We start from the raw sequence: 53,618 nt of genomic DNA on the forward strand, positions 1-53,618 counted from the left end.
CGGTCGTCCAACTCCCCCGCGGCGCGCAGCGGATCGGCCACCGACTCGCCGATGGTGCGACGCGGGTTGAGCGAGGAGGTCGGGTCCTGGAAGACCATCTGCACCTCCCGGCGCAGCGGCCGCAGCTCCCGCTCCGGGAGGCGGCCGATCTCCCGCCCGCGGTAGCGCAGGCTCCCGGCGGTCGGCTCGGACAGCCGCACCAGCATCCGGCCCAGGGTGGTCTTGCCGCTGCCGGACTCGCCGACCAGGCCGAGGACCTCGCCGGCGGAGACGGTCAGCGAGACCCCGTCGACGGCGGTGGTGCGGGCCCGGCCGCGGCCGAACTCCCGTCGCAGGCCGGTGGCTTGGAGCAGCGGCGCGCCCGGGCCGGGGTCCGCCGCGCCCCTCCCGCCCGTCGCCGCCGGGCCCCGTACGGCGTCCACCCGCGGCACCGCCGCCAGCAGCTCCTTGGTGTACGGGGCGCGCGGGGTGCCCAACACCTCGGCGACGGGCCCGCGTTCCACCGCCCGCCCGTCGCGCAGCACCAGCAGCTCGTCCACGCTGCCGGCGGCCACCGCGAGGTCGTGGGTGACCAGGAGAAGGCCCAACCCGCGCTCCGCGCGCAGCTCGTGGAGCAGGTCGAGGATCTGCGCCTGGACGGTGACGTCCAGCGCGGTGGTCGGCTCGTCGGCGATCAGCAGCCGCGGCTCGCAGGCCAGCGCCATCGCCAGCAGGGCGCGCTGCCGCATCCCGCCGGAGAACTCGTGCGGACGGGCGCGGGACTGCCGGGCCGCGTCCGCGATACCGACCCGGTCCAGCACCTCGACGGCCCGGGCCCGGGCGGCCCGCCGGGAGGTGCCCGGCCGGTGGACGCGGTGCACCTCGGCGATCTGGTCGCCGATCGCGTGGTACGGGTCCAGGGCGGACAGCGGGTCCTGGAAGACCATCGCGGCGGTGCCGCCGCGCAGCCGGCGCAGCGCGGCGTCGGGGGCGGCGAGCACGTCCAGCCCGTCGACCCGGACCGTGCCGGCCACCCGCGCGCCGGTGCCGCGGTGCAGGTCCAACAGGGCCGCGGCGACGGTGGACTTGCCGGATCCGGACTCCCCGACCAGGCCCAGCGCGCGGCCGGGCGCCAGACGGAAGGAGAGCCCGTCGACGGCGCGGACGGGGCCCTCGGCGGCCGGGAAGTCGACGGTCAGGTCGGCGACCTCGACCAGGGCGTCGGTCGCTGGCTCGGTCATCGCAGGGCCACCCTTCGGTCGGCGAGCGTGTACAGGACGTCGGCGACGGCGTTGGCGGCGACCACGGCGGCGCCGACGCCCAGCACCGTGCCGACCACGACCGGCAGGTCCACGGTGCGGACCGAGTGGACCAGCAACTGGCCCAGGCCCGGCAGCCCGAAGAGCGTCTCGGTGAGGACCGCGCCGCCGAACATCGTGCCGAGGTCGATGGCGCTCAGCGCGATCACCGGCGGCAGGGCGCCGCGCAGCGCGTGCCGGCCGACGACCCTGCGCTCGCGGAGCCCGTAGGCGCGGAAGGTGCGGATGTGGTCCTCGGCGAGGGTCTCCAGGGTGGCGGAGCGGGTCAGCCGGGCGTACTTGGCGGATTCCAGCAGGGCCAGCGACACCCAGGGCAGCAGCAGGTTCCAGGCCCACTGCTCGGGGTCCTCGGTCAGCGGGACGTAGGACGGGAACGGCAGCCACCCCAGGGCGGCGCAGAACAGCATCAGCAGCAGGAGCCCGGTGATGAAGACCGGGGTGGCGGTGCCGGCGAGGGTGAGCACGGTCAGCAGCCGCTCGGTCGGCCCGCCGCGGCGCAGCGCGGAGAGCAGCCCGGTGCCGACGCCGAGCAGCAGCCACAGCACCATCGCACCGAGCGCGAGCGAGGCGGTGACCGGCAGCCGCTCGGCGAGCAGCGCGGTGACCGGCTGCCCGTTCTGGTACGAGAGGCCGAGGCAGGGCGCCGGGCAGTGCAGCACGCCGGTCCCGGTGGAGTAGTCGCGGCCGACGACGAGGGCCGCAAGGAAGTGCAGGTACTGCGTCAACAGGCCGTCGTTCAGGCCGAGTTGCTCGCGCACCTGACGGAGCTGGCCGGGGTCGCAGCGGGGGCCGCAGGCCAGCTTGGCGGGGTCGCCGGGGGCGACGTAGAAGAGCAGGTAGACCAGGACGGAGAGCAGGAACAGGACGATCAGGGCGCCGCCGAGCCGGCGCAGGAGGTAGCCGGTCATGCGGTGGCGCTCCGTTCCGGGCGGGCCCGTCGGCCGGTCGGGACGCCGACCCGCAGCCGGGACCGCTCCCGCGGGTCGAGCGCGGCGCGCACCGCGTCCCCGAGGACGGTCAGCGCGAGGACGGTGACGAACAGGCAGGCGGCGGGCAGCAGGACGTAGAGCGGGTCGGCGCGGAACCAGGTGGTGGCGGTGGACAGCGTCTGTCCCCAGGAGGAGGTGGGCGGCTTGACGCCGATGCCCAGGAAGGACAGCGACGCCTCGATGACGATGTTGGTGGGGACCAGCAGCGCGCCGTAGGTGAGCACCGGCGCGGCGAGCGCGGGCAGCAGCTCCCGGCGGGCCACCCGCCAGGGCCCAAACCCGCCGAGCCGGGCCGCGGCCACGTGGTCCAGCGTGGTCAGCGTGAGGGTGTGGGCCCGCACGATCCGCGAGGTACCGCCCCAGTTGAGCAGCCCGATCAGGACGACCAGCAGCAGCGGCCGGGGGAAGTCGGCCGGGACGACGGCGGTCAGGGCCACCCCGCACACCAGCATCGGCAGCGCCACCAGCACGTCGGTGAGGCGGGAGAGCACGGTGTCGGCGAACCGGCCGCCGAGCGCGGCGGCCAGCCCCACCGCCACCCCGACGACCACCTGGACGACGGTGGCGCCCAGGGCAACCACCAGGGAGACCCGGGCGCCGTACAGCAACCGGGCGAACAGGTCCCGCCCGGTGCCCGGTTCGACGCCCAGCCAGTGGTCGGCGCTGATCCCGCCGTACGACCCGAGCGGCACCCCGCCGCGGGCCGAGTCGATCAGGTCGTCGTGGTACGTCGTGGGGTCCTGGCCCTCCAGGGCCGACAGGAGGGGCGCGGCGAGCGCGAGCAGGGCGAGGAGCGCGAGTCCGGCGGCGGCCACCACGGCCCCCGGACGCTGCCGCAACCGCCGCCGGAGCGCGCTTTCTTGACGTGTTCTCACTTGACCGCGACCCGCGAGATGTCGAGCACGCCGTCCCAGTCGCTGATCACGACGTTCTTGATGTCCTTGCCGTAGAGCCGCTTGTAGATCGGGTGGAAGAGCGGCACGGACAGCGCCCGCCGGCCGATCGAGCGGTCCAGGGCGCCCCAGCGCCCGGCCGCCGCGGTGAGGTCGGTGAGCTGGTTGATCGCGTCGATCTCGTGGTTGACGGCGGGGTCGTCGAGCTGGGCGTGGTTGAAGTTGGCGGCGTCCTTGACGATCTGTCGGCCGTCGAAGATGGGCGCGAGGAACGGGCCGCCGGAGGGCCAGTCGGCGCCCCAACTGCCGAGGAACAGCCCCGGCTCGCCCTTGAGGCCGTGCACCTTCTCCTTGTAGGCGTTGTCCTCAAGTCCGGCCAGTTTCACGGTGATTCCGGCCTTCTTGAGGGCTTCTTGAACGGCGGTGGCCACTTCCGGGCTGGTGGAGAAGTTCTTGGCGGTGGAATGGGTGAGGGTGATCGTCAGCCCGTCACCGTGGCCGGCCTCCTTCAGCAGTTCCCTGGCCTTTTCCGGATTCCCGGTCCTTCCGGCCGGAAAGGGGTCGTCCGGGGTGTAGCCGAAGACCTTCTGGTTCGGCAGGAAGGTGGTCGCGGGGTCGGCGAGCGAGGAGCCGCCGGCCGCGTTGACCACGCTCTGCCGATTCACCGCGTAGGCGATGGCCTGCCGCACCTTCGGGTCGTCGAAGGGCTTCACCTTCGGGTTGAAGGCGAGGTAGTTGGTGTAGCCGAAGCGGCCGGTGCCGACCCGCTTCCTGAGCTCCGGATCGCCGGCGATCCGGGCGAGTTCGGCGGGGCCGAGGTTGGTGTCGGTGGTGACCGCGGCGGCGTCGGCGCCCGCGCCGGTGGCCAGCCGCTGGTTGATGACCGCGGGGTCCAGCCCGGAGACCACGTTGACGGTGTCGGGATAGGCGTGCCGCTGGTCGTCGCTCTTCTCCGACCAGTGCGGATTGCGGGCGAGAACCAGCCGTTCGCCGTCCCCGGTATTGGAGACGACCTTGTACGGGCCCGAGGAGACCGGGTGTTCCTCGTATTTCGTCCCGGTGTCCTTCGCCCGTGGCACGGGGGCGAATTGGGTCTGCGTGGCCAGGAGCGGGAATTGCCCCTCCGGCTTGCGCAGATGGAAGACCAGGGTCTTCTCGTCCGGGGTCTCGATGGATCTCAGGCCGGCCTTGGAGGTGTCCTTGTACGGGCCCTGATAGCTGTCCCCGCCGACCAGCCAGTCCCGCAAATAGGGTGCCCCGCCGGAGAGTTCGGGGGCGAAGGAGCGCTCGATGCCGTATTTCACGTCGGCGCTGGTGATCGGCGTGCCGTCCTCGTACGCCAGGCCGTTCTTGAGGGTGTAGGTCCACACCGTGGCGTTCTTGCTGGGCCGTCCGGTGTCGGTGGCGAGGTCCGGGACGACCTGGGTGCCGGCCGCGCCGTCGGCCCGCTTGCGGGTGGTCAGGGTACGGAAGACCAGGGTCGGCACCTTGCCGCCGCCGGAGGTGTAGAGCCGGGCCGGGTCGAAGTTGGTCTGCGGTTCGGAGTTGAGGACGGTGAGGGTGCCGCCCTTCTGGGGTGCGGCGTCCGCGCCGCCGGCGGCACCGGCGTCCTTGGGGCCGCAGGCCGCCGCGCCCCCGGCGAGGGCGGCGGCGACCACGGCGGCGGCCACCCGGGTCGCGGTGCGGGACGGGGGGCGGGAGGGGACCTGCTCGGCCATGGGAACGGGTGCCTTTCACAGCGGGAAGCACCCGCACGGGGCGGCATGGGGGCGCGACGGCGCACGGGGGCCGCCCCCTGCGGACACGTCAACGGCGGGAAAACGAAACGGAGTACGTGGCTGCGCGAGGGGGAACACCCCGGTCCGGGAGGCAGGCGCGCCTCAACGGGACCGGGCGGGCCTCAGCGACACTCGATGTCGGCCACGCTCTGCACGGACACGCCGATCAGCGCCAGCTTGAGGGCGGCGAGGTCGGAGGCGTGGCGGTGCGGCATGCGCAGATGATGGAACGGGAGTTCGGCTCCTGGCAAGGCGTCTCGCCATGAGAGACAGACCGTCTCGCGCCGAGGGCGCCGGCTCAACTCCCGGTCGGGTACGGCCAGGAGTTGGGCCGACAGGTCACCCCGTCCGTGGTGAGGAACTTGGTCTGCTGCATCATCACCGGCGCCAACGCGCCCTGCCGGGTGCAGGATTCGTGGTTGTGGCCGAGCCGGTGCCCGACCTCGTGATTGATCAGCATCTGCCGGTAGGCCAGCATCTTGTCGGGGCCGTAGGTCGTGGCGCCCTGCGCCCACCGGTAGGCGTTGATCATCACGCGCTCGGTGATCGCCGAGTCGCAGGAGACGTTGTCCTCGGTGGTGTCCAGGCCCGACTTGGCGCACCACTTCGCGGTGGTGCCGGGGCTCGCCAGCGAGACCACGAAGTCCGCGTCGCCGGACCCCACCCGCTGGAAGGTCCGCCGGCCGCCGTGCGCCCAACTCCGGTCGTCGTTGAGGGTCTTGTGCACCGCGTCGGCGAACAGCTCGCCGTCCAGCGGCAGTCCCTCCTCGACGTCGACCCGGTAGCGCAGCACCTTCCCGTGACCGGGCGCCTTCGCGTCGCCGCCGGCCGGCCGGAACTGTCCGCTGGCGGTCAACCGCGGGTCCAACGGGAAGACCCGCGCCATCTGGGTGGCGTAGTCGGCGGCCTTGGCGTCCTGGCCGGGCCGCGCCTGGGAGCGCGACGCCTCGTCGCCGCCGTCGGCCCGGTCGTCGCCGCTGCGGGGCGGTGAACCGCCGGCGCCGTCCTGGCGCTGCTCGGCGACCTGGCCCGCGATGACGACGGCGAGCGCGGTGGTCACCGCGGCCGCGGCCGCACCGGTCAACGTCCGCGCCCGGTGCCCCTTCCGGGCCCCGCGCGCACCGACCCCGGCCGGCACCCGGTCGACCTCGGCGGCGACCGGCGCGTCGTCGCCGTCCACGGGACGCTCCAAACGGGGCCCGGCCTCCGCCGTGCCGCGCCCCACCGGCGCGTCGAACGCGTCCAGATACGCGCGCCGCGGACCCGGCGCGCTCCCCCGCTCCCGTGCCGGCACGCCGAACGGGGGCGTCCCGTCACCGGGCGCACCGGAAGCGCCCGCGCCGGGCTCGCCGGCCCGGGGTCGGGGAATCCGCACGCCGGGCGGCATCCCCGGCGCGCCCGGGCCGCCGCCCGTCCCGCGCTGCTCGGGGTGGCCGCCGCGCGCCGCGGGGTCGCTTCCGGCCGGGTCGGGCGTCCGGCGCCGGCGGCCCGTGCCCGGGGTGCCGGGAGTGTTGCCGGCGCTCCTGGCCGCTTCGCCGGACGGGCCCTGCGGCCCGCCCCGGCGGCTGTGTCGTCCCACGAGCCGGTCAGCTCCCGTCCGCGGCGGGCCGGGCGCCCGCCGCATCGACCAGTTCGCGCACGGCCCGCGCCACGGCCTCGGGATACTCCATCATCGCCACGTGCCCCGCCTCCGGAAGTGTCAGCAACCGTGAGCCGCGGAACGCCGCGGCCGCCCGCCGCGCCATCCGGTAGGAGACCAGGCGGTCGCGCCCACCGTAGACGAGGAGCGTGGGCGCCAGGACCCGTTCGGCCTGTCGCCACAGGCCGTGCTGGCCGCCGAGCGTGTAGGCGTTGACCAGACCGCGCGTCGACCGCTCCATCGCCTCCCAGAAATAAGGGAGTTGCAGCCGCTGGGCGTACTCCTCGGTGGCGGCGCCGAAGCCCTCGGGGGTGACCCGGGCCGGGTCGCCGTAACAGAGCGCCAGCACCTCGCGGGTGCGCTGCTCGGGCGTCCACTCGCGGGTGAGCCGGGCGAACAGCCGGGCCACGCCGGGGATCGCCAGCAGCGCGGTGGGCAGCGCCGTGCGCTGCGGCGGGAGTTCCGGCAGCGCGGGCGAGATCAGGGTGAGGGTGCGGACCAGGTCGGGGCGGACGGCCGCGACCCGGGTCACGGCGGCGCCGCCCATGGAGTTGCCGAGGAGGTGGACGGGGCCGCGACCGGCCGCGTCGAGGTAGCGGATGACCGCGCGGGCCTGCCCGCAGACCGTGTAGTCGCCGTCGTCCGGCGGTGGCGACTCGCCGAAGCCGGGGAGGTCCAGCGCCACGCCGTCCAACCGGTCGGCGAGCAGCGACATCAGCCCCGACCAGTTCCGGGACGAGCCGCCGAGGCCGTGGACGAAGAGCGCGGGCTCGCGGTCCGGCGCGGCGGGAGTCTCCGGGCGGCCGGCCGGGCTCCGCACGGCCAGCGTCAGCCGCGGCGGCGAGGCCAGCGCGACCCAGTCGACCAGCTCGTCCGGGGCACCGGTTCCGGCCGGCGGCACCGGGAGGGCGGCGGCTGTCGCGGTGTCCGGCGACTCGGTCGAAGACATGCAGTCGATGTTACGAGACGATCACGCCCCCGATTGTGTGTTCGCGGTCACACACCGCATCGCGCTGCCGCAACCGCTCTCCTAGGCTCGTATCAGGGCGAACGCCCACGACGGGCCACGGCCCCGGCAAGCACCGGAAAGGGAGCCACCATGCGCGTCGACCCGACAGATCCCGACACCTTCGAGGAAGCGGCCGAGGCCCCGGCGGCCGGCCCGTTCGACGTGGAGGCCCCGGAGGCCGACGCCGCCGAGCAGCACGCCGATCTCGCACCTCAGCACGACGACACCATGACCGGCGGGGACTACTCGGCGAACGAGGCGGACCGCGCCGAACAGGCCCGGGTCGTCGAGCTCAACGAAGACGAATACCGATGACCTGGGGCGTTATGTCGGCATCGGGGAGCGGGGCCGGGCAGAATTTCTCGCCGCGTACCGCGCACAGTCCCGTTACCCAAAAGTACGATGACGGCCGCGGTTCACCACCTTGTACGGACCGCGAACGGAACGATCACTGGGAGGCAGCGTGAGCGCCATCGAGCAGACCGAGGCCGCGCGCCCGCGAGGCACACGCCTGCCACGTCGCGCCCGACGGAACCAACTCCTGGGCGCGGCCCAGGAAGTCTTCGTCGCGCAGGGCTACCACGCGGCGGCGATGGACGACATCGCCGAGCGGGCGGGCGTCAGCAAGCCGGTGCTCTACCAGCACTTCCCCGGGAAGCTGGAGCTGTACCTGGCCCTGCTCGACCAGCACTGCGACGCGCTGCTGCAGTCGGTGCGCACGGCCCTTGAGTCGACCAACGACAACAAGCAGCGGGTGGCGGCCACGATGGACGCCTACTTCGCGTACGTGGAGGACCCCGGCGGCGCCTTCCGGCTGGTCTTCGAGTCGGACCTGACCAACGAGCCGGCCGTGCGCGAGCGGGTGGACAAGGTGTCCCTGGAGTGCGCCGAGGCGATAAGCGCGGTGATCGCGGAGGACACCGGGCTCTCCCGGGACGAGTCGATGCTGCTGGCCGTGGGCCTCGGCGGGGTCTCCCAGGTGGTGGCCCGCTACTGGCTGTCCTCGGAGAGCACCGTCCCGCGGAGCACCGCGGTGCAGTTGCTGACCTCGCTCGCCTGGAAGGGCATCGCCGGATTCCCGCTGCACGGCACCGACACACACTGAGCGTGTTCGCTGCTGGCATGGGCGACGGCGGCGGTCTCCGTCCCCGTACCGGGCTAATGTGTGCTGCGTACCGCGCGGTTGGCCGCGCACCTTCCCCAGCCGACGCTGGGGGAACCCCAGAGCATTCGGAGGGACAGAAGCCGTGGAGGTCAAGATCGGCGTGCAGCACGCGCCCCGCGAGATCGTTCTGGAGAGCGGGCAGTCTGCCGAAGAGGTCGAGCGCGCAGTGAGCGAGGCGCTGTCCGGCAAGGCGGAGCTGCTGGCCCTCGTGGACGACCACGGTCGCAAGGTCCTCGTCGCGGCGGACCGGGTGGCCTACGTGGAGATCGGCGAGCCGTCGACCCGCAAGGTCGGCTTCGGCGCGCCCTGAGCGGCGGGCCACGTCGGCGCCGACGGCGCCGGGCAAGGGCATGGGGCGGCGGCCCGGAGACACGATCTCCGGGCCGCCGCCCCATGTCGTCGTCAGCGCCCGACCGAAATCCCTTGCCCGACGGCCGGACGAGGGCGCACGCTGGCCGGACAAGCGGGCCCCACCGGAGGGTTGTCGCCGGTGGCCCTTGGGTACGACCGCCTACGACCGATTTGTTTCGACCGATCGGCCTCGTCAGCGGGAGGGAACGCCATGATCTGGGAAGCGCTCGGCGCCGTGATCGTCGGATACGCCATCGCCCTGTCCGCCCGACGCTGGCTGCCGGAGCGGTTCCCCGACCCGACCCTGACGCTGGCCACCGGCCCCGTCGCCGCGCTGCTCGGCGCGCTGCTGACCCGCTCGATCCTGGGCCCGGGCCACCCGGTGCAGGTGATGGTCGCCGCGGTCGCGGTGGGCGCGGCGCTGCTGTCGGTCCTGGTGCGCCCGCCGCGCCGCCGGCCCCGCCGCCCGTCCGCCCCGCTCAAGCGCCACCGGACGGCCTGTTGACCGTCCGGTGTCCGTCGCCGGTGCGCCTCAGGCCGCCAGGCCCAGCGCCGACATCCGCTTGGTGTGCGCCTCGGTGATCCGGGAGAACATCCGGCCCACCTCCGCGAGGTCGAAGCCGTCGGCGACGCCGCCGACCAGCATCGTGGAGAGCGCGTCACGGTCCGCGACCACCCGCTGGGCCTGCGAGAGCGCCTCGCCCATCAGCCGGCGGGCCCACAGCGCCAGCCGCCCGCCGACCCGCGGATCGGCGTCGATGGCCGCCCGGACCTTCTCCACGGCGAAGGTGGCGTGCCCGGTGTCGTCCAGCACCGCGAGCACCAGGTCCCGGGTGTCGGCGTCCAGCCGGGCCGCGACCTCCCGGTAGAAGTCGCTGGCGATCGAGTCGCCGACGTACGCCTTGACCAGGCCCTCCAGCCAGTCCGACGGCGCGGTCTGGCGGTGGAACTCGTCCAGCGCCGCGGCGAACGGCTCCATCGCCTCGTTGGGCTCCGCCTCGATCTCCGAGAGCCGGTCCCGCAGCCGCTCGAAGTGGTGGAATTCCGCCGAGGCCATCTTGGCCAGTTCGGCCTTGTCGTCCATCGTGGGGGCCAGCTTGGCGTCCTCCGCGAGGCGCTCGAAGGCGGACAGCTCGCCGTACGCGAGCGCGCCGAGCAGATCGATCACGGCGGCCCGGTACTGCGGGTCCGCGGATGCCCGTGCCCAGTCCTGGGCGGCGATTCCGGTGTGTTCCTGCGCGTCAGCAGCGGCGTTGTCAGGCGTCTCCATGACCGCACAATAGCCCGCCTGAGGGGCCGCGGAAGGCCCTGGTCAGCCATGGCCCGGCCACCCGTACGTGTGATCGTCGACACCGCTCCGGCGTGCCGTGATGAATTCCTCAGTCATACACGCCTTCGGATTCACGGGCGATTTCCGGGGTACAGTGCTAAAGGACCCGCCGAGTATCGGTGGGTCGTTCCACGAAAGCGGATGCCCGGTCGGTGGCCCGATCGGCTCCAACCGACCGCCCTCCGCGCGGCGCGTGCCCACGTACGCACGGCAGGAGGGATACCGCTCGCGGCGAGAGCGCCTGAGCGACGGCAGTGGTCCCGCCCCGTCCGGCCCCCTCGGGCCGGCTCCGTACGAACCCGTACGACGGTGCGGTACGACCCCCTCCGCCGCCTCTCTCCGCGTCTCACAGAAGAGGCAAGACTCTGTCTACGACGTTTCGAGAACTCGGGATCTTCCCCGAGACCGCCGAGGCCCTGGAAGCCGTCGGCATCGTTTCCCCCTTTCCCATCCAGGAGCTGACGCTCCCCGTCGCCCTCTCCGGCAACGACGTCATCGGCCAGGCCAAGACCGGCACCGGCAAGACGCTGGGCTTCGGCCTGCCGCTGCTGGAGCGGGTCACCGTGCCGGCCGACATCGAGGCCGGCCGGGCCGCCCCCGAGCAGCTCACCGAGGCGCCGCAGGCCCTCGTCGTGGTGCCCACCCGTGAGCTGTGCCAGCAGGTCACCAACGACCTGCTGACCGCGGGCAAGGTCCGCAACGTCCGGGTGCTGGCGGTCTACGGCGGCCGCGCGTACGAGCCGCAGGTCGAGGCGCTCCAGAAGGGCGTCGACGTGGTCGTCGGCACGCCCGGTCGACTGCTCGACCTCGCCGGCCAGAAGAAGCTGAACCTGTCGCGGGTGCGCTCCCTCGTCCTGGACGAGGCCGACGAGATGCTCGACCTGGGCTTCCTGCCCGACGTCGAGAAGATCATCCAGCTGCTGCCGGCCAAGCGGCAGACCATGCTGTTCTCGGCGACCATGCCCGGCCAGGTCATCTCGCTGGCCCGCCGCTACATGTCGCAGCCGACGCACATCCGCGCCACCGCCCCGGACGACCAGGGCGCGACGGTCGCCAACATCACCCAGCACGTCTACCGCGCGCACTCCATGGACAAGCCGGAGATGGTCGCGCGCATCCTCCAGGCCGAGGGCCGCGGGCTGGCGATGGTGTTCTGCCGCACCAAGCGGACCGCCGCCGACATCGCCGACCAGCTGTCCCGCCGCGGCTTCGCGTCCGGCGCGGTCCACGGCGACCTCGGCCAGGGCGCCCGCGAGCAGGCGCTGCGCGCCTTCCGCAACGGCAAGGTCGACGTCCTGGTCTGCACCGACGTCGCCGCCCGCGGCATCGACGTCGAGGGCGTGACGCACGTCATCAACTACCAGTCCCCCGAGGACGAGAAGACCTATCTGCACCGCATCGGCCGCACCGGCCGGGCGGGCGCCAAGGGCACCGCGGTCACCCTCGTCGACTGGGACGACATCCCGCGCTGGAAGCTGATCAACAAGGCGCTGGAGCTGTCGTTCGACGAGCCGGAGGAGACCTACTCCACCTCGCCGCACCTCTACGAGCAGCTGAACATCCCCGAGGGCACCAAGGGCGTGCTGCCGCGCGCCGAGCGGACCCGGGCCGGGCTGGCCGCCGAAGAGGTCGAGGACCTGGGCGAGACCGGGGGCCGCGGGCGCGGCCGTCGGCCCGGCGGCCGCGCCGAGCGGGACGTCCAGGAGGAGCCCCGGCACACCCGGACGCCGCGCCAGCGGCGCCGGACGCGCGGCGGGGCGCCGGTCGAGGAGTCGGCGGCCGCGCCGCAGGCAACGGATGCCGCGGACGCCGCGGTGAGCACCGCCGAGGGCACCGAGGCCCCGGCCCGGCGGACGCCCCGGCGTCGGCGCCGTACCCGCGGCGCGGTGGCGGCCGGCGCGACCCAGGCCACGACCACCGAGGCCACGGTCGTCGAGCCCGCGCACGCCGAGGCCGGCGACGCCGTCACCACCGCCGTGGTGCCGGCCCCCGCGGCCGAGCCGGACGCCGAGCCGGCCGCGCCGCGCCGGCGCCGTACCCGCAGTGCCGCCAAGGCCACCGCGGAGACGGTGAGCGAGGCGGCGGAGGCCCCGGCGACCGTCGCCGAGGCGGCGCAGGAGACCGCGGCCGAGGCCGCCCCGGCCAAGCCCAAGCGCACCCGGACCCGTAAGGCGGCGGCCACCAAGCCCGCCGCCGAGGCCGCCGTGGCGACCGCCGAGGGCACCGACGCCGCGGAGACGGAGGCGCCGGCCAAGCCCAAGCGCACCCGGACCCGTAAGGCGGCGGCCGCCAAGCCCGCGGCCGAGGCCGCGGTGGAGACCGCCGAAGGCGCCGACGCCGCGCCGGCGAAGCCGAAGCGGACCCGAAAGACGGCCGCGGCCAAGGCCGTTGCCGCCGAGCCGGCCGTCGTCGAGGGTGCCGAGGAGGCCCCCGCCAAGCCGAAGCGGACCCGTAAGACCGCGGCCGCGAAGGTCGCCGCGGACGTCCCGGAGGCCGTGGACGGCGCGGAGGCCAAGCCCAAGCGCACCCGCAAGCGGACCACCGCCAAGAAGACGGCCGCTGCCGAGGCCCCCGCCGAGGGCTGATCTCCCGCTCCACCAACGGCAGTTGACGACCCGGCCCCGCCTCGCGCGGGCGCCGGGTCGCCGGCGTTCGGGGGCGCCCGCCGGGCCGGCCCGCGCCGCCCTCCCGAACGCGTTTGCGCCGGTCAGCGCCCGATAACCTCACCCCATGAGCACGCCGCCCACCCTCACCCTGCCGTCCTGCGCCCGCGCGCACCGGCTCGACACCGAGCGCGGTGGGTTCGCCGTGCACGACGCCCGACCCGATGGCACGCCCGTCGGCACCGTCCTCCTGGTGCCCGGATTCACCGGCAGCAAGGAGGACTTCATCGCCCTGTTGGCGCCGCTCGCCGCGGCCGGGTTCCGGGCGGTCGCGGTGGACGGCCGCGGACAGCACGAGTCCCCCGGCCCGCACGACCAACGCGCATACGAGCAGCGGGAGTTGGCGCTCGACGCACTGGCCCAGGCACGGGCCGTACGGACGCCCGACGGCGACCCGCCGCACCTGCTGGGGCACTCCCTGGGCGGGCTGGTCTCCCGGGCCGCCGCGCTGCGCGAGCCGGCGGCGTTCCGCTCGCTCACGCTGCTCAGCTCCGGGCCGGCCGCCATCGATCCGGCCCAGCAGCACCGGGTGCGGATGCTGATCGACGCGCTCGGAACGATGACCATGGAGCGGGTGTGGGAGGCGATGCGGGCCCTGGACCCCGCGCCGACCGACGCCGCCGGGACCACCGCGGCGGGGTCGCCCCCGGACGCACAGGCGCCCGAGATCGCCGCGTTCCTGCGGCAACGTTGGCTGAACACCGTTCCCGAGCAGCTGATCGCGACCGGCCGGCAGATGCTCGCCGAGCCGGACCGGGTCGACGAACTGGCCCGCACCGGGCTGCCGGTGCACGTCGTCTCCGGGGCCGTCGACTACGCCTGGCCGGTGCCGCTGATGGACGCGATGGCCCGCCGGCTGTCCGCCCACCGCACCGTCGTCGAGGGCGCCGAGCACTCCCCCAACGCCGAACGGCCGGAGCGGACCGCGACGGCGCTGGCGGATTTCTGGCGCGCGGTCGGCTGACCGCCGCCCCGTCCGCGACCGCCGGTGCGTCTCAGGCGCCCTAGAAGCGCCCGTGGACGTGGTCCCAGAACCCGTCGCGCAGCACCCGCCGCAGGTCGGCATGGCCGCGCAGCGAGTGCTTGAGCAGCGCCTCCGCCGCGGTGAGCAGCTCCTGGTCGACGGTGCCGGGCAGATACGGGTGGCCGGGCAGCAGCTCGGCCACCCACGCCGGGCCGCGCTCGGACAGCCACTGGGCGGCGACCTGCGCCCCCACGAACCGGACCTCCTCGCGGGACGGCACCGGCCCCTCGCCGGCCCCCGCCTCCGCGCCCTCGCCGGCCGTCCGCCGGGTCACATAGGGCTTGCAGAAGTCGAGGTCGAAGGTGCGGGCGCTGTCCACCTCCCACATCAGCGGCTCGGCCTGGTTGCGACCGCCCGGGGCGGCCTCGATGCCCCACAGGTGGACCCGGGCGCCGTACCCCTGGGCCGCCTCCACCGCGGAGACCAGGTCCTCGTCGCCGCCGATCAGCACCGCGTCACTGATCGCCCGGTGCCGGGCCAGCGATTCCAGATCGCTGCGGATCAGCGAGTCCACGCCCTTCTGCTGGTTGTGGGCGTTGAGGTTGCCGAGCCGGACCTTGACGTCGGGGAGCTCGGCGATCCGCTGCTGCTCCGGGGTGTGGATCCGGCGGCGGGCGCCGTCGTACCAGTAGACCCGCAGCAGCCGGCTGTCCGGGAAGATCGTGCGCGCCTTGTCGATGAACGCCTCGATGAGCCCCTCGGCGTCCAGCCCGAACGCCTTGCGGTCCTCGGTGCCGGCGACCAGCCGCCCGGCCGCGGCGTAGACGTAGCCGGCGTCGGCGAAGACCGCGTGGGTGGACGGTGTGGTGGCGACCTCCGCGAGGACCCGGGCGAGCAGCTCGTTGGTGCGCTCGATGCCGGCGGCGAGCGACGCGAGGTCGGTGGTGCCCGTGGGCTGGCGGTCGTTCATTGCGGACCCATTGTCCGGGCGGGCACTGGACAGGCACAACCACAGCCGTTCCACAGCGGTTCCCGTGCAGGATTCCTTAGCCCATGAAAAAATTTCCTTAGCGTAGGGAATCATTTCAGCTCTAGGCTCGTTGTACCCGTACGGAACGCCCGACGACGATGCCGGGCGATCCGCTCGAAGAGATCTCCACAGGAGGATCAGACGAAGGGAGAAGCCCGTATGCGCTTCGAGATCATGCGCCTGGACGATGCCGACGGCGCCGCCGTGGACAGCACCGTCGTGGACGCCGCCTCCGTCAACAAGATCGTGCAGCAGGCCGCCGCCATTGGGCAGCGGATCTACATCCGCCCTGCTGGCGCCACCGCCGCGCGCTGACCGCCGGCCGCTGACCGCACCCCGGCGGACGACGACGTAACGCGGGGTGCCGACGACGCACGAAGCCCCCGTACGGACCTGCCGTACGGGGGCTTCGCGGTGTCCGGGAGGCACTCAGGTCCCCTGGATCACCTGCGTCACGCCGTTGATGATCTGCTGCACGGCGAGCGCGGAGAGCATCATCCCGGCCAGCCGGGTCACCAGGACCACCCCGCCGTCCTTGATCACGCGGATGATCATCAGCGAGAACCGCATCGCCAGATAGAGCACCACGTGGATCGCCGCGATCGCCGACCAGACCGCGACCTGGGAGGCGACGGTGTGCGCGTGGTCCACCGCGAGGATCACCGAGACGATCGCGCCGGGCCCGGCCAACAGCGGCATGCCCAGCGGCACCAGCGCGACGTTGACGTCCTTGGTCTGGGTCGGCTCCTCGGACTTGCCGGTCAGCAGGTTCAGGGCGACGAGCAGGAGCAGCAGCCCGCCGGCGATCATCAGCGCGGGCGTGGAGATGTGCAACCGTCCCAGGATCTGCTTGCCGAAGAGACCGAAGACGGCGATCACGCAGAACGCGACGGTGGCGGCCTGCCAGGCCATCCGGCGCTGCACCTTGGCCGGCCGGCCGGAGGTCAGGGCCAAGAAGATCGGGGTGATCCCTGGGGGGTCCATGATCACAAATAGCGTGACAAAGAGGGTACTGAAGACGGCGACGTCGAACACAGTGCTGGCCTTGCGGTGGTACGGGCGAACGGAGGGGGACGCACGGGGCCGGATGCGGCGCGGCCGACGAACGGCCCCGTGAGAAAGAAGAGGGGGAGGAGGGCGCGCCGCGGCACGCCCGGCTCAGGCGCGGGCGCGCGGTACGGCGGACGGCCGGGCGGCCGGTGCCGGCGGGCTCAGCCGCCCGCGCCGGGGACGGGGAAGGCACCGGTGGCCCGGCGCACGATCTCCCCGTAGATCTCCGGGTCGGTGGTGTATTCACCGAGGCGACAGGTCTTGCGGCTGCCGTGGTAGTCACTGGAGCCGGTGGTCAACAGGCCGAGATCGGCGGCGAGTCCGCGCAGCCGGGCCCGGGTCGGGGCGTCGTGTTCCATGTGGTCGACCTCGACGCCGTCCAGCCCCGCCTCGGCCAGCTTCCCGATCGCGCTCTCCGGGAGGCATACCGCGCGCTTGACGGCGAGCGGGTGGGCGAAGACCGTGACCCCGCCGGCCGCCTTGACCAACCGGATCGCGTCGAACGGATCGAGCTCGTGCTTCTCGACGTACGCCCGGCCGCCGTCGGCCAGCCACTCGGAGGTGAAGGCGTCGGAGACCGAGTCGACCACGCCCAACTCGACCATGGCAGTGGCGACATGCGGGCGGCCCACGGCGCCGTCGCCGGCGATCCGCGCCACCTGCTCCCAGGTGAGGGGCACGCCCAGCTCGCGCAGCTTGCCGACCATGGCCCGGGCGCGCGGCACCCGGTCGTCACGGACCAGCTCCCGCTCGCGGGCCAGTTCCGGCTCGTCGGGGTCGAAGAGGTAGGCGAGCATGTGCAGGCTGATCCCGTCGAGCCGGCAGGACAGCTCGGCGCCGGTGACCAGCGTCAGCCCCTCGGGGAGCGCGGCACGCGCCTCAGCGTGGCCGCCGACGGTGTCGTGGTCGGTCAGCGCGACCACGTCCAGGCCCTCGGCGACGGCGTTGCGCACCAGTTCGGTGGGGGTGTCCGTGCCGTCGGAGGCCGTGGAGTGGGTGTGCAGATCGATACGCACGGCACGTTCTCCAGACTGCTGCGGGACGGATACGGCGGCGGGCCGCAAAGCGGACACCACACCGGGAACCACCCCGTAAGGACTGCGGGGCACTACCACGGACTACAGAAGGATACCGGTCGGCCGGACCTGCCCTCGTCAGTCGGCCCTGCCTCCGGCCGACGCCCCGCACCGCGATCCGTAGTCGCGCCGACTTCGTCAGCTCAGAATCCTCGGCGACAGCGCCCCACAGGGCAGGAGATCCACCTCGGCGCCGGCCTCTCGCAGATCCGTGAGTACCAGCTCGTCGTACATCAGCAGCCCGGACTGCTCGGGCCAGGCGACGGCCCACAGCCACAGCCCCCGGGCCTCGCCGGCGAAGACCGCACGGTCGGCGGGCGCGCCATGAACCTGCCACATCGGGGTCGGACGGCCGGCGGCGAGCACCTTGACGTGCGGCGGTCGGTCGACGCGCAGATGCGGGCCGGGGTCGGGGCCGTCGATACCGGCATAACGGGAGCCGAGCCCCACACCCAGTTCCTCGGCGACCAGCAGGAGTTCACCGGGTCCGCCGAGCGGGCCGGGCCCGGAGCAGGCCACCGCGGTCGCCCGACCGCCGCTACGGTCGTCGCCGGCACAGGCCACGCCGGTGAACAACCAACCGACCGGCAGCGGCCAGGGCATCCACACGGGCACCTGCGCACGGTGCACGACGACGCCGAGCGCCTCGACGCTCGGCGGAACGACCGGCTGGAGCGGATGCACGGTGCCGTGGGCGGCGCACTGCCAGGTATCGGAAAAGAGGCCGGGCGCTCGTACCCGGCCTCCGCACTTCGGGCAACTGGGTTCGCCCCTCATAAGGACCAACGGTCCTCCTGAGCCGCCGCCCCGTCAAGGACGATCACTCGACCAGTGTGCCCCTCATCACGTACCGCACCGCACACTTGGCCGTTTCCCGTGACGCGCGAACCCAACCCTCGAAAAACTAGTTGTAGATTGCATTTTTTAGACCGACTAACCTATTGTGTGTAATCAGCAACGATTTTGGTGAGCGCACAGAGACAGGAAGGGGAACCCGGCATGCAGCAGAGCGGTCACGGCGGTGACACCCACGACCCCTTGGAGGGGGACGGCACCTCGCTCCTCCGGCAGCCCAGGGCGGTCTGGGCCACCGCGGGCGCCTCGGTCGTCGCCTTCATGGGCATCGGGCTGGTGGACCCGATCCTCCCGTCCATCGCCAAGGGCCTGAACGCCTCGAACAGCCAGGTCTCCCTCCTGTTCACCTCCTACTTCCTGATCACCGCGGTGGCGATGCTGGTCACCGGCTTCGTCTCCAGTCGCATCGGCGGTCGCAAGACGCTGCTCGCCGGGCTGGCCCTGGTGGTGGTCTTCGCCGCGCTGTCCGGCACCTCGTCCTCGGTCGGCGAACTGGTCGGCTTCCGCGCCGGTTGGGGCCTGGGCAACGCGCTCTTCGTCTCCACCTCGTTGGCGGTGATCGTGGGAGCCGCGGCCGGCGGCAGCGCGGCGGCGATCCTGCTCTACGAGTCCGCGCTCGGGCTCGGGATGGCCTGCGGCCCGCTGCTGGGCGCGGTGTTGGGCAACATGAAGTGGCGCTACCCCTTCTTCGGCACCGCGGCCCTGATGGCCATCGGGTTCCTCGCCATCACCGTCTTCCTCAAGGAGCAGCCCCGACCGCGCCACAGGACCTCGCTGCTGGACCCCGTCCGGGCGCTCGGCCACGGCGGATTGGCCTCGGCCGCGGTCTCCGCGTTCTTCTACAACTACGCGTTCTTCACCGTGCTGGCGTTCACCCCGTTCGTGCTGAACATGTCGCCGTACAGGTCGGGCGGGGTGTTCTTCGCCTGGGGCGTGCTGCTGGCGCTGTTCTCGGTGGTGCTGGCGCCCCGGCTCCAGAAGCGCTTCGGCTCGCTGCGGGTGCTGGGCGGCTCGCTGCTGCTGCTCGCCGTCGACCTGGTCGTCCTCGGCTACGGCGACCACACCACCGCGGTGGTGTGCACCGTCCTCTCCGGCGCCTTCATCGGCCTGAACAACACCGTCTTCACCGAGTTGGCGCTGGGCGTCTCGGACGCGCCGCGGCCGGTGGCCAGCGCCGGGTACAACTTCGTCCGGTGGTTCGCGGCGGCGGCCGCGCCGTTCCTCGCCCCGAAGATCGCGGAGTGGACCGATCCCCATGTCCCGTTCGTGGTCGCGGCGTTGGCCGCGGCGATCGGCGCCGGCATCGTCGCGGTCCGCCGCCGGTCACTGACGCTGCGGGCCGAGGAGTTCGAACCCCGGCACGCGACCGAGGACGGGGTCGCGGTCTTCGCCAACCGGTAGGCGGGGGAAGGAAACTGACGCCCCGCCCGGAGGGGCGGGGCCGGGCCCGTTCAGTCCAGGGCCACACCCGCCCGCAGCGGGTCGCGCAGGTCGGTGCCCCGCTCCAGCCAGCGGGCCTGCAGCGCCTCGGCGCCGTGCACCCGCTTCCAGGCGGCCTCGTTGGGCGTCATCGGCAGCAGCGGCAGGAACCGCACCGGGTCCAGCGCCGCGCCGTGCGGCCCCGTCTCCCCCAGCTCCAGGTCCTCGACGAGGCCACCGGCCGCGCCCACCAGGACCGAGGTGAACGGCGCCCCCGGCCACAGCGGCTCGCCCACGTCCAGCGACGCCCCGGGGGCCACGATCACGCCCTCGACCTGCGGTGACGCGGCGAGGACGGCGAGCGGGCGAAGGACCTTGTCGGTGTCCGCGCGGCCGCCGCGCACCGAGAGCAGGAGTTCGGCCCGGGGGCCGCGGTGCGGATCGGCCAGGACCGCCGCGGGATCGTTCATCGGTTGGGCGGACATCCCGAGCGTGGCGTAGCGGAGCACGTCGCCGTCGACGAAACGCAGCACCTCGATGCGGTCGGTGCCGAGGAAGGTGATGGCGGCGCGCGCGTCCGGTTCGCCCAGCGCCGTGCGCAACCGGGCCTCGACCAACTCAAGAACGTCAGACATGCGGCGAGCATAGGCGTCGGGCCAGGGACCGGCCGCGGCGCCCAACAGCCGCCGGAGAGACCCCCGTCACATGCCGGGGAGCGGTTCGTTATGGAACGGGCAAAGGGGCGTCACAGCGCTTCGGGCGGCTGATAGCCTTGCCGTCTGGTCAGGGAAAGACGAACGTCCCCCAACGGGGACCGGCCGGAGGAGGTGGGGCTGCGGTGGATCCGAGTCGACCGTGCAGTACCGATAGTTCTCCCGTCGTCCCGCTCGCCAGGCGAGCCTTCTGATCCGAGAGCTTCCGTACCCCGCCGCACAGCGGCGAAACGCTTGAAGTTCTTTTGCTCCGGACGCAGATGACGGAAGAGCGCCCTCGACTCTTACTTCCGTGATGTCAGCGAACTGCCGTCGGTAGCACCGCACCGAGCGCCGCCCGCTTTGCGGACGTATGGCTGCTTGTCGCCGCGTACGTCCTCGTTCCGGGCCGCGTTGCGCCTGCGTTCGCCGCTGACGGCCGGCCCGAAGGAGCCTGCCTTGTCGATGATCCGCGACCTGCGCGCCGCCGTCCGTCCCGCCCGGCGCCGCGACGACTCCCCCTACCGCGGCGCCTCCGCCGCCGCGGCCTGCCCCAACAGCGCCGTCGTCGACTGCGGCGTCTACCGCGACGGCCAGCGGGTCGCCGGGCACCCCACCCCGGCCGAGGCGATCGCCGGCGCCCGCGACGACGGGGGCTTCGTCTGGATCGGCCTGCACGAGCCGACCGAGGCCGAATTCGCCGGCATCGCCCGGGAGTTCGGGCTGCACCCGCTCGCCGTGGAGGACGCCGTCCACGCCCACCAGCGGCCCAAGCTGGAGCGCTACGACGACACCCTGTTCACCGTCTTCAAGACCGTGCACTACGTCGAGCACGCCGAGTTGACCTCCACCAGCGAGGTGGTGGAGACCGGCGAGGTGATGTGCTTCACCGGGCCGAACTTCATCGTCACCGTCCGGCACGGCGGCCAGGGCTCGCTGCGCGCGCTGCGGCACCGCCTCCAGGAGGACCCGGAGCGGCTGGCCAAGGGCCCGTCCGCGGTGCTGCACGCCGTCGCCGACCAGGTCGTGGACGGCTACATGGCGGTGGCCGGCGCGGTGCAGGACGACATCGACGAGGTGGAGATCGACGTCTTCAGTTCCGGCACCACCGGGCGGGGCAGCGGCGGCAAGGGGGCCGCGAAGGGCGGCGACGCCGGGCGGATCTACCAACTCAAGCGCGAGGTACTGGAGTTCAAGCGCGCGGTCTCCCCGCTGCTGCGGCCGATGCAACTGCTGAGCGAGCGGCCGATGCGGCTGGTGGACAGCGACATCCAGAAGTACTTCCGGGACGTCGCCGACCACCTGGCGCGGGTCAACGAGCAGGTGCTGTCCTTCGACGACCTGCTGAACTCCATCCTCCAGGCCAACCTCGCGCAGGCCGCCGTGGCGCAGAACGAGGACATGCGCAAGATCACCGCCTGGGCGGCGATCTTCGCCGTCCCGACGATGATCGCCGGCGTCTACGGCATGAACTTCAAGTACATGCCGGAGCTGGAGTGGAAGTACGGCTACCCGACGGTGCTGCTGGTCACCGTCGGCATCTGCCTGGGCATCCACCGCGGCTTCAAGCGCAACGGCTGGCTGTAGCGCCGGCGAGCCGCCCCTCCGGCCGGCCGATTAGGCTACGGACCATGACGGAGACGGTGTCGCAGACCCTGCTGGATCAGGCCCTCATCGAGGAGGCCACCAAGAAGTCCGGCCTGGTCTGGGTGCGCGGGGCGAGCGGCCCGGCGCGGGCGCTGTGGCACGTCTGGCACGACGGGGCGGTCTGCCTGGTGGGCGCCGCCGAGGACGCCGGCCGGGAACGCGTCGGGGCCGAGCAGCCGCTGGCCGGCCTCGGGCTCGCCGACGGCGGCACCGCGACGGTCACCGTGCGCAGCAAGGACAAGGGCGGCCGGCTGGTCGCCTGGCCGGCCGCGGTCCACGAGCTGGCGCCCGACAGCGAGGAGTGGCGGGCCACCGTCGAGGAGTTGAAGGGCAAGCGGCTCAACGCCCCGGACTCCGAGGCGCTCGTCGAGCGCTGGGCCCGGGAGTGCCGGGTGCTGCGGCTCGTCCCGGCCGGCGAAGCGGTGCAGCGCCCCGGCCGGATGCCGGACGGCCCGCACGCCGAGCCGCCGCTGCCCTCGCCCGCGCTCACCCGCCGGCCGGCGCCGGCCGCGCTGCCGAAGCTGCTGCGCCGGGGCCGCAGGGGCTGACGGCCCGGCCGCGGCCGGTCAGTTGGCGCCGGCGATCTTCTGACCGTAGTCGAGGACCTGCTCCTTGTCGGGGGCCTTGAGGTCCACGCCCTTGCCCCAGTCGGAGAGTTTCAGCTCGCCCGCGCCGCCGGCGCGCTGGAGCCGCAGCGGGTAGGGGGTGCCCTCCAGGGAGACGTCGAGGGTGCCGCCGGAACCGGCGCCGGCGGCCACCTGGACGGTACGGTGCCCGTCCACCGTCCCGCGGTTGCCGGCCGTCAACTCGCCGTGCAGCCCGAGCAACCCGGCGAGCAGGGTGTCCTTGTCGGTGAAGCCGCTGAAGCGCTGGTGGACCGGGTCGGCGGCGGGCACCTTGACGTACTTGTCGCCCAGCTTGGCCGCGCTGCCGCCGCCCGGGCCGGCCTTCTCCCCCGCCCAGAAGGCCGCATCGGCCTTCAGATAGAGCGCGTTGCCGACCCGCAGCAGTTGGAACGAGGCGGCCTGGGTGGCCACTTCGCCCCGGGCGCCGTCCCCGGCCAGCCGCATGTCCAGGGTGTAGGTGCTGCCCTGGCTGACGACCTTTCCGGAGAGGTGGACGGTGTCGGCCTTGGCGGCCGCGGCCTTCGCCTTGGCCGCGATCTGCGCGGCGGGCAGCCTGCCGACCCCGTTGGTGCCGGCGTCCGGGTCCTCCGCGCAGCCGGCCACCGTCGCGGTCAGCGCCGCGCACGCCGCCGCCACCCGCGCGACCAGCCCGGGCCGTCGGGATCCGGCCGGCGGTCGGCGGGTGGTGTCCGGGGGGATGACGCTCACGTCGGCTCTGCCTCCTGATGCGGGTGACCTCGACAGCTCACGGCAGCGTACCCGGGGGGCGACGGCCCGTAGGCCCGCTTCCGGCCGGCCACCATACGGCCGTTCCCGCCGGGGCGCGGCCCACCCCGACGGGTTAGCCTGAACCCGAACCAAGGCGTTGTTTTCTGATCAACAGCGGAGCAATCAGGACGGAAAGGGAGAAGGGCGGCGCTCTCCATGGCGGTGGTCACTCCCCGGATCTTCGTCTCCCACCTCTCCGGCGTGGCCGTGTTCGACCCCAACGGCGATCAGGTCGGCCGCCTGCGCGACCTGGTCGTACTGCTCCGAGTCGGCGACCGCCCGCCGCGGCTGCTGGGGCTGGTCGTCGAGGTGGTCAGCCGGCGCCGGATCTTCGTGCCGATGACCCGGGTGACGGGCGTCGAGTCCGGCCAGATCGTCACCACCGGCGTGGTCAACATGCGCCGCTTCGAGCAGCGGGCCTCCGAGACGCTGGTCTTCGGCGAACTGCTGGACCGACGGGTGCGGATGGTCGGGACCGACGAGGAGGTCACCGTGCTCGACATCGGCATCACCCAACTCCCGGCCCGCCGCGACTGGGAGATCGACAAGGTCTTCGTCCGGCGCGGCAAGGGCGGCCCGCTGCGCCGCAAGGGCGAGGTGCTGACCGTCGAGTGGTCGGCGGTGACCGGCTTCTCCCTGGAGGAGCACGGGCAGGGCGCGGAGAGCCTGTTGGCCACCTTCGAGCAGCTTCGCCCCGCCGACCTGGCCGGCGTGCTGCACCACCTCTCCCCCAAGCGCCGCGGCGAGGTCGCCGCGGCGCTCGACGACGACCGGCTGGCCGACGTCCTGGAGGAGCTCCCCGAGGTCGACCAGGTCGAGATCATCGGCAAGCTGAAGGACGAGCGGGCCGCCGACGTCCTGGAGGCGATGGACCCGGACGACGCCGCCGACCTGCTCTCCGAGCTGCCCGAGGAGGAGAAGGAGCGCCTGCTGACCCTGATGCGCCCGGAGGAGGCCGCGGACGTCCGGCGGCTGATGTCCTACGAGGAGCGCACCGCCGGCGGCCTGATGACCACCGAGCCGATCGTGCTGCGCCCGGACGCCACCGTCGCGGACGCGCTGGCCCGGGTGCGCGACCCGGACCTCTCCCCCGCGCTCGCCGCCCAGGTCTACGTCTGCCGGCCGCCGGACGAGACGCCCACCGGCAAGTACCTCGGCCTGGTCCACTTCCAACGGCTGCTGCGCGACCCGCCGTTCACCCTCGTCAGCTTCATCGTGGACACCGATCTGCCGGCCCTGCGGCCGGACACCCCGCTGCCCGAGGTGACCAGCTACCTGGCCGCGTACAACATGGTCGCGGCGCCGGTGGTGGACGAGGGCGGTGCGCTGCTGGGCGCGGTCACCGTCGACGACGTGCTGGACCACCTGCTGCCGGACGACTGGCGGGAGGCCGGGCTGCACGGCCGTCCCCAGGCCCACGGCGGCACCGTCCGGGCGCGCGGAGAGGGTGCCGATGGGCGCTGACGACCGGGAGAACGCCAGGGAGCGGCGGCCGCACGGCGCCTCGGCGGTGCGCCGGGGCGGCGCCGGGGAGCGGCACCGCGGGCCGGAGCCCCGGCCGCGGGCGCGGCTGGACCTGCCGCGGGTGCCGCGCCGCACCTTCTTCCCCGAGTACGACCCGGAGGCGTTCGGGAGGCTCTCCGAGAAGATCGCCCGCTTCCTGGGGACCGGCCGCTTCATCGTCTGGATGACGGTCACCATCATCCTGTGGATCGGCTGGAACGTCACCGTCCCCGGCAACCTGCGGTTCGACAACTACCCGTTCATCTTCCTGACCCTGGCGCTCTCCCTCCAGGCGTCCTACGCGGCGCCGCTGATCCTGCTGGCGCAGAACCGCCAGGACAACCGCGACCGGATCACCCACGAACAGGACCGCAAGCAGAACGAGCGCTCCATCGCCGACACCGAGTACCTGACCCGGGAGATCGCGGCGCTGCGGCTGGGCCTCGGCGAGGTCGCCACCCGCGACTGGATGCGCTCCGAACTCGAAGAGCTGCTGCGGGAACTGGAGGCGCGGCAGAGCGCCGACGGCGAGCTCCCGGAGCGTGACGAACGCGACCGCTGAGGGCCTTTCCGGAGGTGCCCTCACCCGCCGTACGATCGTGACATGGCAACAGACACGCCCCAGCCCAACGGCTCCGCGCCGAGCGAGGACGCGATCCGCGAAGCGCTCGCGACGGTCAACGACCCCGAGATCCACCGCCCCATCACCGAACTGGGGATGGTCAAATCGGTGAACGTCGCCGCGGACGGCTCGGTGGCGGTCGTGGTCTACCTCACCGTCTCCGGTTGCCCGATGCGGGAGACGATCATCAGCAGCGTCCGCGAGGCCGTGGAGCGGGTGCCCGGCGTCACCCGCGCCGGGGTCGAACTGGAGGTGATGAGCGACGAGCAGCGGCGGGAGCTGGCGACGTCGCTGCGCGGCGGCACCGCCGAGCGCGAGGTCCCGTTCGCCAAGCCCGGCTCGCTGACCCGGGTCTACGCCGTCGCCTCCGGCAAGGGCGGCGTCGGCAAGTCCTCGGTCACGGTCAACCTCGCCGCCGCGATGGCCGCCGACGGCCTCAAGGTCGGCGTCGTGGACGCCGACATCTACGGCCACTCAGTGCCCCGGATGCTCGGCGCGGACGGCCGGCCCACCCAGGTCGAGAACATGATCATGCCCCCGTCGGCGAACGGCGTGAAGGTCATCTCGATCGGGATGTTCACCCCGGGCAACGCCCCGGTCGTCTGGCGCGGCCCGATGCTGCACCGCGCCCTCCAGCAGTTCCTCGCCGACGTCTACTGGGGCGACCTCGACGTCCTGTTGCTGGACCTGCCCCCCGGCACCGGCGACATCGCCATCTCCGTGGCCCAGCTCGTCCCCAACGCCGAGATCCTCGTCGTCACCACCCCGCAGCAGGCCGCCGCCGAGGTCGCCGAGCGGGCCGGTTCGATCGCCGTGCAGACCCACCAGAAGATCGTCGGCGTGGTGGAGAACATGTCCGGGCTGCCCTGCCCGCACTGCGACGAGATGGTCGACGTGTTCGGCACCGGCGGCGGCGAGCGGGTCGCCGAGGGCCTGACGCGGACCACCGGCGCGCAGGTCCCGGTGCTCGGCGCCATCCCGATCGACGTCCGGCTGCGCGAGGGCGGCGACGAGGGCAAGCCGGTGGTGCTCACCGACCCCGACTCCCCCGCCGGCTCCGCGATCCGCGCCATCGCCGGCAAGCTGGGCGGCCGCCAGCGCGGCCTGTCCGGCATGTCGCTGGGGATCACCCCGCGCAACAAGTTCTGACCCGCGCGCGGCCGCTCCCCGGTCGCGTACGGCACGAGAAAGGGCGGACCCTCGACGGTCCGCCCTTTCGTCTGCGCCGCGCGCGCCGCCTAATGGGGCGCGCAGAATCTCGCGCACGCCCCCCTGTGCGCGGGCGCTCAGCCTTCGTAGACGCTCAGGTCCTGGATCACCGAGAAGCCCAGCCCGTACGCGCTCATCCCGCGCCCGTAAGCGCCGAGGTGCACCCCCTCGGCGCCCTCCGGACCGTCCTCGCCGGAGGTCCCGGCGAGCACCCAGCCGTACTCGGACTCCCGGTAGCAGAACGGCGTCGGCACCCCGTCCACCGGGAGCATCAGCTCGCTCCAGCCCTCCCCGCCGAGGTCGTCGGCCAACTCCCAGGCCAGCATCGTCTGCTGGTCCAGCCAGTCCTGGCGCAGCGTGCGGTCCATCTGCGTCGGCCAGGTGTGGGCGAGGAGGCCGGAGCCGGCCAGCCAGGCCGCCGTCGAGACCGAGGTGGCCTCCAGCACGCCGGTGCCGTCCGCGCTGCGCCGCACGGGCCGGCTGGCGACCGTCACCACCACCGAGAACCGCTCGTCGTCCTGGCTCTCCACCTTTATGCTGGGCTCCGCGCCGTGGCCGGTCGCGCCGTGCTCGACGGTGCCGTCGGCGGCCGTGCCGACCTGCATCAACCACCGCGGCCCGGTGAACGCCTCATCGAGGCCGTACCACGGGAACGCGGCCAGCAGATAGCCGTCGGCCTTCCGGCCGGTATCGGCGGGCACCTCATGGGTGACTGTCCGACTCGTCGTCTCCATCTGCGCGGAGCCTCCTCGTTGCCCTGCGTCGTGGGCGGCCCGCCCCCCTCAGGCGACCTCACCCCGGACACCGGGAGCATAGCCAGTGGGGTCAACACAGCCGGGCATACGAGATTCTCAGGTCGCGTCGGCGTCGAACGGCGGCGGCTCGCGACGGGAGGCGTCCGCGCCCTTGGTGAACATGTCCGGACGGCCGGCGGAGGCGGCCGACGGTTCCTTCGACAGGTTCACCGAGGAGCCGCCCGCGGCGGCCGCCGCTGAGCGGGGCGCGGTGGACTCCCGGACCGCGTCGGTGACGTCGGTCATCTCCTTCTTCAGGTCGAAGCCCTCGCGCAGCTCGGCGAGCTCCTTCAGCCCGTACTCGTCCTTCTCCAGGACGTGCTTGCGGACGAAGTTCTTCGGCTTGAGGTCCTCGAACTCGAAGTCCTTGAACTCCGGACCGAGCTCGTCGCGGATGTCCTGCTTGGCGCTGTCGGAGAACTCCCGGACCTTCCGGATGAAACCGGTCGCGTCCTGGATCAGCTTGGGCAGCTTGTCCGGCCCGAACAGAAGCACCGCGAGGACGACGATCGCAATCAGCTCTAGGGGTCCTATGTCGAAGAACACCTTGCAGCTCCTTGGGTTATCCGCGGCCTTCGGGGGCCTTCGGGCCAGGCCGCCTCTCACGGTACCTGGCCCCCGGCGTCGGACGGGAGTCGCCCGTCCCAACACCGTACAAACGATCAACCCGGCGTGGCGGAACCCAGTGTCAGCCGGACGGACCGTTGCGCGTCGCCCCGCTGGACCGTCAGCGTCAGCACGTCGCCGGGCCGGTGGCTGCGGACCTTGATGATCAGTTCCTCGCCACTGTGCACCGGCGCCCCGTCCACCTCGGTGATCACGTCGCCCGACCGAAGGCCGGCCTTGGCGCCGGGGCCGCCGGGGGTGACCGCCGGCGCACCGCCCTTGCCGTCCTCGCTGACCCGGGCGCCGTCGCCGGCGTACTCCATCGCCAGCGTGACCCCGAGCACCGGGTGGGTGGCCCGGCCGGTGTTGACCAGTTCCTCGGCGACGCGCTTGGCCTGGTTGATCGGTATGGCGAAGCCCAGGCCGATGCTGCCGCCCTGGCCACCGCCGTCCAGCCCGCCGGTGCCACTGTCGGCCGCCCGGATCGCGCTGTTGATCCCGATCACCCGGGCCTTGGTGTCCACCAACGGACCGCCCGAGTTGCCCGGGTTGATGGGGGCGTCGGTCTGCAGCGCGTCGACGTACGACACATCGCTGCCGTCGGGCTTCTTGCCGCCCGCGGTGATCGGGCGCTGCTTGGCGCTGATGATCCCGGACGTCACGGTGTTGGCGAGGTCGTAGGGCGCGCCGATGGCCACCACCGGGTCGCCGACCTGCGCCGCGTCGGAGTCGCCGAGGGCGAGCGGGTGCAGCCCGGAGACGCCCCGGACCTGCACCACGGCGAGGTCGTAGCCGCCGTCCCGCCCGATGACCTTGGCCTTCGCGGTCTGTCCGCCGCTGAACGTCACCGCTATCTCGCCACCGGTCCCGGCCGGCTCGACGACGTGGTTGTTGGTGAGGATGTGGCCCTGCTGGTCGAGCACGAAGCCGGTGCCGGTGCCCTGTTCGGCGTTGCCGCGGACGTGCAGGGTGACCACGCCGGGCAGCGCCGCCCTGGCGATCCCCGCGACGCTCTCCGGGCTGCGGCCGCCCGCGTCCCCCGCCGCCTGCGGCAGCTTGAGGTCGTCGAGGCCGCCGTACCGCTCGATGTACGCGCCGGTGACCCCGCCGACGCCGCCCGCGAGCAGCGCCAACGCCACGGCGGCGGCCGCCAGTCGGGCCCGCCGGCCACGGCGCCGCGGCGCGGCCGGGTCCGGGGCGCCCGGTGCCGCCATCGGGCCACCGGGGCGGGGCGCGCTCCAGGGGTCGTAGTGCTGCCACGCGCCGGGCGCGGTCGGGGGCGCGGGACGCGGGCCGCCGTCGCCGGGGTGCGGGACGAAGCCGCCGGCGGCGGGCTCGGCGGTCGCGCCGGGGGCGTACGCCGGCTTCGGTGCCACGGCCCCTACTGCGGGCGGGAGTTCGGCCTCGCGCGAGGCGTCGGGGGCCGGCGCCACCCCGCTGGGTACCGCGGTGCCGTGCGCCGGCGTCGCCGTCGGTCGCTGGACGAGCGGCGCGGGCGCCCACGGCCCGGGGCCGCCGTACGGGGGCGTCCCGTAGGGGTCCTCGGGGTGCAGCGGCTGCTGCCGGGGAGCGTCAACAGGGGTGGCACGGGTGGGCGGCACCGCGGAACCGGCCGCGGGCACGGTGCGCGGGTCGGGGCGGGACCCGTCGACCGCGGGCTCGGCGCCCCGGGCCGGCCCGCGCTGCTCGGGGACCTGGGCGGGCACCGCGCCGAGCACCGTGGTCGCGGCGGGGCACTCGGGGGTGGCGGGGACGTTCTCGGCCGAACCGCCTTCGGCCGGACGGTCCTTGGCCAGACACACCGCGGTCGGACGGTCCTCGGCCGCGTCGCCCGTCACCCGCTCCCGCTCGCCCGGGGCGTCCGACGCCGCGCCCTCCCCTACGGGAGCCGATCCGGACGCCTCCGCCGCCGGGTCCGTCAACTCCCCGCCGGCCTCGGCCACTTCGGCGGGTGGGGGCGTGTCCGTCGCCGGCCCCGCCACCATGGGCGCCGTCGTGGGCCGCGGCGGGCCGACGACCCAATCGCCCGACGGCTCCGCGCCGGAGGCACCGGCCGCCGGCGCCCCGGCCTCGCCCCCGGCGGGCTGTCCCGGCCCCGGAACCGGCTCCGGCCGGCTCCACCACTTCAGCTTGGGCCCGGCGCCCTTCGCGTCGTCCATGCTCTCCCCAACACTTCACCCGCGCCCCAGCGCGGCCACCTGCGGCCCGTCCGACGACGGGCCCCGCGGTACGCGCCCCGGGCAGGGGCGCGCCGCCCGAGAAGGGATTCAACCAGTTCCGGGCGGTGACGTGCGCGGTCCGGTCAGTGCGGGCCGGAGGCCGCCTGGCTGCTGCCGCCGTCGGAACCGAGCAGCGGCCGCACCGGCGCCAACGGCGGCAGCGGCGACGGGGCGTGGTGGATCGGGACCTCGGCGCTGACGGAGAGCCGGGCGAAGCGGTCGTCCGTCGGCGGGGCGGTGGCGGCGATCAGCGGCGAGATCCCGAAGCGGCCCGGCAGCGGGCTGAACGCCGGCACGGCGTCCGTGGGGCGGCCCTCGGACGGCGCGAACAGCGACATCGGGCTCGGCGCCGGGGCGCCGGTCGGATCGCTGACGGAGGGCCAGGAACGGGCCCGGGGCTCGTCCGTGGCCAGCGGCCCCTCGCCGCCGACGAACGGCACGGCGCCGGCCGCGGGGTTGGCGTTGAGCGGGGTGACGGCGGTGCCGTTGCCCTCGGCGCGCGGGCCGGGGACGTCGACGGCCGTCTCGAACGGGAGGGCGCCGCCGAGCGCGAACGCCGCCAGCGAGACCGCGCCGGCCGCCGCGAACGCGAGCCGGCGCCGCTGCGGGGTGCCGCGCTCCGGCTCGTGCACCCGAAAGCCGCGCGCCCGGGGCTGCGCGGGGACGGCCGCCATCGCCGGACCGAGGTGCCGCTCCGACGGGACATAGCCGAACGCACCGTCGCCGCGGGCGAATTCGCCCCGGCCGAAGGTGCCGTTGCCGAGCCGGCTGCCCGGACCGCCCGACTCACCGCCGGGCAACTGCTGAAGGCGCGCCAGCAGTCCCTCGGAGGGCCCGGGGGACAACGCCTGCGCGAACACGTTTTTCAGCCGACGCTGCGCGTCGGCCTCCGCCTTGCACTTCCCGCACGTCGCCAGGTGCGCCAGCACCCGTTCTCGTGCGTCGTGCCCCAGTTCACCGTCGACCAGGGCTGCCAGGCGGTCGCCGAGATGTTGCTCGGCGGGGGACGGACCGCCACTGCCGCTCACGCGATTCCGACCTCCCTACTGGGCACCACGGCCAGGGCGCGCCGCTCGTCGCGCTCCTCACGCTCCTCCGCCCGCGCCTCGGGCGAACGGTGCTTGAGCGCCTTGCGCAGATGGGAGCGGCCCCGGTGGATCCGGCTGCGGACCGTGCCCAGCTTGACGCCGAGGGTCGCGGCGATCTCCTCGTACGACAGGCCCTCGATGTCGCAGAGCACCACGGCGGCCCGGAACTCCGGCGCGAGGGTGTCCAGCGCGTGCTGGACGTCCGCGTCGAAGTGGGTGTCGTCGAACTGCTGCTGCGGCGCCGGCTCACGGCTGGGGAGCTTCTCGGCGGCGTCGTCACCCAGCGCGTCGAAGCGGATGCGCTGACGGCGGCGGACCATGTCCAGGAAGAGGTTGGTCGTGATGCGGTGCAGCCAGCCCTCGAAGGTGCCGGGGGTGTACGACGACAGCGAGCGGAAGACGCGGACGAACACCTCCTGCGTGAGGTCCTCGGCGTCGTGCTGATTGCCGCTGAGGCGGTAGGCGAGGCGGTACACCCGGGCACTGTGGGTGCTGACGATCTCCTCCCAGGTGGGCGGAGACCACGCCTGCGCGTCCGCGTCGGCGGCGAAGGTCGCGGTGGGCACGTCGGCGATGGGGGCCCCTCCCCTGGCCTTGGGGCCGTGAGGGCTGAAACGGTCAGCGGTGTTGGTCACGGATTTCGGCCCGGCGAACGACCGTCGCAAGCGCCTGCGCACCCTTCGGTCACCCGCCGCAGCCGCACCTCCCCTGGTGGCTCTGGTGGTGTCCAGTAGAGCCCCTACCATATCCACCTCGCCCGTTAGCTCCGGATAAGCAGTTTTGACCAGCATTTGGTGTGGCTTCTCGTCCTGCCGCGGCTCTCGCCCGGCCTCTTGCGCGGTATCCACCGGTGCGTCCCCCCGTTCTTCCCCCCGCCCTCTCCTAACGCCCGGTCCCATCTGCGGGTTCCCGCGCGCAGCGGATACAGTCACGGTTGCGTCAACTACGGGGACAGGAGAGGGCCATTACCGGCAACCGGCAGACGAGCTTGGCATTCGCCGAGGCGTACGGCGCCGGGACCCTCGACGACGACGCCCACACCGCCCTGCTCTGGTGCCGCGACCGCGCCCGTGAGGTCGGCGTCCGCACCGTGACCGCCGGCGCCGGCGCCGCCCTGCGACTGCTCGCCGCCACCGCGGACGCCAAGGCGGTCGCCGAGATCGGCACCGGCACGGGGGTGTCGGGCATCTACCTCCTGCACGGCATGCGCCCCGACGGCGTGCTGACCACCGTGGACCTCGAACCGGAGCGGCAGGCGTTCGCCAAGCAGGCGTTCCGCGCCGCGGGCTTCGCCGGCAACCGCGCCCGCTTCATCCCCGGCCGGGCGCTGGACGTCCTGCCGCGCCTCGCGGACGGCGGCTACGACCTCGTCTTCTGCGACGGCGACCCCATGGAGTACCTGGAGTACCTCGCTGAATCGTTGCGGCTGCTGCGGTCCGGCGGCCTCGTCTGCTTCCAGGGCGTCTTCGCCGACGGCCGGACCGTCGACTCGGCGGAGCAGCCCGACGAGGTGCTGCGGGTCCGCGAACTGCTGCGGGCCATACGGGAGAGCACCACGCTGGTGCCGGCGCTGCTGCCGGTCGGCGACGGGCTGCTCTGCGCGGTCAAGCGCGGCTAACCGACCGCCCGCCCGCACCGCCGCCCGGGGCGGCCTCCCGGCACACGAAACGGCCCCGGCACGCGGCGCGCCGTAACGTGGCGCGCCGCGTGCCGGGGCCGGGGCGTCCGGCTGGAGCTACCGGGATGTCCCGAAGAGCCGCAGCGGTGGTTCCGTCCGCGTCAGACGGTGACCTTCTCCAGTGCCTCACCCAGGGCCTTGGCCTCGTCGGGGGTCAGCTCGACGACGAGTCGACCGCCGCCTTCGAGCGGAACGCGCATGACGATGCCCCGCCCCTCCTTGGTCACCTCGAGCGGGCCGTCGCCCGTCCGCGGCTTCATGGCCGCCATGCTCGTTCCCCTTCCTGAAACCAGCTCACCTCAGCCGACGGCCTTGATAGGCGCGTGTCACCGGCGTCGAACACATTGCTTCTAGGCCATTATCCCGCATCGAACGACCCGATGACCAACATCAGGGGGCATCCCTTTGGCAACGCGCTCCCGCAAACCCACCCAATTCGGGGAGCGGGCTGCGATACTTCGCCGCTCTGCACCACCCGGCACGCCCGCATTCTTTGACGTACGTCACATGTCGAGGGCGGATGATCTCCGGCATCCTGGGCGCTGGCTGCCGTTGCCGGGCAGCACCGAGCCACGACGGAGGGGACTTCCCAACTATGGCCGACACCGTGCTCTACGACGTGACCGAAGGACTGGCGACGGTCACCCTCAACCGCCCCGACGCCATGAACGCGCTGAACACGGAGGCGAAGGTCGCGCTCCGGGACATCCTTGCCGAGGCCGCCGCCGACCCGGCGGTGCGGGCGGTGCTGCTCACCGCCACCGGGCGCGCCTTCTGCGTCGGACAGGACCTCAAGGAGCACATCGGGCTGCTGGCCGAGGACCGCGAGAGCGGTGCGGGGCGCACCATGAACACCGTACGGGAGCACTACAACCCCATCGTCACGGCGCTGGCGGGGATGCCCAAGCCGGTGGTGGCCGGGGTCAACGGGGTCGCCGCGGGCGCCGGGGCGGGCTTCGCGCTGGCCGCCGACTACCGCGTCGTCGCCGACACCGCCTCCTTCAACACCTCGTTTGCGGGCGTGGCACTGACCGCGGACTCCGGGGTGTCCTGGACGCTGCCGCGGCTGATCGGTCACGGCCGCGCCGCCGACCTGCTGCTCTTCCCGCGCTCGGTCCCCGCCCAGGAGGCGTACGAACTGGGCATCGCCAACAAGGTGGTGCCCGCCGACGAACTGGCGGCGGAGGCGGCCACGGTGGCCCGCCGGCTGGCCGAGGGGCCGACCGCCGCCTACGCCGCGCTCAAGGAGTCGCTGGCCTACGGCGCCGGGCACTCGCTCGCCGAGACCCTGGAGAAGGAGGACGAGCTCCAGGTCCGGGCCGGGACCTCGGAGGACCACCACCGCGCGGTGGAGGCGTTCGTCAAGAAGGAGAAGCCGGTCTTCGTCGGGCGCTGACCGGGGCCCGCCGCCCCGTGGACGGCGGGCGGGCTGGCGCTCAGCCGGCCGCCGCCTCCACCTCCGCGCGCACATGGCAGTCCGCGAGATGGTCGTTGACCAGCCCGCACGCCTGCATCATCGCGTAGGCGGTGGTGGGGCCGACGAACCGGAAGCCGCGCTTCTTGAGGTCCTTGGCGAGCGCGGTGGACTCCGGGGTCGTCGGCTGCACGTCGCCGACGGTGTGCGGCACCGGGCGGCCGGCGCGAGTCGGGGCATGGGACCAGATCAGGGCGTCGAGCTCGCCGGGGGCCAGCTCCACGGCGACCTTGGCGTTGGCGATCGTCGCGGCGATCTTGGCGCGGTTGCGGATGATGGCCGAGTCGGCCAGGAGCCGCTCGGCGTCCGTGTCGGTGAAGCGGGCCACCTCGGCGATACGGAAGCCGGCGAACGCGGCCCGGAACCCCGCGCGGCGCCGCAGGATGGTGATCCAGGACAGCCCGGACTGGAACGCCTCCAGGCTCATCCGCTCGAAGAGCGCGTCGTCGCCGTGGACCGGCCGGCCCCACTCGGTGTCGTGATAGAGGCGGTAGTCGGCCATCTGCTCCGACTCCATCCCCCACGGACAGCGCGGGACGCCGTCCGGCGCCGTCACCACTCCGCTCATTGCTGACCCTCCCCTTCCGCGCGCTCGGCGCGACCGTCTCCCTGCTCCGCGCGGCCGGGGGTTTCCGGTCCGTCGCTCCTCGCCGCACCGCCCGGCGCCCCGTCGGCCCCGGACCGCCCCGGCTCCTCGGCGGGCGCGGGCGGCTCGCCCTCTATGAGGCCCGGCCCGCCCATCGCCGCGGCATGGGCGCCGGCCAGCGCGGCCTCCAACTCCGCGATCCGGGCGTCCCGCTCGGCGAGCTCGGCGCCGACGCGGTCCAGGACGTCGTCGACGTCGTCCATGCGGTAGCCGCGGACGGCCACCGGCAGCCGGACGGCCTCCACGTCGGCCCGGGCCAGCGGGCGGTCCTGGGGCAGCGGGTCGTACAGCGCCGTGGGCTCGGCGTCGCGCAGCCCGCCCCCCTCGCCGCCGGCGTCTCCCCCGCCCACGACGACGAGCGTGACCGCGGCCACCACCACGACCATCGCGATCAGCATGAACCAGAACACGACCATCTCCCCGGACTTCAAGTGCCTGCACCGATCGTGCCATGCGGGTCTGACAGTTAGGGTCGCTGCCGGACCATGGAGAGGGAGCCAGGAAATGCTGCGGCTGGGAAAACGCGAGTTCGGAGCGCATGAGCCGGTGATCATGGCGATCGTCAACCGGACGCCGGACTCCTTCTACGACCAGGGGGCGACCTTCCATGACGAGCCCGCGCTGGACCGCGTGGCGCAGGCGGTCGACGACGGCGCCGCGATCATCGACATCGGCGGCGTCAAGGCCGGCCCCGGCGAGGAGGTCGACGCCGAGGAGGAGGCCCGCCGCACGGTCGGGTTCGTGACCGAGGTGCGCCGCCGCCACCCCGACGTGGTGATCAGCGTCGACACCTGGCGGCACGAGGTCGCCGAGGCGGTGTGCGAGGCCGGCGCGGATCTGCTCAACGACGCCTGGGGCGGGGTCGATCCGCGACTGGCCGAGGTCGCCGCCCGGTACGACGTGGGCCTGGTGTGCACCCACGCGGGCGGCGTCGAGCCGCGCACCCGTCCGCACCGGGTGGTGTACGACGACGTGGTGGCCGACGTGCTCCGGGTGACGCTCGGACTGGCCGAGCGGGCCCGGGAGTTGGGCGTGCGGCGGGACGGGATCCTGATCGACCCGGGGCACGACTTCGGGAAGAACACCCGGCACAGCCTGGAGGCGACCCGGCGGCTCGGGGAGATGGTCGAGACGGGCTGGCCGGTGCTGGTGTCGCTGTCCAACAAGGACTTCGTCGGCGAGACGTTGGACAGGCCGGTCAAGGAACGGGTGTTGGGCACCCTGGCGACCACCGCGGTCTCCGCCTGGCTCGGCGCCCAGGTCTACCGCGTCCACGAAGTCGCCGAGACCCGGCAGGTGTTGGACATGGTGGCCTCGATCGCCGGCCACCGGGAGCCGGCGGTGGCCCGGCGCGGGCTGGCCTGAGGGACGCGTCCCCCGGGGGCCCTCTGGGGTGGAACGCATTAGGGGGCGTGGGAACAGATCCCGTAGGGGATGGCTGCGCCCCCTGCGGGGCCACAACGGGGCGGGAGCGGGCGGTATTCCCGCGCGGGGCCGCCCGCCCCGGCCGTGGCCCGTCGGACAGGCGCTAGATCCCGACCTCCTTGGTGACCAGGGCGATCGCCTCGTCCACGTCGTCGCTGAGGTGGAACAGCTCCAGGTCGTGCGGCGACGCCTTGCCCTGGGCCACCAGGGTCTCGCGCAGCCAGGAGACCAGCCCGCCCCAGTACTCCGAGCCGAACAGCACGATCGGGAAGCGGGTGACCTTGCGGGTCTGGACGAGGGTCAGCGCCTCGAAGAGCTCGTCGAGGGTGCCCAGTCCACCGGGGAGCACGACGAACCCGCGGGCGTACTTCACGAAACAGGTCTTCCGGACGAAGAAGTAGCGGAAGTCGACGCCGAGGTTCACGTACTGGTTCATGCCCTGCTCGAAGGGGAGCTCGATGCCGAGCCCGACGGAGGTGCCGCCAGCCTCGAAGGCTCCCTTGTTGGCGGCCTCCATGGCCCCCGGGCCGCCGCCGGTGATCACCGAGAAGCCGGCCGCGACGAGCGCGGCGCCGATCCGCACCCCTGCCTCGTACTCGGCCGTGCCGCGCGGCGTGCGGGCCGAGCCGAAGACGCTCACCGCCGGCCCCAGCTCGGCCAGCGCGCCGAAGCCCTCGACGAACTCCGACTGGATCCGCATCACGCGCCAGGGGTCGGTGTGCACCCACTCGGAAGGGCCTTCGGAGTCCAGCAGCCGCTGGTCCGTCGTCGTGCCGGTCTGCACCTGGTCGTGCCGGCGCAGTACGGGACCCAGCCGCTGCTCCTCGGGGACGGGCGCTCCCTCGGGGTTGGCCATGACGTGCTCCCTCCGCTGACAGATCGTTTGCCACTTCAGCGTAGATCGGCCGGTGTGACCGGGAGGGGAATTCGACTGGTATGCGAGCGGACGGCAACGGGGCCGTCCGCTCCCGGACGGCCCCGTTGACCAGCCGCTGACCTGCCGCGCCCGTCAGGCCGTCGAGCCGTCGGTCAGCCAGGCGCGCAGCCGCTCCTCGCAGTGCGCGATGTGGTCGACCGCGACCCGCTCGTCCTTCTTGTGGGCCAGCAGCGGGTTGCCGGGCCCGTAGTTGACGGCCGGGACGCCGAGGGCGCTGAAGCGGGAGACGTCGGTCCAGCCGAACTTGGGCCGCGCGGCGCCGCCGACCGCGGTCATGAACGCCTCGGCCGCCGGGTGCGACAGCCCGGGCAGCGCCCCCGGGGAGTGGTCGTCGACGACGAACTCGTCCACGGGGCAGTCGGCGAAGACCTCGCGGACGTGGGCCACCGCCTCCTCGGGGCTGCGGTCGGGCGCGTAGCGGTAGTTGACGGTGACGGTGCACTCGTCCGGGATGACGTTGGTGGCCACACCGCCCTGGATGCCGACGGCATTGAGGCCCTCCCGGTATTCCAGGCCGTCGATGACCGGGCGACGCGGCTCGTAGGCGGCCAGCTTCGCCAGGATCGGGGCGGCGGCGTGCACCGCATTGGCGCCCATCCAGGCGCGCGCGGAGTGGGCGCGCTCCCCCCGGGTGCGCAGCAGCACCCGCAGGGTGCCCTGGCAGCCGCCCTCCACCTCGCCGTCCGTGGGCTCCAGGAGGACGGCGAAGTCGCCGGCCAGCCAGTCGGGATGGGCCTCGGCGACCTTGCCCAGGCCGTTGAGGTGCGCGGCGACCTCCTCGTTGTCGTAGAAGACGAAGGTGAGGTCCCGGTTGGGCGCGGGGACGGTGGCGGCCACCCGGAGTTGGACGGCGACCCCGGACTTCATGTCGGAGGTACCGCAGCCCCACAGGACGCCCTGGTCGTCCAGACGGGAGGGCACGTTGTCGGCGATCGGCACGGTGTCGAGGTGCCCGGCGAGCACCACCCGCTCCGCCCGGCCGAGGTGCGTGCGGGCGACGACGTTGTTGCCGTACCGGTCGACGGTCAGGTGCGGCAGGGCGCGCAGGGCGTCTTCCACGGCGTCGGCGAGGTCCTTCTCGGTGCCGCTCACGGACGGGAAGTCGACGAGCCGGGCGGTCAACGCGGCGGCGTCCAACGACAGGTCAAGGCCGGTGTGAGTAGAGCGCTCCATGGGGCCGACCCTATCGGCAGCCCTCCGGTACGTTGTGCTGCGTGTCCGCCCAGCCCGTTTCCCCCGCCCGTCGCACCCGTCTGTGGCGCACCGCCGCGGCCTTTGTCGTCCTCCTCGGGGTGGTCGCGTATCTCCTGGTGCAGTACCTCACCAGCGGCCCCGGGGCGCCGCACTGCACGGTGCGCGTCCAGGGTGGCGGGGATCCCTACGAGCTCACGCCCGAGCAGGCCGCGAACGCCGCGACGATCTCCGCGGTGGCGGCCTCGCGCGGACTTCCCGAGCGGGCGGTGACGATCGCACTGGCGACCGCGATGCAGGAGTCCGGGCTGCGCAACATCAATTTCGGCGACCGGGATTCGGTGGGGCTTTTCCAGCAGCGGCCGTCCCAGGACTGGGGCACCGTGAAACAGATCATGGACCCGGTCTATGCGTCCGGGGAGTTCTACCGTCATCTGGCGAAGGTGCCGGGCTATTCCCGGCTGCCGCTGACCGTCGCCGCGCAGAAGGTGCAGCGCAGCGGCTATCCGCAGGCGTACGCCAAGCACGAGGCGAATGCCACGCTGCTCACCGGGGCGTTGACCGGCCGCAGTGCGGACGCGCTGAGCTGCACGGTGAGCCACCCCGTGGACAGCCCGGGGCCGGACGGCGCGGCGAAGGTCCGGGAGAAGCTGGTGCGGGAATTCGGGCCCGAGGTGCTGCCGCGGACGGTGGGTGCCGGCGGGCGGTCCGCGACGTCGGGGCGGAGCGTGACGGTGCCGGTGCAGCCCGACGGGTTCCGCACGGCGGCGGAGGGCGACACCGCGCAGCGCGGCTGGCAGTTGGCGAACTGGGCGCTGGCGCACGCCACCGACCTGCACATCGAGCAGATCTCCTACGCCGGGCGGACGTGGACGGCGACCGACTCGGGCAAGGGCTGGCAGGGCCCGAAGGCGCCCGTCGGCGCGGCGGAGTCGGTGCGGATCGTCACCGCGCGGTAGGGGCGTCGGGCCGGGCCGCACGGCTCGACCGGCAATCCTTTTTCCCCGCACGGAATTTCACCTGCCCGCGGCCGTATCCCCAGCCAATTCCCGTGCGTTTTACGGTCCGTGACGTTTCCGCACGGCATCGGCACGCATGCGTATTGCCGCTCTTTAACAAGGGCGGATTATGTGACACGTTGCCAACTCTTTACCGGGGTTCACCGCAACCTTCGGACACCTGAAGCGGTAATCAGGGCGGCCGTCCGCCCGGCGGACATGGCACATCTGTCAGAAGTACGAGTCCTTCTCCGTAAAAGGAGCACCATGTCCCTCCCCGTTACGCGTCGGATCGCCCGAGCCGCCCTGCTGGTCGCAGCGGGCGCCGCTCCCGTGGTCACTGCGGCCGGATCCGCGAACGCCGTGGAGCTGCCGCCCAGGGGCAACGAGCTGGGCGGACTGAGCGCGCTGGACTCCGCGAACACCAGCAAGACTCTGGACAACACCGCCCGGACCGGCGTCGGCATGGTCGACGAGACGGGCAACGAGGCCGCGCGCACCCTCGCGCCGGCGCTGGTGAAGACCCTGGGCCCGGTCGTCGAGCAGGCCGCCCCGGTCGCCAAGGACGCCACCCACAAGGCGGGGGACGTGGCCCGCCCGGTCGTGCGGGACGGGGTCACGACCGACGCGCTCGCCGCCGAGGTGGCCAAGCGTCTGCTGGACTCGCCCGACGGGCTGATCAGGCCGACCGCCGTCCTGATCGGCGGGCTGCCGCTCGGCGGCCGGTGAGCAATCGCTCCACCACACACCGCGCGACGCCGCGAGGGCCCGGGGAGAACGCCTCCCCGGGCCCTCGCGCGTTCAGCGCGTCACCGGCTCAACTCCCGGACAGCCGGCGCACCGCGGCCGCCACGCGCTCGTCGGTGGCGGTGAAGGCGATCCGCACGAAGCGCTCGCCCGCGGCGCCGTAGAACTCGCCGGGGGCGACCAGGATGCCGTGCTTGGCGAGGTCGCCGACGGTGTCCCAGCAGGGCTCGTCGCGGGTCGCCCAGAGGTAGAGCGACGCCTCGCTGTGCTCGATGCGGAAGCCCGCGGCCTCGAAGGCGGTGCGCAGTGCGGCCCGGCGGCGGGCGTAGCGCTCGCGCTGCTCGGCGACGTGGGCGGTGTCGCCGAGCGCCGCGACGGTGGCGGCCTGGACCGGCGCGGCCATCATCATGCCGCTGTGCTTGCGGATCTGGAGCAGGTCGCCGAGGACCGCGGAGTCGCCCAGCAGGAACGCCGAGCGGTAGCCGGCGAGGTTGGAGCGCTTGGAGAGCGAGTGGACGGCGACGAGGCCCTCGTAGGAGCCCCCGCAGACGTCCGGGTGCAGGACCGAGACCGGCTCGGCGTCCCAGCCCAGTTCGAGGTAGCACTCGTCGCTGACGACCAGTACGCCGTGCTGGCGGGCCCAGGCGACGGTGCGGCGCAGCTCGTCGACGGTGAGCACCCGACCGGTGGGGTTGGACGGGGAGTTGAGCCAGAGCAGCTTCAGGCCAGCCGGGTCGAGGGCGGTGGGCTCGTCGTAGGCGACCGGCTCGGCGCCGGCCAGGCGGGCGCCGACCTCGTAGGTGGGGTAGGCCAGCCGCGGGTAGGCGACCTTGTCGCCGGCGCCGAGGCCCAGTTGGGTCGGGAGCCAGGCGACGAGTTCCTTGGAACCGACGACCGGGAGCACGTTGGGGTGGGCGAGGTCGGGGGCGCCGAGGCGGTCCGCGGCCCAGCCGGTGAGCGCGTCGCGGAGCGCGAGGGTGCCCCACACCGTCGGGTAACCGGGGCTGTTGGCGGCGTCGGTGAGCGCCTGCTGGACCAGCGCGGGCACCGGGTCGACCGGGGTGCCGACGGAGAGGTCGACGATGCCGTCGGCGTGCGCGGCGGCGGTCGCCTTGTACGGCTCCAGGCGGTCCCAGGGGAAAGCGGGAAGACGCTCGCGAAGCGACTGGCGGGGGGAGACTGCGCCCACGGTGCTCTCTTTCTCGTACGGGCCTGCTCGCGGGGGGGCGCCGGGACGCCGGGCGCGAAAACGCCTCGGTCCCGTACGGCGTGGCCGTACGGGACCGGGCGGCGCCGTGCGGCCTTCCCCAGCTCGTGCCGGGGCTGCCCCAGCTACCTCGGAGGTGCGGGAAAGCGGGCCGGCTCTCCTCCGCCCCTCCGGGCGGTGTCGGTCAGTGGTCCTGGTTCTGCGGCGGCAGCGCGGCGATGAACGGGTGGTCGCGCTCGATCAGGCCGAGCTTGCTGGCACCGCCCGGGGAGCCGAGCTCGTCGAAGAACTCCACGTTCGCCTTGTAGTAGTCCTTCCACTCTTCCGGGGTGTCGTCCTCGTAGAAGATCGCCTCGACCGGGCAGACCGGCTCACAGGCACCACAGTCGACGCATTCGTCCGGGTGGATGTACAAGGACCGGGAGCCCTCGTAGATGCAGTCGACGGGGCACTCCTCGATGCATGCCTTGTCCTTGACGTCGACACAAGGCTGCGCGATGACGTAGGTCACGCTGTCGTTCCTCCTCGGTAGGGCCGGCGGACCGATCGGCGGTACCGCCGCTGGGCGCGCGGGAGCGCGGCGTCGTCGATGCCCGCCACCTAGTATCTCCGTTCCCGGGCACGAGACGAACAAGAGGGGCGGTTAGAGAGCGATGGAATTCCTCGCCGGCGGTCGCGCGGAAGTCCGCATCACCCATGCTGACGTGGGCAAAAGGGTATCCGTCCGGCGCCTGACCGGGGCCGGTGCGGGGGCTGGGGCGTTCACGGACGCGGTCGGCGTTCTCACATCATGGGACGACGGTGTGCTGAGCATCACACGGCGCAGCGGCGAGTGCGTACGGATCGACGAGTCTTCGCTGGTGGCGGGCAAGGTGGTGCCCGCGGCGCCGGCCCGGAGAAGGGGTCCGGCGGCCTCGGTGCGCGAGCTCCAAGAGGTCGCGGCCCGCAGTTGGCCGGCCCTTGAGACGGAACGTCTCGGGGAATGGACGTTGCGGGCCTCCGGGAGCTTCACCCGGCGCGCCAACTCCGTCCTGCCACTCGGTGACCCCGGTGTCCCGCTGGACGAGGCGCTGGCCCGGGTCACCCGGTGGTACGCCGACCGCGGGCTGCCCGCCCTGTTCACCGTCGCCACCGGGCGGGCCGACGCCGACGAGCAGCTGGCCGCCGAACTGGCCGCCCGCGGCTGGCGCGACGAGGCGCACACCTCGGTGCGGACCGCGGCGCTGGCGCCGCTGGCGGACACCGACGCGGACACCTCCCGGGTGCGGCTCTCCCGGCAGCCGGACGCCGACTGGCTGGGCCTTTACAACCGGACCGGGACGCCCACCGCGGACGCGCTGGCGGTGCTCACCGGCGGCCCGTCGGTGTGGTTCGCGCGGGTACCGGCGTCGGACGGGGGCACCGAGGCGATCGGTCGGCTGGCCGTCGACGGGCGCTGGGCGGGCTTCGCGGCGGTGGAGACCGCTCCCGCGCGGCGGCGCCGGGGGCTGGCGAAACTGGTGATGGCGGCGCTCGCCGAGCGGGCCCTGGCCGAGGGCGCCTCCGCGGCGTACCTCCAGGTCGAGGCGGACAACGCGGGCGCGCTGGCGCTGTACGACGGGCTCGGCTTCACCGAGCACCACGGCTATCACTACCGACGCGGCCCGGCCGGGGCCTGAGGAGGTATTCGTCCGGTATGGGTGAGCGAGCGGAGCGCGGCGGGGAGCCGGAGCGGGACGCGGCGCGCGACGAACGGCGGCGGCAGTTCGCGGCGGCGGCCCGCGAGGAGCGGCCCGACCTCGCCCTGCTGTGCCTGCTGATCGGTGCCGAGGCCGACCCGTCCCTGGACGAGGCCGGCATCGACGCGGCGCAGATCGAACTGGACCGGCTGGCCGGCGCGCTGCCCTACGCCCCGGTCGGTGGCCCCGGTGCCTGGGCCCGCAACCTCGCCGAACTGCTGGGCGCCCGGCACGGTTTCGGGGGCTCGGCCAGCGACTACCGGCGGCTCGCGTCGTCGCTGCTGCACGAGGTGGTGCGGCGCCGGCACGGCCTGCCGATCCTGCTGTCGGTGGTCTGGATGGAGGTCGCCCGGCGGGCCGGGGCACCGGTCTACGGGGTGGCGCTGCCGGGCCACTTCGTCGTCGGGCTGGGGGATCCGGCCGGGCGGCACGTGCTGGCCGACCCGTTCGAGGGCGGGCGGCTGCTCACCGACCAGGACGCGGCGATGCTCGTCGCCGGGGCCACCGGCGAGGCGCTGACGCCGGGGATGCTCGCGCCGGCCGGCCCGTTGGAGATCGTCCAGCGGATCCTCAACAACATCCGGGCCTGGGCGCAGGCCCGCCCGGAGCACAGCGCGGTCCACCTGTGGGCGCTGGATCTGTCGTTGCTGCTGCCCAGCCATCCGGCGCGGCTGCGCCACGAGCGCGCCCGGCTCCTGGTGCAGCGGGGCGAATTCCTGGCCGGGGCGGCCGAGTTGGAGGAGTACGCGCGGGTGTTGGAGCCGGTGCAGCCGGCGGCCGCGACCGCGCTGCGGCAGGAGGCGGCAGCGGCCCGGGCCCGGCTCAACTGACGGGCCGGCGGCGCGCGGTCAGGCCGACGCGCCCCGGGACGGCGCCGCCGGGGCCTCGTCGGCGGGGACGCGGCGGACGATCAGCAGCGTGGCGTCGTCCTTCAGGTCGCCGCCGGTGAAGTGCTCCAGGTCGGCGCGGAGCGTGCGGGCCAGGTCGACGGGCTCCAGTCCCACCCAGGCGGCGATCCGCTCGGCCAACGGGTAGAAGTGGCCGTCGCCGCTGCGGGCCTCGGTGACGCCGTCCGTGCACAGCACCGCCCAGTCGTGGGGCTGCGGGCTGATCAGGGCGCTCCGGCGGGGCTCCCGGCTCAGCCCGGCCAGCCCCAACGGGAGCCCGCCCTCGCCGTCGAAGCGCTCGTGGACGTGGCCGTTGCGCACCAGGTAGTACGGGATGTGGCCGCAGGACAGGATGCGGGCCCGACCGGGGGCGCGCAGCTCCAACAGCAGCGCGGTGACGAAGCGCTCGTCGGTGCCCTCCTGCGCGGAGCGGGCGTTGTAGCGGGTCAGTGCCTGTTCCATCCGGCCCGCCACGCCCTCCAGCGACTCCTGGTACTGGGCCGCCTCGCGGAACGACGCCAGCACCTCCAGGCCCGCGCCGATCGCCGGCATGCCCTTGCCCTGGACGTCGCCGATCAGCAACCGCATCCCGTGCGGGGTGTCGACGGCGTCGTAGATGTCGCCGCCGACCCGGGCGCCCTCCTGGGCCGAGACGTAGAAGCCGTACGCCTCCAGGGCGCCGGCGCGCAGCGGCAGTTCGCGCAGCATCGCCCGCTGCACGGTGTCGGCGACCAGGCTGGTGCGGGCGTGCAGCGCCTCGCGTTCCAGCCGGGTGCGGCACAGCACCAGGGAGAAGACGCCCACCAGGAACGCCCCGAAGACGCCGACGACCCGGCTGGCCGGGGCCCAGTCGGGCACCGTCAGCAGATCGACGTAGGTGAGGCAGACCACGTAGACGACCGCCACCAGCAGCGTCCGGTGGTAGGAGCAGCGCAGCGCGGCGATCAGCGGGGCGATGCCCATGAACGCGGAGATGTGCAGCTCCGGGCCGGTCGTGGCGTCGACCGTCGCGACGACCACGATGGCGAGGATCAGCAGCGCGGGGGCGAGAACGCCGTCCTCGGCGGGGCGGTGGGCTGGCATGACACTTCAAGCCTGCGGGACGTTCCGCGCGCCCGCACAGGGGCGAAGGTCCGCCGGAACACCCGACGGAGGTCCTGGGCGCGGCCGGCGGCGCGGGGGCGGCCGTGGCCCGTCGGGAGCGCCCTGGGGGCGGTCCGACCGATCGCGGCCGGGGCCGCTGGTGGTCCGTCGGACGGGCCCTCCGTCGCGGTGCTAGAGCCACCCCTTGTCGCGGGCGGTGCGGACGGCCTCGGCGCGGTTGCGGGCGCCGGTCTTCTGGGTGGCGAGCGAGAGGTAGTTGCGGACCGTGCCCTGGGAGAGGTGGAGGGCGGTGGCGATCTCGGCGTTGGTGGAGCCGTCGGCGGCGGCCCTGAGGACATCGCGCTCGCGCTCGGTCAGCGGGCTGGCACCGTCGGCCAGCGCGGCCGCCGCCAGCACCGGGTCGATGACCCGCTCGCCGTCCAGCACCCGGCGCACCGCGTCCGCGAGCTGGGCGGCCGGGGCGTCCTTGACCAGGAAGGCGTCCGCGCCCGCCTCCATGGCCCGGCGCAGATAGCCGGGACGGCCGAAGGTGGTGAGGATGACGACCTTCACGCCGGGCAGCTCGTCGCGCAGCCGGGCCGCGGCGTCCAGCCCGGTCATCCCCGGCATCTCGATGTCCAGCAGCGCGACGTCGATCGCGTGCGCCCTGGCCTGGGCGAGGACCTCGTCACCGCGGGCCGCCTGGGCGACGACCTCCAGGTCGTCCTCCAGGGACAGCAGCGCCGCCAGCGCCTCCCGGACCATCGACTGGTCCTCGGCGAGGAGAAGTCTTAGACACCTTATCGGTTCGCCGGTCGGCGTGGCACCGGGCTCGGACTGATTACTCACAGCGCAAGGGTATGCCGATGCGTTGGTATAGGCGCCTGACCAGCAAGAAGCCCCGCCCGACTCATGGCCGAACGGGGCTGGTTCGCTGTCCTACTTGCAGAACGACGACTTCACGGCGTCCACGATCCGGCGCGCCTGAGCATCCGACACGGTCTTGATGGTGCCGGGCACGCCCTGGAAGCGCAGCTTCGCGCCCTCCTGGACATCGGAGTCAGCCTGGCCTGCCCGGATGTCTGCACAGATGGTTCTCGACGCGGTGAGTGCCCACTTTTCGTTCTCCCCGAATGCTGGGCTAACGCGCTTTAGGGCACCTATCAGGTCCCGGGTTTGCTGTGCGTTCGGTGTGGATGCGGGCTGCGACGGTATTGCGGTACTCACGGACGGGGTGGGGTCGGCGGGTCTCATGCTCCCCGCCGGGGCGCCGGGCTGTCCGCTGATGGTGCTGCCGGTGCAGGCTGACAGACCTAGGGCGGCAGTGATTACGGCGATAGTGGTGAGTGCGTGACGCTTGCTGATCATGCGTCCCACCATAGGTAGATATGCGTGAGCCCCGTTCGCCGTTGTGGCTGGAACGGGGCTGGTGGGATCAGTCGTCGTACGCGTTGCCGTCGAAGATGTCCCGGGCCATCTCCTCGATTACGTCCCGCCGGGTCCCGCCGTCGCCCGCTGCGGCCTCCGGGTAGTCGGCCGGTAGATCGTCCTCGACTCGCTGCACTACGTCCGCGATTTGGAACGTCATGCCGGTGTCAACGGCAATCGCCGCGATGGTCTCCATTGCGGCTTCGGTGCGGCGCAGCAGGTCTACGGCGAGCATCTCGTAGTCGTCAAGCGTGTCCATGCAAGAACGGTACTGGCGAGGCGAGTTGGCGGGGGCGACTACGCGAAAGCCCCCACTCGGCAGGGTGACCGAGTGGGGGCTCATGGTGCTGTCTGTGCTACCGGATCACGTCGTCCGGGGTCGGTCCGGCGCCGAGTTCTACGGCGTGCGTCGGGCAGGCGTAGAGGATCGTCCCCGGCCCGCAGGCGCTCGCGATCCAGCGCACGGCAACGGGTGCGGTGGTGAGCGTGTGGCATCGGATGCACAGTGCGACCTGCACGTCCGGTATTGGGCCGACTATGCCGTCGCGGGTCATGCGGCCACCTCCCGAACGGGCGTGATGTTGAGGGTGGGGAAGTCGTAGTCCACGCCGATTTCCGCGAACGCCGTTGCCCACCAGCGTTCGCGCTGTTCGGGGGTGAGCGCTTGTGCTTCCTTGGCGCGGAAAATCGCCCGGGCTTGCGCGGACGAGGGTCCGGTCCATTGGCGGCGCGCGGCGGGCGGCGTGGTGGGCGGGGTGTCCAGTTCGGGAACGGTGGCGGGGGTTGCTGCGTGGCGCCCTCGGGCGGGCAGCAGTATCCGCAGTATGCGCACCAGGGCACGGGCGATAGCATCGCGCATGAGTCGTTCAGCTCCTCGAAAGCTGTGTCGGCTAAGCCCCGGTGGATCGATTAGGCCCGATCCGTCGGGGCGTTTTCGTGCCGACGATAAGCCTTTACGTCAACTGACGTAAAGTGACGTCAATGGACATGGCTGTAAGTGAGTTGTTGTGAGCCACCCGCTAGCGTCATCTCATGGACTACAGCCCCGATGCGGAGATCGTTCGCGACGCTCCCGAACCCCCGTTCGAGCAGCTCGCGGGCATCTTGCGGGCGCGCATCGCGCGGGGTGACTGGCAGCCCCGCAAGCCGATTCCGTCCGAATCGCGCTTGGGCGAGGAGTACGAGCTATCGCGTCCGACCGTCCGTCGGGCCATTGCCGTCCTGGTGGCCGATGGTGTGCTGTTCGTAGTCCCCCAACGGGGCACGTACGTGCGGGACCGGGGCTCAGCGGACTAGCCCTAATCACTCTGGCCTATGATCTGCGGGCCGGCTGTTGCCGCTATGCACCCTCAGTCGTGATTGGGATGGTTATGCCCGCACCGCCGGGGTTCGCGACGCGAGGGAACGGGGCCGGCGGCGCCGGCCGGCAACTGACCCCGCTAGCTAGCCCCCTGGTACGTGCGGGGCAACGGAGTAGCTAGCGGGGTCAACTCGTTGTACTAGCTGCGGTCTTGTGCGTCGCCCGCTCGCTCCGGTAACGTGGCATTGTCCCCGCCGATGCGGGGGAAGAGCAAAGCCCCACCTGATTCAGGTGGGGCTCTTTGCATGTCACACGGGAGACGAGAACCCGCCCGGAATACCGGGGTTCATAATGCTGGCCGGCCCTCTTTTGGGCTCTGCGCAATGGGTTTGGTAGAGCCACAAGGCCCCGCACGTACCAGGGGGACTAGCCCATGGGGCCACCCTCACAAGCAACGAAAGCCCCGCCCATGCGCCACGACACAGCGCACAGACGGGGCCTTCGGTCAGCGCATCCAGGCCGGTTCAAGCGCCCGGACTTCAGAGTGATACTCGGCCACGATCTTGAAAAACGTTTCCGGGTCGCGATCGACCATCTCTGACAGTTCGCAGTACAGCGCGTATGCCTCTTCCTGCATCTCGTATTGGCAGACGCTGGAACTGCACCGCCACCACACGCCCCCGCCGTTGAGCAGGGAACCGCCGCATCGGGGGCACGGCTGGTCTACGCGGGCTTGCTGGTCCCGCACGGGTAGCAGATCCACCAGCCGTCCTGGTTCGGAGTCATTTCCTGTCCGCACTTGTCGCACGCTACCCGTGTTTCGTACAGATCCCTGTTGCACTCCATTGGCCCTCCATTGGGGGAGATGCGATTGTTCCACCGTCCGCCTGGTGGCGGCAGTGGGGCGTGCGGCTGCCATAGGGCTTCAAGCCGATGACAGCGGGCTGACCCGTCCCGGCCGGGATGACAGGTGACCGGGACGGGGGTCTAGGGGCCCCAGCCGTGCGCCTCGGGCGGTCATGCACACAGGTGGGGCAGTCTGGGATGCCCTATCCAGCGAGGTAGGACAGCAGTGTTACCAGGACGATCCACAGCACAACCACCGCCATGATGGCAAGAGTTGCCGCGATGACCAGGCCAGGCGAGAGGGTGCGTGCGTCAGAGTCCTGTGCGGCATGCTTCTTGACGGCCGCCTCGTGTGCCTCGGCGTTGCACTGGTGGCAGTTGGTTGTTTCATGCTCACAGCTCATGTGATTGTCCCGCTGCTGGTAAGGGGCTTGACCCGCCCCGGGAAACCGACCGTGTCAGGGATCGCAGGGCGGGGGCAGAGACTTATAGGACGTTATTCGCCATTCGCGGGGCGTGCCTTAGGCTGCACAGACTGAAGTTTCGCGTCCTTGTAGGGACAATTAGGACCCGTTTTGTCACAGAGGTTACACTGCGGGCAGTCTTTGATTGCGGCGAGCGTAGATGCTTTCATGAACACCCTCCTTGCAGGTCATTTGACACTGGCGACGCATTTCCCCGTGACTCTACTAAGAGATCAGAAGTCGTATTCCCGCTGGCAGTCCTCGCACACGCCGCCACCCCGGCCATTCAAATGAATTTTTCCGCCACACGCCGGACACTGCACCATGCTTACCTATCTCCGTTCTGAACTTCGCTACTTATTTTCAGTGACCCGCCCCGGGAAACCGCGCGTTGCAGGAATCGCGGGGCGGGGGAATTTGGGCCACCCGGGCCGGGGTGGGTTGGACCCGGGTGGCGTCGCGCTCCCCACTGCGTCCCGGGACCCTTGAAACCGGGACGGGGGCCGGGCGTTGTGGCCTCACCGCGAGGAGCGCGCCCGGCGCGTGTGCATCGCCGGGGGTCTATCTAGGGCAGGCGAGGCAGGGTCGCCTGCCCGCTTTTTTGGCCTTTGCTAGCGACCAGACTTTAATGTTCTTCGCGGTGCAACTCCCCAGAGTGACACACATATCTGACTCGTGAAACACCTTGCCAGTCGGGATGATGTAAACCGATGTGTTCTGTTCTTGCTCACCCATGAAAGCCTCCCTCACACTGGCGGAATACCTCGTGCAGCAATCGCCGGTGTTGCCGCGTCATGAAACCCGTCGCACGGCGGGTTTGATTGACAATAAAACCCTCGCCGGTCGCACGACCAACACCCCTGGCCCGCCGCCGCAGTGACACCAAAAAGGGAGGTGTCTACGCGTAATACCTCTCCCCATATCCATCTCTGTCCGCAGCAGTTCGGGCATTGCAGGTGAGGGCCGGGGCAGCTAGACCGGCACAAGGTAGCTGACCGTGATCAAAATCGCGCTCCCCACAATGCACGCGAATCCGGCGCCAACGACCCAACCGTCAAGCGAGAACCACCAGCGCCAGCGCCTGTTGCTCGTCGTCAGCGCCTTTGCCATGCGTCGCGTCGTGCGGGGGTCAGCGGTTCCCAGTACAACGCCATCACGGGTGGGCGTCACGGTCAGCTCCGGCAGGCTCAACTGCATGTCCGCAAGTGCCGTGCGCAGCTCTTCGCACGCCGCGTCCACGGGGTCCTGCTGAGTACGAGTGCTGGCGGCGCGGTGCGTTCCGTGACCTGTCATGTCAGTACCTCCGCCGGGCATTGTCGACGCGCACGCGGGCCCGCAGGTAGCTCAACGTGGGTGAGTCGTGGTCCTGGTGCTCTTCGGTGGCCGGCGTCGAGTCGGGGCACTTCGCGCCACCACAACGGCAACGAGGGAAGTTGAGCGCCGACCGGATCAGAGCTTCGCCACACTCGGAGATGTCAGCCACGGAGCGCCTCCCTCCGTAGTCTCGCCTGAACTCGCCGCAGGATGGCGGGCGTTGGACGGGCATAGGGTCCGCGCGGGATGCCGGCAGGCCAAGGGGCCCACTTGTTGAACCAGACGTGCCTGTCGTCGTCTTCCCTGAGCTTGACCAGGGGAGAGCCTGCGAGCATGGTTCGGCTCCTCTCCGTAGCGGGGGCGCTACCGGGAGCCCTCAGCGTGAACTACAGTCGGCGCATCCATCAACTAGGGAAAACTGATTGACGAGTGGGGATGATCATGGCGAACCGCAAGAAGCTGGACCCCGACGCATCACCCGCTGCCCGCTACGGGGATCGTTTACGCAGGTTGCGAGACGAACACGGTTGGACACAAGACGAGTTGGGCGAGCGCATCGGGGTCACTGGAGCGCATGTTTCAGCCGTCGAAACTGGTCGGAGGCCACCAACTCAACAGTTCTCGGTAAGCACCGACAAGGCTCTAGGGACCGGCGACTTGTTCGAGCGGGAGTGGCGCGAGATCAAGCACGGCAGCCTGTTGGAGGGGTTCCCGGAGTACCGGATGTTTGAGGGGCGCGCTTCAGAGATCAGGTTGTACGAAGTTGGCGTCATCCCAGGTCTGTTACAGACACCGGAGTACACCTCAGCCCTCGTTGAGAGCGAAGTCAGACGGGGCGCCATCACCCCCGATCAAGCAAACGAGAGGATTGCGATTGTCGCTGAACGGCAGGCCACACTGGACCGTTCACGCCCACCGCTGGTCTTCGTAGTGCTGGACGAGAGCTGTATCCGTCGCCCCATGGGTGAAGCCTCCGTCATGGAGCAGCAGTTAGAGCACATCATTGCTTTCGCTGGACTGCCGGACACTGTGGTGCAGGTAGCCCACTTTGCCATGGGGGACCGGCGGCCGTTCAATCTGCCGATCACCGTGCTGACACTGCCGGATCGGTCGCTCATGTCGTACGCCGAGTCAGCCCAGCGCGGGCACCTCGAACGGGACAGCGCAAGCGTGGTCCCCATACTGAGGGCCTACCATCAACTACAGGCCGAATCGTTGTCGCAAGCCGATTCCGTGGCCATGCTCAACCAGTTACGAAAGGGCACCTCGTGAACACCGAATCCCCCCACTGGTTCAAGTCCACCTACAGCGCAAACGGCGGCCAGTGCATCGAGGTCGCTACCAACCTTGTGATGATTCACGGTGTGGTTCCGGTGCGGGACAGCAAGACCCCCACCGCCCCCCACCTGACCTTGACCACCGACGCGTTCGCCGGTCTGGTGCAGTTCGCTAAGGACCGCGCCTGACCGACCGGCCGGACCACGCGCCGGCCCCGGGCCCCCGTCGCTCTTCCCCTATGGAGCGGCGGGGGCGTTTGGTTCCCCGTCTCAGCGACTACGCGGCGGGCGCGTAGTCAGACTGCCGTAGCTCACGCTGACCCAACTCCACTACCCGCACTGCGCGTTGACCCGACACGGCATGTGTTTCGTGGCAGCCGTGATGGAACCCGGGCACGGCCTCGATCCACGTCCCTACACCCGGCAAGTAGCGGTCTAGGAGGCGCGCTAGGTGGTGCTTGCTGAGGAATCCACCGCCCTGGTCGTGATCGTCATGCCGCTTGCCCGTGCTCCTGGTGCTCTTCGCGCGGCGCGGCGTGCGTTCGTTCGCGGGGGCGTCACGTTCGCCGCCGTCCGCGGGGGCCGGCGCACCACTGGATGAACTAGCCGGCAGGTAGGGGGAGTTGTGAGCATCACCGTAGGCCAGCCAGGACAGCAGCACGAACAGGAGCACGGACAGGAGTCCGGCAATGGTGCGTGCGTGGCGGCGTAGCGTCGGTCGGATGGTGGTCACTTCTCCCCCTGCATGGCGTTGGGCGTGGAAATGGGTGGTGCTGTGGGCAGCGTTCAGTGTTGAACTCTCCTGGTGATTAGGGTTGTTGGTGGTCAGGCGGCCATGGGCGCGGCGGTCTCCTCGACCTCCGCGGCGTAGGCGTGCTGGCCGTACTCGCAGGCATCAAAGAGACCCCCGGGGTAAGGCAAGTACGCCCCGGTTTCAGGGCTCGCGTACCACTCTGACCAGCCCACGAGGGCGCCCGTGCACCGCTCGTGAGCGAGAAAGCGAAAACCGTCGTAGAGGGCCGGCTCGCCGAGGAAGCGCGCAACCACCGGCGCCTGCACGCGGAGCACGGCGCTCAGCTCGGTGCAGTGTCGGATGGTCTCCTCCCTCAGCAACGACCCGATCAGGATCGGGCCCTGATCCCATGTAAGACGGTTGCCCTCCCCCAGGCGAGGCACCGACACCGAAAGAAGTGCTGTGTAGACACGGTGTGTAGCCATGTCCAAGACCTTAGGGCATGGGTCTGACAATCGGCACGGAAGTATCCGCATCCCCTACCTACCGGTAGGACCCGGACGATTCAAATCATTCTCAGGTCCCACGCACCCCGTGACCTGGTCCTTTATGCGTCCTTAACGCGTCCGGACGATTGCAACAAACCGTTGAATCTACCATGAGCGCGACAGTTAGTGGCATGCTCATGCAAGGTACGCGTGACGGGCTCTCGTGCCACGGAAACGCGAAAGCCCCCCGCCACATGGACGGGGGGCTGGTCACCGCATCACGTGATGCGATGGTGGCATGCGGGCACCGGCATGTCGCGGGGCGCGCTCTACCTAGGCGCCGTGTTCCCAGAGCTGGGCGAACCGGTCCTTGGCCTTGTGCCGGATGATGCGCACCTGATCGCGCATCAGGCCGTAGTCGGCCGCTAGCTCGTCATCGCGCTCAGCCCCGTAGTAGCTGATGGGCACGATGCCAGTCAGCGCCATGAGGACCG

At 72.2% G+C, this 53,618-nt stretch carries 61 protein-coding genes (2 of these 61 cut by a window edge); 23 read left to right on the top strand and 38 right to left on the bottom strand.

Features of this window, described 5'->3' with window-relative positions:
* The 7 genes from ACIQU6_RS03070 to ACIQU6_RS03100 all read right to left on the bottom strand — a co-directional run.
* On the bottom strand, window positions 1-1,220 hold the 5' portion of the coding sequence (locus ACIQU6_RS03070; protein WP_403479867.1) for a dipeptide ABC transporter ATP-binding protein. It extends 448 nt beyond the left edge of the window; the window shows 1,220 of its 1,668 coding nt (coding positions 1-1,220); the start codon lies at window positions 1,218-1,220; the stop codon falls past the left edge of the window.
* The gene (locus ACIQU6_RS03075; protein ID WP_403479868.1) at window positions 1,217-2,206 is read right to left on the bottom strand and encodes an ABC transporter permease; all 990 of its coding nucleotides are present in this window, start codon (window positions 2,204-2,206) and stop codon (window positions 1,217-1,219) included. The genes ACIQU6_RS03070 and ACIQU6_RS03075 overlap by 4 nt, the downstream gene beginning before the upstream one ends.
* A complete protein-coding gene (locus ACIQU6_RS03080) occupies window positions 2,203-3,162 on the bottom strand; it encodes an ABC transporter permease (protein WP_403479869.1) in 960 nt (319 codons plus the stop codon). Before ACIQU6_RS03080 ends, ACIQU6_RS03075 begins: the two co-directional genes overlap by 4 nt.
* Window positions 3,159-4,898: an ABC transporter substrate-binding protein gene (locus ACIQU6_RS03085; protein WP_403479870.1), complete on the bottom strand. Its 1,740-nt coding sequence runs from the start codon at window positions 4,896-4,898 to the stop codon at window positions 3,159-3,161. The genes ACIQU6_RS03080 and ACIQU6_RS03085 overlap by 4 nt, the downstream gene beginning before the upstream one ends.
* Window positions 4,899-5,080: 182 nt before the next feature.
* Entirely contained in the window at window positions 5,081-5,173 is a 93-nt protein-coding gene (locus tag ACIQU6_RS03090; protein ID WP_403479871.1) for an Ms4533A family Cys-rich leader peptide, read from the bottom strand.
* Window positions 5,174-5,256: 83 nt separating this feature from the next.
* Window positions 5,257-6,537 (bottom strand): DUF3152 domain-containing protein, encoded by a 1,281-nt coding sequence (locus ACIQU6_RS03095; protein WP_403479872.1) that lies wholly within the window; start codon window positions 6,535-6,537, stop codon window positions 5,257-5,259.
* A 7-nt stretch (window positions 6,538-6,544) separates the two neighbouring features.
* Window positions 6,545-7,546, bottom strand: coding sequence for an alpha/beta fold hydrolase (locus ACIQU6_RS03100; protein ID WP_403479873.1), 1,002 nt, complete (start codon window positions 7,544-7,546; stop codon window positions 6,545-6,547).
* A 150-nt stretch (window positions 7,547-7,696) separates the two neighbouring features.
* Here ACIQU6_RS03100 and ACIQU6_RS03105 point away from each other — a divergent pair, with 150 nt between their 5' ends.
* From ACIQU6_RS03105 to ACIQU6_RS03120, 4 genes are all read left to right on the top strand, one after another.
* On the top strand, window positions 7,697-7,921 hold the full coding sequence (locus tag ACIQU6_RS03105) for a hypothetical protein (protein WP_403479874.1): 225 nt from the start codon (window positions 7,697-7,699) through the stop codon (window positions 7,919-7,921).
* A gap of 148 nt (window positions 7,922-8,069) precedes the next feature.
* Window positions 8,070-8,711, top strand: a complete 642-nt coding sequence (locus ACIQU6_RS03110) for a TetR/AcrR family transcriptional regulator (protein ID WP_403479875.1) — start codon at window positions 8,070-8,072, stop codon at window positions 8,709-8,711.
* 142 nt (window positions 8,712-8,853) lie between these two features.
* Window positions 8,854-9,081, top strand: coding sequence for a DUF3107 domain-containing protein (locus ACIQU6_RS03115; RefSeq protein WP_274913448.1), 228 nt, complete (start codon window positions 8,854-8,856; stop codon window positions 9,079-9,081).
* A gap of 252 nt (window positions 9,082-9,333) precedes the next feature.
* Window positions 9,334-9,627: a hypothetical protein gene (locus ACIQU6_RS03120; RefSeq protein ID WP_403479876.1), complete on the top strand. Its 294-nt coding sequence runs from the start codon at window positions 9,334-9,336 to the stop codon at window positions 9,625-9,627.
* Window positions 9,628-9,654: 27 nt separating this feature from the next.
* Here the strand turns inward: ACIQU6_RS03120 and ACIQU6_RS03125 are convergent, their stop codons facing one another.
* The gene (locus tag ACIQU6_RS03125) at window positions 9,655-10,392 is read right to left on the bottom strand and encodes a ferritin-like fold-containing protein (protein WP_274913450.1); all 738 of its coding nucleotides are present in this window, start codon (window positions 10,390-10,392) and stop codon (window positions 9,655-9,657) included.
* A gap of 314 nt (window positions 10,393-10,706) precedes the next feature.
* On the opposite strand from ACIQU6_RS03125, the gene ACIQU6_RS03130 reads away from it, so the two are divergent.
* Entirely contained in the window at window positions 10,707-13,037 is a 2,331-nt protein-coding gene (locus ACIQU6_RS03130; protein ID WP_403479877.1) for a DEAD/DEAH box helicase, read from the top strand.
* Between the two features lie 145 nt (window positions 13,038-13,182).
* A complete protein-coding gene (locus ACIQU6_RS03135; RefSeq protein ID WP_403479878.1) occupies window positions 13,183-14,079 on the top strand; it encodes an alpha/beta fold hydrolase in 897 nt (298 codons plus the stop codon).
* 40 nt (window positions 14,080-14,119) lie between these two features.
* On the opposite strand, the gene ACIQU6_RS03140 is transcribed toward ACIQU6_RS03135, so the two are convergent.
* Window positions 14,120-15,049, bottom strand: coding sequence for an NYN domain-containing protein (locus tag ACIQU6_RS03140; protein WP_403479879.1), 930 nt, complete (start codon window positions 15,047-15,049; stop codon window positions 14,120-14,122).
* A gap of 219 nt (window positions 15,050-15,268) precedes the next feature.
* On the opposite strand from ACIQU6_RS03140, the gene ACIQU6_RS03145 reads away from it, so the two are divergent.
* Window positions 15,269-15,424, top strand: a complete 156-nt coding sequence (locus ACIQU6_RS03145) for a hypothetical protein (RefSeq protein WP_403479880.1) — start codon at window positions 15,269-15,271, stop codon at window positions 15,422-15,424.
* Between the two features lie 114 nt (window positions 15,425-15,538).
* On the opposite strand, the gene ACIQU6_RS03150 is transcribed toward ACIQU6_RS03145, so the two are convergent.
* The 3 genes from ACIQU6_RS03150 to ACIQU6_RS03160 form a co-directional block, all read right to left on the bottom strand.
* Window positions 15,539-16,144, bottom strand: a complete 606-nt coding sequence (locus ACIQU6_RS03150; RefSeq protein ID WP_403479881.1) for a MarC family protein — start codon at window positions 16,142-16,144, stop codon at window positions 15,539-15,541.
* A 176-nt stretch (window positions 16,145-16,320) separates the two neighbouring features.
* A complete protein-coding gene (locus ACIQU6_RS03155) occupies window positions 16,321-17,175 on the bottom strand; it encodes a PHP domain-containing protein (protein ID WP_403479882.1) in 855 nt (284 codons plus the stop codon).
* Between the two features lie 198 nt (window positions 17,176-17,373).
* Window positions 17,374-18,012: a DUF6758 family protein gene (locus tag ACIQU6_RS03160; RefSeq protein ID WP_274913459.1), complete on the bottom strand. Its 639-nt coding sequence runs from the start codon at window positions 18,010-18,012 to the stop codon at window positions 17,374-17,376.
* 222 nt (window positions 18,013-18,234) lie between these two features.
* On the opposite strand from ACIQU6_RS03160, the gene ACIQU6_RS03165 reads away from it, so the two are divergent.
* Window positions 18,235-19,491 (top strand): MFS transporter, encoded by a 1,257-nt coding sequence (locus ACIQU6_RS03165; RefSeq protein WP_403479883.1) that lies wholly within the window; start codon window positions 18,235-18,237, stop codon window positions 19,489-19,491.
* Between the two features lie 50 nt (window positions 19,492-19,541).
* Here ACIQU6_RS03165 and ACIQU6_RS03170 read toward each other — a convergent pair whose 3' ends face one another.
* Window positions 19,542-20,144: a suppressor of fused domain protein gene (locus tag ACIQU6_RS03170; RefSeq protein ID WP_403479884.1), complete on the bottom strand. Its 603-nt coding sequence runs from the start codon at window positions 20,142-20,144 to the stop codon at window positions 19,542-19,544.
* Between the two features lie 516 nt (window positions 20,145-20,660).
* On the opposite strand from ACIQU6_RS03170, the gene ACIQU6_RS03175 reads away from it, so the two are divergent.
* Window positions 20,661-21,788 carry a magnesium and cobalt transport protein CorA gene (locus tag ACIQU6_RS03175; RefSeq protein ID WP_403479885.1) on the top strand — a complete coding sequence of 376 codons (1,128 nt, stop codon included), beginning with the start codon at window positions 20,661-20,663 and terminating at the stop codon, window positions 21,786-21,788.
* A 44-nt stretch (window positions 21,789-21,832) separates the two neighbouring features.
* The gene (locus ACIQU6_RS03180) at window positions 21,833-22,396 is read left to right on the top strand and encodes a hypothetical protein (protein WP_403479886.1); all 564 of its coding nucleotides are present in this window, start codon (window positions 21,833-21,835) and stop codon (window positions 22,394-22,396) included.
* An 18-nt stretch (window positions 22,397-22,414) separates the two neighbouring features.
* On the opposite strand, the gene ACIQU6_RS03185 is transcribed toward ACIQU6_RS03180, so the two are convergent.
* Window positions 22,415-23,182 carry a hypothetical protein gene (locus tag ACIQU6_RS03185; RefSeq protein WP_403479887.1) on the bottom strand — a complete coding sequence of 256 codons (768 nt, stop codon included), beginning with the start codon at window positions 23,180-23,182 and terminating at the stop codon, window positions 22,415-22,417.
* A gap of 216 nt (window positions 23,183-23,398) precedes the next feature.
* Here ACIQU6_RS03185 and ACIQU6_RS03190 point away from each other — a divergent pair, with 216 nt between their 5' ends.
* From ACIQU6_RS03190 to ACIQU6_RS03200, 3 genes are read left to right on the top strand one after another with little or no spacing between them, the layout of a single operon-like run.
* On the top strand, window positions 23,399-24,706 hold the full coding sequence (locus ACIQU6_RS03190; protein WP_274913468.1) for a magnesium transporter MgtE N-terminal domain-containing protein: 1,308 nt from the start codon (window positions 23,399-23,401) through the stop codon (window positions 24,704-24,706).
* The gene (locus ACIQU6_RS03195) at window positions 24,696-25,307 is read left to right on the top strand and encodes a DUF1003 domain-containing protein (RefSeq protein ID WP_403479888.1); all 612 of its coding nucleotides are present in this window, start codon (window positions 24,696-24,698) and stop codon (window positions 25,305-25,307) included. Before ACIQU6_RS03190 ends, ACIQU6_RS03195 begins: the two co-directional genes overlap by 11 nt.
* A 42-nt stretch (window positions 25,308-25,349) precedes the next feature.
* Window positions 25,350-26,516: an Mrp/NBP35 family ATP-binding protein gene (locus tag ACIQU6_RS03200; protein WP_403479889.1), complete on the top strand. Its 1,167-nt coding sequence runs from the start codon at window positions 25,350-25,352 to the stop codon at window positions 26,514-26,516.
* A 137-nt stretch (window positions 26,517-26,653) separates the two neighbouring features.
* Here ACIQU6_RS03200 and ACIQU6_RS03205 read toward each other — a convergent pair whose 3' ends face one another.
* From ACIQU6_RS03205 to sigE, 5 genes are all read right to left on the bottom strand, one after another.
* A complete protein-coding gene (locus ACIQU6_RS03205; protein ID WP_403479890.1) occupies window positions 26,654-27,310 on the bottom strand; it encodes a hypothetical protein in 657 nt (218 codons plus the stop codon).
* Between the two features lie 117 nt (window positions 27,311-27,427).
* Window positions 27,428-27,916, bottom strand: coding sequence for a sec-independent translocase (locus tag ACIQU6_RS03210; protein ID WP_403479891.1), 489 nt, complete (start codon window positions 27,914-27,916; stop codon window positions 27,428-27,430).
* 116 nt (window positions 27,917-28,032) lie between these two features.
* Complete coding sequence (locus tag ACIQU6_RS03215; protein WP_403479892.1) at window positions 28,033-30,135, bottom strand: trypsin-like peptidase domain-containing protein; 2,103 nt, start codon at window positions 30,133-30,135, stop codon at window positions 28,033-28,035.
* A gap of 143 nt (window positions 30,136-30,278) precedes the next feature.
* Window positions 30,279-31,223: an anti-sigma factor family protein gene (locus ACIQU6_RS03220; RefSeq protein ID WP_403479893.1), complete on the bottom strand. Its 945-nt coding sequence runs from the start codon at window positions 31,221-31,223 to the stop codon at window positions 30,279-30,281.
* Window positions 31,220-32,029: an RNA polymerase sigma factor SigE gene (gene sigE, locus ACIQU6_RS03225; protein WP_403479894.1), complete on the bottom strand. Its 810-nt coding sequence runs from the start codon at window positions 32,027-32,029 to the stop codon at window positions 31,220-31,222. The genes ACIQU6_RS03220 and sigE overlap by 4 nt, the downstream gene beginning before the upstream one ends.
* Window positions 32,030-32,217: 188 nt before the next feature.
* Between sigE and ACIQU6_RS03230 the strand changes: the two genes are divergently transcribed.
* Window positions 32,218-32,901 carry an O-methyltransferase gene (locus ACIQU6_RS03230; protein ID WP_376568933.1) on the top strand — a complete coding sequence of 228 codons (684 nt, stop codon included), beginning with the start codon at window positions 32,218-32,220 and terminating at the stop codon, window positions 32,899-32,901.
* Between the two features lie 161 nt (window positions 32,902-33,062).
* Here ACIQU6_RS03230 and ACIQU6_RS03235 read toward each other — a convergent pair whose 3' ends face one another.
* Window positions 33,063-33,230, bottom strand: coding sequence for a DUF3117 domain-containing protein (locus ACIQU6_RS03235; protein WP_003985072.1), 168 nt, complete (start codon window positions 33,228-33,230; stop codon window positions 33,063-33,065).
* 326 nt (window positions 33,231-33,556) lie between these two features.
* On the opposite strand from ACIQU6_RS03235, the gene ACIQU6_RS03240 reads away from it, so the two are divergent.
* Entirely contained in the window at window positions 33,557-34,357 is an 801-nt protein-coding gene (locus tag ACIQU6_RS03240) for an enoyl-CoA hydratase/isomerase family protein (RefSeq protein WP_403479895.1), read from the top strand.
* Between the two features lie 40 nt (window positions 34,358-34,397).
* Here the strand turns inward: ACIQU6_RS03240 and ACIQU6_RS03245 are convergent, their stop codons facing one another.
* Window positions 34,398-35,003 (bottom strand): DNA-3-methyladenine glycosylase I, encoded by a 606-nt coding sequence (locus ACIQU6_RS03245; protein WP_403479896.1) that lies wholly within the window; start codon window positions 35,001-35,003, stop codon window positions 34,398-34,400.
* Window positions 35,000-35,491, bottom strand: a complete 492-nt coding sequence (locus ACIQU6_RS03250) for a DivIVA domain-containing protein (RefSeq protein ID WP_403479897.1) — start codon at window positions 35,489-35,491, stop codon at window positions 35,000-35,002. The genes ACIQU6_RS03245 and ACIQU6_RS03250 overlap by 4 nt, the downstream gene beginning before the upstream one ends.
* A gap of 94 nt (window positions 35,492-35,585) precedes the next feature.
* Here ACIQU6_RS03250 and folP point away from each other — a divergent pair, with 94 nt between their 5' ends.
* Window positions 35,586-36,446 carry a dihydropteroate synthase gene (gene folP / locus ACIQU6_RS03255; RefSeq protein ID WP_403479898.1) on the top strand — a complete coding sequence of 287 codons (861 nt, stop codon included), beginning with the start codon at window positions 35,586-35,588 and terminating at the stop codon, window positions 36,444-36,446.
* A gap of 163 nt (window positions 36,447-36,609) precedes the next feature.
* Here the strand turns inward: folP and ACIQU6_RS03260 are convergent, their stop codons facing one another.
* Window positions 36,610-37,362: a TIGR00730 family Rossman fold protein gene (locus ACIQU6_RS03260; protein WP_403479899.1), complete on the bottom strand. Its 753-nt coding sequence runs from the start codon at window positions 37,360-37,362 to the stop codon at window positions 36,610-36,612.
* Window positions 37,363-37,515: 153 nt separating this feature from the next.
* Window positions 37,516-38,616: a succinyl-diaminopimelate desuccinylase gene (gene dapE / locus ACIQU6_RS03265; RefSeq protein ID WP_403479900.1), complete on the bottom strand. Its 1,101-nt coding sequence runs from the start codon at window positions 38,614-38,616 to the stop codon at window positions 37,516-37,518.
* A 41-nt stretch (window positions 38,617-38,657) separates the two neighbouring features.
* Here dapE and ACIQU6_RS03270 point away from each other — a divergent pair, with 41 nt between their 5' ends.
* Together ACIQU6_RS03270 and ACIQU6_RS03275 are read left to right on the top strand one after the other, a co-directional pair.
* Window positions 38,658-39,593 (top strand): heavy metal transporter, encoded by a 936-nt coding sequence (locus ACIQU6_RS03270; protein WP_403479901.1) that lies wholly within the window; start codon window positions 38,658-38,660, stop codon window positions 39,591-39,593.
* A gap of 306 nt (window positions 39,594-39,899) precedes the next feature.
* Window positions 39,900-40,361 carry an ATP-binding protein gene (locus ACIQU6_RS03275; RefSeq protein WP_403479902.1) on the top strand — a complete coding sequence of 154 codons (462 nt, stop codon included), beginning with the start codon at window positions 39,900-39,902 and terminating at the stop codon, window positions 40,359-40,361.
* Between the two features lie 88 nt (window positions 40,362-40,449).
* Here ACIQU6_RS03275 and dapC read toward each other — a convergent pair whose 3' ends face one another.
* Both dapC and fdxA read right to left on the bottom strand, forming a co-directional pair.
* A complete protein-coding gene (dapC, locus tag ACIQU6_RS03280; RefSeq protein ID WP_403479903.1) occupies window positions 40,450-41,568 on the bottom strand; it encodes a succinyldiaminopimelate transaminase in 1,119 nt (372 codons plus the stop codon).
* A gap of 202 nt (window positions 41,569-41,770) precedes the next feature.
* Entirely contained in the window at window positions 41,771-42,097 is a 327-nt protein-coding gene (gene fdxA / locus ACIQU6_RS03285; protein ID WP_016573354.1) for a ferredoxin, read from the bottom strand.
* 142 nt (window positions 42,098-42,239) lie between these two features.
* On the opposite strand from fdxA, the gene ACIQU6_RS03290 reads away from it, so the two are divergent.
* Together ACIQU6_RS03290 and ACIQU6_RS03295 are read left to right on the top strand one after the other, a co-directional pair.
* Complete coding sequence (locus ACIQU6_RS03290; protein ID WP_403479904.1) at window positions 42,240-43,244, top strand: GNAT family N-acetyltransferase; 1,005 nt, start codon at window positions 42,240-42,242, stop codon at window positions 43,242-43,244.
* Between the two features lie 17 nt (window positions 43,245-43,261).
* Window positions 43,262-44,134, top strand: coding sequence for a tetratricopeptide repeat protein (locus ACIQU6_RS03295; RefSeq protein WP_403479905.1), 873 nt, complete (start codon window positions 43,262-43,264; stop codon window positions 44,132-44,134).
* An 18-nt stretch (window positions 44,135-44,152) separates the two neighbouring features.
* Here the strand turns inward: ACIQU6_RS03295 and ACIQU6_RS03300 are convergent, their stop codons facing one another.
* From ACIQU6_RS03300 to ACIQU6_RS03325, 6 genes are all read right to left on the bottom strand, one after another.
* Window positions 44,153-45,274 carry a PP2C family protein-serine/threonine phosphatase gene (locus ACIQU6_RS03300; RefSeq protein ID WP_403479906.1) on the bottom strand — a complete coding sequence of 374 codons (1,122 nt, stop codon included), beginning with the start codon at window positions 45,272-45,274 and terminating at the stop codon, window positions 44,153-44,155.
* A 192-nt stretch (window positions 45,275-45,466) separates the two neighbouring features.
* Window positions 45,467-46,078, bottom strand: coding sequence for a response regulator (locus ACIQU6_RS03305; RefSeq protein ID WP_403479942.1), 612 nt, complete (start codon window positions 46,076-46,078; stop codon window positions 45,467-45,469).
* Window positions 46,079-46,213: 135 nt separating this feature from the next.
* A complete protein-coding gene (locus ACIQU6_RS03310; protein WP_403479907.1) occupies window positions 46,214-46,642 on the bottom strand; it encodes a hypothetical protein in 429 nt (142 codons plus the stop codon).
* Between the two features lie 67 nt (window positions 46,643-46,709).
* Window positions 46,710-46,961 carry a hypothetical protein gene (locus ACIQU6_RS03315; RefSeq protein WP_403479908.1) on the bottom strand — a complete coding sequence of 84 codons (252 nt, stop codon included), beginning with the start codon at window positions 46,959-46,961 and terminating at the stop codon, window positions 46,710-46,712.
* Window positions 46,962-47,058: 97 nt separating this feature from the next.
* Window positions 47,059-47,256 carry a hypothetical protein gene (locus ACIQU6_RS03320; protein ID WP_403479909.1) on the bottom strand — a complete coding sequence of 66 codons (198 nt, stop codon included), beginning with the start codon at window positions 47,254-47,256 and terminating at the stop codon, window positions 47,059-47,061.
* Window positions 47,253-47,561, bottom strand: coding sequence for a hypothetical protein (locus ACIQU6_RS03325; RefSeq protein ID WP_403479910.1), 309 nt, complete (start codon window positions 47,559-47,561; stop codon window positions 47,253-47,255). Before ACIQU6_RS03325 ends, ACIQU6_RS03320 begins: the two co-directional genes overlap by 4 nt.
* Window positions 47,562-47,734: 173 nt before the next feature.
* On the opposite strand from ACIQU6_RS03325, the gene ACIQU6_RS03330 reads away from it, so the two are divergent.
* Window positions 47,735-47,998 carry a GntR family transcriptional regulator gene (locus ACIQU6_RS03330; RefSeq protein ID WP_403479911.1) on the top strand — a complete coding sequence of 88 codons (264 nt, stop codon included), beginning with the start codon at window positions 47,735-47,737 and terminating at the stop codon, window positions 47,996-47,998.
* A 509-nt stretch (window positions 47,999-48,507) separates the two neighbouring features.
* Here ACIQU6_RS03330 and ACIQU6_RS03335 read toward each other — a convergent pair.
* The 3 genes from ACIQU6_RS03335 to ACIQU6_RS03345 form a co-directional block, all read right to left on the bottom strand.
* On the bottom strand, window positions 48,508-48,765 hold the full coding sequence (locus ACIQU6_RS03335; protein WP_403479912.1) for a hypothetical protein: 258 nt from the start codon (window positions 48,763-48,765) through the stop codon (window positions 48,508-48,510).
* A 286-nt stretch (window positions 48,766-49,051) separates the two neighbouring features.
* Window positions 49,052-49,252, bottom strand: coding sequence for a hypothetical protein (locus ACIQU6_RS03340; RefSeq protein ID WP_403479913.1), 201 nt, complete (start codon window positions 49,250-49,252; stop codon window positions 49,052-49,054).
* A gap of 1,032 nt (window positions 49,253-50,284) precedes the next feature.
* The gene (locus ACIQU6_RS03345; protein WP_403479914.1) at window positions 50,285-50,605 is read right to left on the bottom strand and encodes a hypothetical protein; all 321 of its coding nucleotides are present in this window, start codon (window positions 50,603-50,605) and stop codon (window positions 50,285-50,287) included.
* A gap of 462 nt (window positions 50,606-51,067) precedes the next feature.
* Here ACIQU6_RS03345 and ACIQU6_RS03350 point away from each other — a divergent pair, with 462 nt between their 5' ends.
* Window positions 51,068-51,898 (top strand): helix-turn-helix transcriptional regulator, encoded by an 831-nt coding sequence (locus tag ACIQU6_RS03350; protein WP_403479915.1) that lies wholly within the window; start codon window positions 51,068-51,070, stop codon window positions 51,896-51,898.
* Entirely contained in the window at window positions 51,895-52,092 is a 198-nt protein-coding gene (locus ACIQU6_RS03355; protein WP_403479916.1) for a DUF397 domain-containing protein, read from the top strand. The genes ACIQU6_RS03350 and ACIQU6_RS03355 overlap by 4 nt, the downstream gene beginning before the upstream one ends.
* Window positions 52,093-52,180: 88 nt before the next feature.
* Here the strand turns inward: ACIQU6_RS03355 and ACIQU6_RS03360 are convergent, their stop codons facing one another.
* From ACIQU6_RS03360 to ACIQU6_RS03370, 3 genes are all read right to left on the bottom strand, one after another.
* Window positions 52,181-52,636: a hypothetical protein gene (locus tag ACIQU6_RS03360; protein ID WP_403479917.1), complete on the bottom strand. Its 456-nt coding sequence runs from the start codon at window positions 52,634-52,636 to the stop codon at window positions 52,181-52,183.
* Window positions 52,637-52,728: 92 nt separating this feature from the next.
* The gene (locus ACIQU6_RS03365) at window positions 52,729-53,121 is read right to left on the bottom strand and encodes a hypothetical protein (protein WP_403479918.1); all 393 of its coding nucleotides are present in this window, start codon (window positions 53,119-53,121) and stop codon (window positions 52,729-52,731) included.
* A gap of 336 nt (window positions 53,122-53,457) precedes the next feature.
* Window positions 53,458-53,618 carry the final stretch of a sigma factor gene (locus tag ACIQU6_RS03370; RefSeq protein ID WP_403479919.1) on the bottom strand. The gene runs 643 nt beyond the window's last position, so the window shows 161 of its 804 coding nt (coding positions 644-804); its start codon lies beyond the right edge, outside the window; its stop codon occupies window positions 53,458-53,460.

The sequence above is a fragment of the Streptomyces sp. NPDC090442 genome, from assembly GCF_044769405.1.
Lineage (GTDB): Bacteria > Actinomycetota > Actinomycetes > Streptomycetales > Streptomycetaceae > Streptomyces.

Excerpts from the sequence above, each read along its gene's own strand:
- ACIQU6_RS03145 (WP_403479880.1), top strand. The coding sequence starts at position 15,269 with ATGCGCTTCGAGATCATGCGCCTGGACGATGCCGACGGCGCCGCCGTG.
- ACIQU6_RS03075 (WP_403479868.1), bottom strand. The coding sequence starts at position 2,206 with ATGACCGGCTACCTCCTGCGCCGGCTCGGCGGCGCCCTGATCGTCCTG.
- ACIQU6_RS03275 (WP_403479902.1), top strand. The coding sequence starts at position 39,900 with ATGTCCCTCCCCGTTACGCGTCGGATCGCCCGAGCCGCCCTGCTGGTC.
- ACIQU6_RS03200 (WP_403479889.1), top strand. The coding sequence starts at position 25,350 with ATGGCAACAGACACGCCCCAGCCCAACGGCTCCGCGCCGAGCGAGGAC.
- dapE (WP_403479900.1), bottom strand. The coding sequence starts at position 38,616 with ATGGAGCGCTCTACTCACACCGGCCTTGACCTGTCGTTGGACGCCGCC.
- ACIQU6_RS03215 (WP_403479892.1), bottom strand. The coding sequence starts at position 30,135 with ATGGACGACGCGAAGGGCGCCGGGCCCAAGCTGAAGTGGTGGAGCCGG.
- ACIQU6_RS03180 (WP_403479886.1), top strand. The coding sequence starts at position 21,833 with ATGACGGAGACGGTGTCGCAGACCCTGCTGGATCAGGCCCTCATCGAG.
- ACIQU6_RS03340 (WP_403479913.1), bottom strand. The coding sequence starts at position 49,252 with ATGAGCTGTGAGCATGAAACAACCAACTGCCACCAGTGCAACGCCGAG.
- ACIQU6_RS03325 (WP_403479910.1), bottom strand. The coding sequence starts at position 47,561 with ATGCGCGATGCTATCGCCCGTGCCCTGGTGCGCATACTGCGGATACTG.
- ACIQU6_RS03165 (WP_403479883.1), top strand. The coding sequence starts at position 18,235 with ATGCAGCAGAGCGGTCACGGCGGTGACACCCACGACCCCTTGGAGGGG.
- ACIQU6_RS03140 (WP_403479879.1), bottom strand. The coding sequence starts at position 15,049 with ATGAACGACCGCCAGCCCACGGGCACCACCGACCTCGCGTCGCTCGCC.
- ACIQU6_RS03100 (WP_403479873.1), bottom strand. The coding sequence starts at position 7,546 with ATGTCTTCGACCGAGTCGCCGGACACCGCGACAGCCGCCGCCCTCCCG.
- ACIQU6_RS03195 (WP_403479888.1), top strand. The coding sequence starts at position 24,696 with ATGGGCGCTGACGACCGGGAGAACGCCAGGGAGCGGCGGCCGCACGGC.
- folP (WP_403479898.1), top strand. The coding sequence starts at position 35,586 with ATGCTGCGGCTGGGAAAACGCGAGTTCGGAGCGCATGAGCCGGTGATC.
- ACIQU6_RS03205 (WP_403479890.1), bottom strand. The coding sequence starts at position 27,310 with ATGGAGACGACGAGTCGGACAGTCACCCATGAGGTGCCCGCCGATACC.
- ACIQU6_RS03350 (WP_403479915.1), top strand. The coding sequence starts at position 51,068 with ATGGCGAACCGCAAGAAGCTGGACCCCGACGCATCACCCGCTGCCCGC.
- ACIQU6_RS03310 (WP_403479907.1), bottom strand. The coding sequence starts at position 46,642 with ATGATCAGCAAGCGTCACGCACTCACCACTATCGCCGTAATCACTGCC.
- ACIQU6_RS03105 (WP_403479874.1), top strand. The coding sequence starts at position 7,697 with ATGCGCGTCGACCCGACAGATCCCGACACCTTCGAGGAAGCGGCCGAG.
- ACIQU6_RS03245 (WP_403479896.1), bottom strand. The coding sequence starts at position 35,003 with ATGAGCGGAGTGGTGACGGCGCCGGACGGCGTCCCGCGCTGTCCGTGG.
- ACIQU6_RS03235 (WP_003985072.1), bottom strand. The coding sequence starts at position 33,230 with ATGGCGGCCATGAAGCCGCGGACGGGCGACGGCCCGCTCGAGGTGACC.
- ACIQU6_RS03365 (WP_403479918.1), bottom strand. The coding sequence starts at position 53,121 with ATGGCTACACACCGTGTCTACACAGCACTTCTTTCGGTGTCGGTGCCT.
- ACIQU6_RS03135 (WP_403479878.1), top strand. The coding sequence starts at position 13,183 with ATGAGCACGCCGCCCACCCTCACCCTGCCGTCCTGCGCCCGCGCGCAC.
- ACIQU6_RS03170 (WP_403479884.1), bottom strand. The coding sequence starts at position 20,144 with ATGTCTGACGTTCTTGAGTTGGTCGAGGCCCGGTTGCGCACGGCGCTG.
- ACIQU6_RS03240 (WP_403479895.1), top strand. The coding sequence starts at position 33,557 with ATGGCCGACACCGTGCTCTACGACGTGACCGAAGGACTGGCGACGGTC.
- ACIQU6_RS03260 (WP_403479899.1), bottom strand. The coding sequence starts at position 37,362 with ATGGCCAACCCCGAGGGAGCGCCCGTCCCCGAGGAGCAGCGGCTGGGT.
- sigE (WP_403479894.1), bottom strand. The coding sequence starts at position 32,029 with ATGGTAGGGGCTCTACTGGACACCACCAGAGCCACCAGGGGAGGTGCG.
- ACIQU6_RS03190 (WP_274913468.1), top strand. The coding sequence starts at position 23,399 with ATGGCGGTGGTCACTCCCCGGATCTTCGTCTCCCACCTCTCCGGCGTG.
- ACIQU6_RS03295 (WP_403479905.1), top strand. The coding sequence starts at position 43,262 with ATGGGTGAGCGAGCGGAGCGCGGCGGGGAGCCGGAGCGGGACGCGGCG.
- ACIQU6_RS03345 (WP_403479914.1), bottom strand. The coding sequence starts at position 50,605 with ATGACAGGTCACGGAACGCACCGCGCCGCCAGCACTCGTACTCAGCAG.
- ACIQU6_RS03300 (WP_403479906.1), bottom strand. The coding sequence starts at position 45,274 with ATGCCAGCCCACCGCCCCGCCGAGGACGGCGTTCTCGCCCCCGCGCTG.
- ACIQU6_RS03320 (WP_403479909.1), bottom strand. The coding sequence starts at position 47,256 with ATGACCCGCGACGGCATAGTCGGCCCAATACCGGACGTGCAGGTCGCA.
- ACIQU6_RS03125 (WP_274913450.1), bottom strand. The coding sequence starts at position 10,392 with ATGGAGACGCCTGACAACGCCGCTGCTGACGCGCAGGAACACACCGGA.
- ACIQU6_RS03315 (WP_403479908.1), bottom strand. The coding sequence starts at position 46,961 with ATGGACACGCTTGACGACTACGAGATGCTCGCCGTAGACCTGCTGCGC.
- ACIQU6_RS03330 (WP_403479911.1), top strand. The coding sequence starts at position 47,735 with ATGGACTACAGCCCCGATGCGGAGATCGTTCGCGACGCTCCCGAACCC.
- ACIQU6_RS03120 (WP_403479876.1), top strand. The coding sequence starts at position 9,334 with ATGATCTGGGAAGCGCTCGGCGCCGTGATCGTCGGATACGCCATCGCC.
- ACIQU6_RS03085 (WP_403479870.1), bottom strand. The coding sequence starts at position 4,898 with ATGGCCGAGCAGGTCCCCTCCCGCCCCCCGTCCCGCACCGCGACCCGG.
- ACIQU6_RS03290 (WP_403479904.1), top strand. The coding sequence starts at position 42,240 with ATGGAATTCCTCGCCGGCGGTCGCGCGGAAGTCCGCATCACCCATGCT.
- ACIQU6_RS03160 (WP_274913459.1), bottom strand. The coding sequence starts at position 18,012 with ATGAGGGGCGAACCCAGTTGCCCGAAGTGCGGAGGCCGGGTACGAGCG.
- ACIQU6_RS03090 (WP_403479871.1), bottom strand. The coding sequence starts at position 5,173 with ATGCCGCACCGCCACGCCTCCGACCTCGCCGCCCTCAAGCTGGCGCTG.